Annotated in this window: 59 protein-coding genes and 1 pseudogene (1 of these 60 cut by a window edge); 24 read left to right on the forward strand and 36 right to left on the reverse strand. The window is 64.1% G+C overall.

Features of this window, described 5'->3' with window-relative positions; all coding sequences use genetic code 11:
• Together FJ443_RS17020 and FJ443_RS17025 are read right to left on the reverse strand one after the other, a co-directional pair.
• Positions 1–758, reverse strand: partial view of an RNA methyltransferase gene (locus FJ443_RS17020; protein WP_140664990.1) — the 5' portion only. It extends 103 nt beyond the left edge of the window; 758 of the gene's 861 nt are visible here — the first part of the coding sequence; it begins with the start codon at positions 756–758; the stop codon falls past the left edge of the window.
• The gene (locus FJ443_RS17025; RefSeq protein WP_140664993.1) at positions 758–1831 is read right to left on the reverse strand and encodes a class I SAM-dependent rRNA methyltransferase; all 1074 of its coding nucleotides are present in this window, start codon (positions 1829–1831) and stop codon (positions 758–760) included. The genes FJ443_RS17020 and FJ443_RS17025 overlap by 1 nt, the downstream gene beginning before the upstream one ends.
• Positions 1832–1965: 134 nt before the next feature.
• Between FJ443_RS17025 and FJ443_RS17030 the strand changes: the two genes are divergently transcribed.
• The 3 genes from FJ443_RS17030 (at position 1966) to FJ443_RS17040 (ending at position 3577) form a co-directional block, all read left to right on the forward strand.
• The gene (locus FJ443_RS17030; RefSeq protein WP_140664996.1) at positions 1966–2661 is read left to right on the forward strand and encodes a YafY family protein; all 696 of its coding nucleotides are present in this window, start codon (positions 1966–1968) and stop codon (positions 2659–2661) included.
• 92 nt (positions 2662–2753) lie between these two features.
• Complete coding sequence (locus tag FJ443_RS17035) at positions 2754–3149, forward strand: VOC family protein (RefSeq protein WP_140513758.1); 396 nt, start codon at positions 2754–2756, stop codon at positions 3147–3149.
• The gene (locus tag FJ443_RS17040) at positions 3146–3577 is read left to right on the forward strand and encodes an EVE domain-containing protein (RefSeq protein ID WP_140664999.1); all 432 of its coding nucleotides are present in this window, start codon (positions 3146–3148) and stop codon (positions 3575–3577) included. The genes FJ443_RS17035 and FJ443_RS17040 overlap by 4 nt, the downstream gene beginning before the upstream one ends.
• A gap of 1 nt (position 3578) precedes the next feature.
• Here the strand turns inward: FJ443_RS17040 and FJ443_RS17045 are convergent, their stop codons facing one another.
• The 4 genes from FJ443_RS17045 to sppA all read right to left on the reverse strand — a co-directional run bounded on the left by FJ443_RS17045 (position 3579) and on the right by sppA (position 6309).
• Entirely contained in the window at positions 3579–4544 is a 966-nt protein-coding gene (locus FJ443_RS17045) for an ornithine cyclodeaminase family protein (protein ID WP_140665002.1), read from the reverse strand.
• Positions 4545–4601: 57 nt separating this feature from the next.
• Positions 4602–4934 carry a DUF1049 domain-containing protein gene (locus FJ443_RS17050; RefSeq protein ID WP_140522516.1) on the reverse strand — a complete coding sequence of 111 codons (333 nt, stop codon included), beginning with the start codon at positions 4932–4934 and terminating at the stop codon, positions 4602–4604.
• A gap of 53 nt (positions 4935–4987) precedes the next feature.
• Positions 4988–5272 carry an integration host factor subunit beta gene (locus tag FJ443_RS17055; RefSeq protein WP_006200394.1) on the reverse strand — a complete coding sequence of 95 codons (285 nt, stop codon included), beginning with the start codon at positions 5270–5272 and terminating at the stop codon, positions 4988–4990.
• 80 nt (positions 5273–5352) lie between these two features.
• A complete protein-coding gene (gene sppA / locus FJ443_RS17060) occupies positions 5353–6309 on the reverse strand; it encodes a signal peptide peptidase SppA (protein ID WP_140522514.1) in 957 nt (318 codons plus the stop codon).
• 383 nt (positions 6310–6692) lie between these two features.
• Between sppA and lptC the strand changes: the two genes are divergently transcribed.
• From lptC to ptsN, 6 genes are all read left to right on the forward strand, one after another.
• Positions 6693–7406: an LPS export ABC transporter periplasmic protein LptC gene (lptC, locus tag FJ443_RS17065; RefSeq protein WP_140513755.1), complete on the forward strand. Its 714-nt coding sequence runs from the start codon at positions 6693–6695 to the stop codon at positions 7404–7406.
• A complete protein-coding gene (locus tag FJ443_RS17070) occupies positions 7393–7977 on the forward strand; it encodes an LptA/OstA family protein (protein ID WP_140566097.1) in 585 nt (194 codons plus the stop codon). The genes lptC and FJ443_RS17070 overlap by 14 nt, the downstream gene beginning before the upstream one ends.
• Complete coding sequence (lptB, locus tag FJ443_RS17075; RefSeq protein ID WP_140500202.1) at positions 7977–8795, forward strand: LPS export ABC transporter ATP-binding protein; 819 nt, start codon at positions 7977–7979, stop codon at positions 8793–8795. The genes FJ443_RS17070 and lptB overlap by 1 nt, the downstream gene beginning before the upstream one ends.
• A 195-nt stretch (positions 8796–8990) precedes the next feature.
• On the forward strand, positions 8991–10517 hold the full coding sequence (gene rpoN, locus FJ443_RS17080) for an RNA polymerase factor sigma-54 (RefSeq protein ID WP_140558403.1): 1527 nt from the start codon (positions 8991–8993) through the stop codon (positions 10515–10517).
• 264 nt (positions 10518–10781) lie between these two features.
• Positions 10782–11360, forward strand: a complete 579-nt coding sequence (raiA, locus tag FJ443_RS17085; RefSeq protein WP_140500197.1) for a ribosome-associated translation inhibitor RaiA — start codon at positions 10782–10784, stop codon at positions 11358–11360.
• A gap of 58 nt (positions 11361–11418) precedes the next feature.
• Positions 11419–11883 carry a PTS IIA-like nitrogen regulatory protein PtsN gene (ptsN, locus tag FJ443_RS17090; protein ID WP_135898701.1) on the forward strand — a complete coding sequence of 155 codons (465 nt, stop codon included), beginning with the start codon at positions 11419–11421 and terminating at the stop codon, positions 11881–11883.
• Positions 11884–11950: 67 nt separating this feature from the next.
• On the opposite strand, the gene FJ443_RS17095 is transcribed toward ptsN, so the two are convergent.
• Entirely contained in the window at positions 11951–12220 is a 270-nt protein-coding gene (locus FJ443_RS17095; RefSeq protein WP_140500195.1) for a DUF1150 family protein, read from the reverse strand.
• Positions 12221–12296: 76 nt separating this feature from the next.
• The gene (locus tag FJ443_RS17100; protein ID WP_013893014.1) at positions 12297–12722 is read right to left on the reverse strand and encodes an Hsp20 family protein; all 426 of its coding nucleotides are present in this window, start codon (positions 12720–12722) and stop codon (positions 12297–12299) included.
• A gap of 301 nt (positions 12723–13023) precedes the next feature.
• Between FJ443_RS17100 and FJ443_RS17105 the strand changes: the two genes are divergently transcribed.
• Positions 13024–13965, forward strand: a complete 942-nt coding sequence (locus tag FJ443_RS17105; protein ID WP_140584710.1) for a nucleoside hydrolase — start codon at positions 13024–13026, stop codon at positions 13963–13965.
• Positions 13966–14138: 173 nt separating this feature from the next.
• Here the strand turns inward: FJ443_RS17105 and FJ443_RS17110 are convergent, their stop codons facing one another.
• The 4 genes from FJ443_RS17110 to FJ443_RS17125 all read right to left on the reverse strand — a co-directional run bounded on the left by FJ443_RS17110 (position 14139) and on the right by FJ443_RS17125 (position 18259).
• On the reverse strand, positions 14139–14753 hold the full coding sequence (locus FJ443_RS17110; RefSeq protein WP_140522507.1) for a LysE family translocator: 615 nt from the start codon (positions 14751–14753) through the stop codon (positions 14139–14141).
• Positions 14754–14863: 110 nt separating this feature from the next.
• A complete protein-coding gene (locus FJ443_RS17115) occupies positions 14864–16303 on the reverse strand; it encodes an amidase (protein WP_140665005.1) in 1440 nt (479 codons plus the stop codon).
• A 10-nt stretch (positions 16304–16313) separates the two neighbouring features.
• On the reverse strand, positions 16314–17219 hold the full coding sequence (locus FJ443_RS17120; protein ID WP_140558410.1) for a ribokinase: 906 nt from the start codon (positions 17217–17219) through the stop codon (positions 16314–16316).
• Between the two features lie 161 nt (positions 17220–17380).
• Positions 17381–18259: a bifunctional helix-turn-helix domain-containing protein/methylated-DNA--[protein]-cysteine S-methyltransferase gene (locus FJ443_RS17125; RefSeq protein WP_140500187.1), complete on the reverse strand. Its 879-nt coding sequence runs from the start codon at positions 18257–18259 to the stop codon at positions 17381–17383.
• Between the two features lie 114 nt (positions 18260–18373).
• On the opposite strand from FJ443_RS17125, the gene FJ443_RS17130 reads away from it, so the two are divergent.
• Positions 18374–19189 (forward strand): class I SAM-dependent methyltransferase, encoded by an 816-nt coding sequence (locus tag FJ443_RS17130; RefSeq protein ID WP_140558411.1) that lies wholly within the window; start codon positions 18374–18376, stop codon positions 19187–19189.
• A gap of 45 nt (positions 19190–19234) precedes the next feature.
• Here FJ443_RS17130 and FJ443_RS17135 read toward each other — a convergent pair whose 3' ends face one another.
• On the reverse strand, positions 19235–19729 hold the full coding sequence (locus FJ443_RS17135; RefSeq protein ID WP_140500184.1) for a DUF2244 domain-containing protein: 495 nt from the start codon (positions 19727–19729) through the stop codon (positions 19235–19237).
• A gap of 22 nt (positions 19730–19751) precedes the next feature.
• Between FJ443_RS17135 and nth the strand changes: the two genes are divergently transcribed.
• Positions 19752–20555 carry an endonuclease III gene (nth, locus tag FJ443_RS17140; RefSeq protein ID WP_140560249.1) on the forward strand — a complete coding sequence of 268 codons (804 nt, stop codon included), beginning with the start codon at positions 19752–19754 and terminating at the stop codon, positions 20553–20555.
• Position 20556: 1 nt separating this feature from the next.
• Here the strand turns inward: nth and FJ443_RS17145 are convergent, their stop codons facing one another.
• The 3 genes from FJ443_RS17145 to FJ443_RS17155 all read right to left on the reverse strand — a co-directional run bounded on the left by FJ443_RS17145 (position 20557) and on the right by FJ443_RS17155 (position 23590).
• Positions 20557–22065, reverse strand: a complete 1509-nt coding sequence (locus FJ443_RS17145; protein WP_140665008.1) for a tripartite tricarboxylate transporter permease — start codon at positions 22063–22065, stop codon at positions 20557–20559.
• 10 nt (positions 22066–22075) lie between these two features.
• Positions 22076–22537: a tripartite tricarboxylate transporter TctB family protein gene (locus FJ443_RS17150; RefSeq protein WP_140513749.1), complete on the reverse strand. Its 462-nt coding sequence runs from the start codon at positions 22535–22537 to the stop codon at positions 22076–22078.
• 75 nt (positions 22538–22612) lie between these two features.
• Positions 22613–23590 carry a tripartite tricarboxylate transporter substrate-binding protein gene (locus FJ443_RS17155; protein WP_140665011.1) on the reverse strand — a complete coding sequence of 326 codons (978 nt, stop codon included), beginning with the start codon at positions 23588–23590 and terminating at the stop codon, positions 22613–22615.
• 309 nt (positions 23591–23899) lie between these two features.
• Between FJ443_RS17155 and FJ443_RS17160 the strand changes: the two genes are divergently transcribed.
• A complete protein-coding gene (locus FJ443_RS17160) occupies positions 23900–24439 on the forward strand; it encodes a GNAT family N-acetyltransferase (RefSeq protein WP_140560257.1) in 540 nt (179 codons plus the stop codon).
• A gap of 112 nt (positions 24440–24551) precedes the next feature.
• On the opposite strand, the gene FJ443_RS17165 is transcribed toward FJ443_RS17160, so the two are convergent.
• Entirely contained in the window at positions 24552–25400 is an 849-nt protein-coding gene (locus FJ443_RS17165; RefSeq protein ID WP_224680568.1) for an IclR family transcriptional regulator, read from the reverse strand.
• Between the two features lie 183 nt (positions 25401–25583).
• Between FJ443_RS17165 and FJ443_RS17170 the strand changes: the two genes are divergently transcribed.
• The 5 genes from FJ443_RS17170 to FJ443_RS17190 all read left to right on the forward strand — a co-directional run bounded on the left by FJ443_RS17170 (position 25584) and on the right by FJ443_RS17190 (position 30818).
• Positions 25584–26561, forward strand: a complete 978-nt coding sequence (locus tag FJ443_RS17170; RefSeq protein WP_140496391.1) for a tripartite tricarboxylate transporter substrate-binding protein — start codon at positions 25584–25586, stop codon at positions 26559–26561.
• Between the two features lie 130 nt (positions 26562–26691).
• A complete protein-coding gene (locus FJ443_RS17175; protein WP_140665013.1) occupies positions 26692–27228 on the forward strand; it encodes a tripartite tricarboxylate transporter TctB family protein in 537 nt (178 codons plus the stop codon).
• Positions 27229–27232: 4 nt separating this feature from the next.
• Positions 27233–28756 (forward strand): tripartite tricarboxylate transporter permease, encoded by a 1524-nt coding sequence (locus tag FJ443_RS17180; RefSeq protein WP_140556474.1) that lies wholly within the window; start codon positions 27233–27235, stop codon positions 28754–28756.
• Positions 28757–28771: 15 nt separating this feature from the next.
• A complete protein-coding gene (locus tag FJ443_RS17185) occupies positions 28772–29956 on the forward strand; it encodes a CoA transferase (protein WP_140522488.1) in 1185 nt (394 codons plus the stop codon).
• Between the two features lie 16 nt (positions 29957–29972).
• Positions 29973–30818: a citryl-CoA lyase gene (locus FJ443_RS17190; RefSeq protein WP_140560259.1), complete on the forward strand. Its 846-nt coding sequence runs from the start codon at positions 29973–29975 to the stop codon at positions 30816–30818.
• A 5-nt stretch (positions 30819–30823) separates the two neighbouring features.
• On the opposite strand, the gene FJ443_RS17195 is transcribed toward FJ443_RS17190, so the two are convergent.
• The gene (locus FJ443_RS17195) at positions 30824–31300 is read right to left on the reverse strand and encodes an NUDIX hydrolase (protein WP_140496381.1); all 477 of its coding nucleotides are present in this window, start codon (positions 31298–31300) and stop codon (positions 30824–30826) included.
• Between the two features lie 122 nt (positions 31301–31422).
• Positions 31423–31701 carry a hypothetical protein gene (locus FJ443_RS17200; RefSeq protein WP_224646479.1) on the reverse strand — a complete coding sequence of 93 codons (279 nt, stop codon included), beginning with the start codon at positions 31699–31701 and terminating at the stop codon, positions 31423–31425.
• A 175-nt stretch (positions 31702–31876) separates the two neighbouring features.
• Here FJ443_RS17200 and FJ443_RS17205 point away from each other — a divergent pair, with 175 nt between their 5' ends.
• Positions 31877–32644 carry an invasion associated locus B family protein gene (locus tag FJ443_RS17205; RefSeq protein WP_246681222.1) on the forward strand — a complete coding sequence of 256 codons (768 nt, stop codon included), beginning with the start codon at positions 31877–31879 and terminating at the stop codon, positions 32642–32644.
• Positions 32645–32715: 71 nt separating this feature from the next.
• Here the strand turns inward: FJ443_RS17205 and coaBC are convergent, their stop codons facing one another.
• From coaBC to ubiE, 6 genes are all read right to left on the reverse strand, one after another.
• Entirely contained in the window at positions 32716–33948 is a 1233-nt protein-coding gene (gene coaBC / locus FJ443_RS17210; RefSeq protein ID WP_140560367.1) for a bifunctional phosphopantothenoylcysteine decarboxylase/phosphopantothenate--cysteine ligase CoaBC, read from the reverse strand.
• A 25-nt stretch (positions 33949–33973) separates the two neighbouring features.
• On the reverse strand, positions 33974–34375 hold the full coding sequence (locus tag FJ443_RS17215) for a type II toxin-antitoxin system VapC family toxin (protein ID WP_140665016.1): 402 nt from the start codon (positions 34373–34375) through the stop codon (positions 33974–33976).
• Positions 34376–34377: 2 nt separating this feature from the next.
• Positions 34378–34632, reverse strand: coding sequence for a hypothetical protein (locus tag FJ443_RS17220; RefSeq protein WP_140624392.1), 255 nt, complete (start codon positions 34630–34632; stop codon positions 34378–34380).
• Between the two features lie 2 nt (positions 34633–34634).
• A complete protein-coding gene (locus tag FJ443_RS17225) occupies positions 34635–34844 on the reverse strand; it encodes a plasmid stabilization protein (RefSeq protein ID WP_140496375.1) in 210 nt (69 codons plus the stop codon).
• Between the two features lie 74 nt (positions 34845–34918).
• Entirely contained in the window at positions 34919–36493 is a 1575-nt protein-coding gene (gene ubiB / locus FJ443_RS17230) for a 2-polyprenylphenol 6-hydroxylase (protein WP_140665019.1), read from the reverse strand.
• 13 nt (positions 36494–36506) lie between these two features.
• Positions 36507–37283 carry a bifunctional demethylmenaquinone methyltransferase/2-methoxy-6-polyprenyl-1,4-benzoquinol methylase UbiE gene (gene ubiE / locus FJ443_RS17235; RefSeq protein ID WP_140522478.1) on the reverse strand — a complete coding sequence of 259 codons (777 nt, stop codon included), beginning with the start codon at positions 37281–37283 and terminating at the stop codon, positions 36507–36509.
• Positions 37284–37416: 133 nt separating this feature from the next.
• Between ubiE and FJ443_RS17240 the strand changes: the two genes are divergently transcribed.
• The 3 genes from FJ443_RS17240 (at position 37417) to FJ443_RS17250 (ending at position 39901) form a co-directional block, all read left to right on the forward strand.
• Positions 37417–38391 (forward strand): adenosine deaminase, encoded by a 975-nt coding sequence (locus FJ443_RS17240; protein ID WP_140513737.1) that lies wholly within the window; start codon positions 37417–37419, stop codon positions 38389–38391.
• A gap of 130 nt (positions 38392–38521) precedes the next feature.
• Positions 38522–39151 carry a uracil phosphoribosyltransferase gene (upp, locus tag FJ443_RS17245; protein WP_140496366.1) on the forward strand — a complete coding sequence of 210 codons (630 nt, stop codon included), beginning with the start codon at positions 38522–38524 and terminating at the stop codon, positions 39149–39151.
• Positions 39152–39337: 186 nt separating this feature from the next.
• Positions 39338–39901, forward strand: coding sequence for a TIGR02281 family clan AA aspartic protease (locus tag FJ443_RS17250; protein ID WP_140496364.1), 564 nt, complete (start codon positions 39338–39340; stop codon positions 39899–39901).
• Between the two features lie 30 nt (positions 39902–39931).
• Here the strand turns inward: FJ443_RS17250 and deoA are convergent, their stop codons facing one another.
• The 6 genes from deoA to FJ443_RS17280 form a co-directional block, all read right to left on the reverse strand.
• Positions 39932–41251 (reverse strand): thymidine phosphorylase, encoded by a 1320-nt coding sequence (gene deoA, locus FJ443_RS17255; protein ID WP_140522474.1) that lies wholly within the window; start codon positions 41249–41251, stop codon positions 39932–39934.
• Positions 41251–42057: a purine-nucleoside phosphorylase gene (locus FJ443_RS17260; protein WP_140665022.1), complete on the reverse strand. Its 807-nt coding sequence runs from the start codon at positions 42055–42057 to the stop codon at positions 41251–41253. Before FJ443_RS17260 ends, deoA begins: the two co-directional genes overlap by 1 nt.
• On the reverse strand, positions 42054–42446 hold the full coding sequence (gene cdd / locus FJ443_RS17265; protein WP_140665035.1) for a cytidine deaminase: 393 nt from the start codon (positions 42444–42446) through the stop codon (positions 42054–42056). The genes FJ443_RS17260 and cdd overlap by 4 nt, the downstream gene beginning before the upstream one ends.
• Before the next feature lie 65 nt (positions 42447–42511).
• On the reverse strand, positions 42512–43483 hold the full coding sequence (locus FJ443_RS17270; protein ID WP_140665024.1) for an ABC transporter permease: 972 nt from the start codon (positions 43481–43483) through the stop codon (positions 42512–42514).
• Positions 43484–44623, reverse strand: coding sequence for an ABC transporter permease (locus FJ443_RS17275; protein WP_140665027.1), 1140 nt, complete (start codon positions 44621–44623; stop codon positions 43484–43486).
• Positions 44620–46152, reverse strand: coding sequence for an ABC transporter ATP-binding protein (locus FJ443_RS17280; protein ID WP_140513932.1), 1533 nt, complete (start codon positions 46150–46152; stop codon positions 44620–44622). Before FJ443_RS17280 ends, FJ443_RS17275 begins: the two co-directional genes overlap by 4 nt.
• Before the next feature lie 213 nt (positions 46153–46365).
• On the opposite strand from FJ443_RS17280, the gene FJ443_RS17285 reads away from it, so the two are divergent.
• Together FJ443_RS17285 and FJ443_RS17290 are read left to right on the forward strand one after the other, a co-directional pair.
• Positions 46366–46575: a SlyX family protein gene (locus tag FJ443_RS17285; RefSeq protein ID WP_140513732.1), complete on the forward strand. Its 210-nt coding sequence runs from the start codon at positions 46366–46368 to the stop codon at positions 46573–46575.
• 17 nt (positions 46576–46592) lie between these two features.
• Complete coding sequence (locus FJ443_RS17290; RefSeq protein WP_140496352.1) at positions 46593–46970, forward strand: hypothetical protein; 378 nt, start codon at positions 46593–46595, stop codon at positions 46968–46970.
• Here the strand turns inward: FJ443_RS17290 and FJ443_RS17295 are convergent.
• The 5 genes and pseudogenes from FJ443_RS17295 to FJ443_RS31185 all read right to left on the reverse strand — a co-directional run.
• Positions 46965–47405 carry a GNAT family N-acetyltransferase gene (locus FJ443_RS17295; RefSeq protein ID WP_224655827.1) on the reverse strand — a complete coding sequence of 147 codons (441 nt, stop codon included), beginning with the start codon at positions 47403–47405 and terminating at the stop codon, positions 46965–46967. The genes FJ443_RS17290 and FJ443_RS17295 overlap by 6 nt on opposite strands.
• Before the next feature lie 130 nt (positions 47406–47535).
• Positions 47536–48525 carry a BMP family ABC transporter substrate-binding protein gene (locus FJ443_RS17300; protein ID WP_140496350.1) on the reverse strand — a complete coding sequence of 330 codons (990 nt, stop codon included), beginning with the start codon at positions 48523–48525 and terminating at the stop codon, positions 47536–47538.
• Between the two features lie 193 nt (positions 48526–48718).
• Complete coding sequence (locus FJ443_RS17305; protein ID WP_140513730.1) at positions 48719–49036, reverse strand: hypothetical protein; 318 nt, start codon at positions 49034–49036, stop codon at positions 48719–48721.
• A 129-nt stretch (positions 49037–49165) separates the two neighbouring features.
• Positions 49166–49915, reverse strand: a complete 750-nt coding sequence (locus tag FJ443_RS17310) for a hypothetical protein (RefSeq protein ID WP_224655828.1) — start codon at positions 49913–49915, stop codon at positions 49166–49168.
• 269 nt (positions 49916–50184) lie between these two features.
• Positions 50185–50670, reverse strand: a pseudogene (locus FJ443_RS31185) (hypothetical protein); the annotation flags it as partial.

The raw sequence follows: 50670 nt of genomic DNA on the forward strand, positions 1-50670 counted from the left end.
GCCTGCGGAATCCTGAGCAGCCTGTCGCAACTCGCCGCCAGGCTTTCGGGCAGGCCTTGCTGTTCATTGCCCATCATCAGCAGCACCGGCCCCCGGGAAAAATCGACCGAGCGGTAGTCGACGGCGCCTTTGAGGTGCGTGCCGGCGACGAGGCCAGAAAACCCGCCGCGCCAGGCGAGGAATGCGTCGGTCGTCGCCTTGGCCACCGGAACGGCGAAGATCGAGCCCATGGTGGCGCGCACCGTCTCCACCGAAAAGGGATCGGTGGTGTCTCCGACCAGGATCACGCCCTTCGCGCCTACGGCGTCCACCGTGCGGATGACGGTGCCGAGATTGCCGGGATCACGCACCCGGTCGAGCGCCACCCAGACATCGCCATTGTCGGCGCGGATATCCTTCAGGGCCAGGAATTTCTGCGAGAAAACGCCGATCACCATTTGCGGATTGTCGCGGCGGGTTATGGCGACAAGCACTTTTTCCGAGACTTCAAGCACCGTGCCGCCGGAAGCCACCGTGCGCGCAGCGACCTTCTCCACCGCCGCGTTGCCGCGTCCGGCCTTGGCGAAGGCCAGGGTCCTGATCTGCCAGCCGAGGTCGAGCGCATCGATGACCAGCTTCAGTCCCTCGGCCATGAAGGCGTTCTGCTGGTCGCGGAATTTCTTCAAGGCCAGCGCCTTGATGTCCTTGACCAGCGGATTGGTGAGGCTGGTGACCTCTTTCACCTGCCCGACCGGACGGGCGCCGTTATATCCACTCATCAGGCCACCCAGCGCGAGAACAGCGAGGTCGACAGCGCGCGGCCCGCCGATTTTTCGCGGATGATCAATTCGCCCGATTCAACCCTGCCGCCCATGCCGGCAAAGGTGTCGCGCATGAGAGCATGGATGGCGAAGAAGGAGGCGCGGATCGAATAAGCGGTCAGCACCACGGCAAGCGGTTTCGGGGTCAGGATCGATCGGCAGAGATTGGTCAATGCCGGCAGGTCCTCGAACAACTGCCAGACCTCGCCCTTGGGGCCGCGGCCATAGGCGGGCGGGTCGAACAGAACGATGTCATAGCGGCTGCCGCGGCGCTCCTCGCGCTCGGCGAATTTCACCGCGTCCTCGACGATCCAGCGGATCGGCTTGTTGCCAAGTCCGGCCATCTCCTGGTTTTCGCGGGCCCAGCCGATCGCCTTTTTCGAGGCATCGACATGGGTGACCTCGGCGCCGGCGCGCGCCGCCACCAGCGAGGCAAGGCCGGTATAGCCGAACAGATTGAGCACCTTGACCGGCCGCCTGGCCGCCGCGATCAGTCCGGCCATGTGATCCCAGTGCGAGGCCTGCTCGGGAAACACGCCGACGTGGCGAAACGAGGTGAAGCGGCCGAGATAGTCGATGCCGTCGTGCTTCATAGGCCAGGTCTCGCCGAGCGGCGTCCCGGGGAAGCGCCAGCGGCCAATGCCTTCCTCGTCGGTATCGCCGGTGAAGACAGCGTCGGCGCGGTCCCATTCCCTTGCCGGTAGCGCCTTCTGCCAGATCGCCTGGCCCTCGGGGCGGACGATCCGATAAGGACCGTATTGTTCGAGCTTCAGGCCGGCGCCGCTGTCAAGCAGCGCATAATCGGCATTGGGCGCCACTTCGAGGATCAGCGGAAGCTGTTCGGCCGGAAGAGCGCCGTCGCGACGGGCCAGGATGCGGGGCGCCGACTTCTGCTCGGGGCGCTCGTCGACCTTGGCCTCGGGCCGCTCCTGCGGCCTGGCCGTTCCACGGCCTTCATGCGGACGCACCCGTTGTGCACCGCTTTTTGCGGGCGGACGGCTGTCGCGGCGTTTGTCGCGAAAAGATTTCAAGCAGGAGCATCTCCGAGGCGTGGCCGCTTTTGACATAGGGCAACCGGCTTCGCAACCAAGTCCGCCGCGCAAGCGTCGCCTGGTCATGTCGGCTTGCGATGGACCAATATCAAAGAAACAGGCAAATCTTCGATATGTCCCGCTCCGAACGCCTGCTCGACCTGATCCAGACATTGCGCCGGCATCGCATGCCGGTGAGCGGGCAGTCGCTCGCCGACGAACTCGGGATTTCAATTCGCACGCTTTACCGGGACATCGCAACGCTGCAGGGCCAGGGGGCGCCGATCGAGGGCGAGGCGGGGCTCGGCTATGTGCTGAAGCCCGGATTCATGCTGCCGCCGTTGATGTTCAGCGACGAGGAGATCGAGGCAATTGTGCTCGGTTCGCGCTGGGTCGCCAAGCAGCCGGATTCGCGGCTTTCGTCAGCGGCCGTCAACGCGCTTGCCAAGATCGCGTCGGTGCTGCCTGATGATCTGCGCGAGGATCTCGACGCCACCACACTGCTGGTCGGGCCGCCCGCCCCGACTGTTGAAAGCATCGATCTCGGCCTGGTGCGGCAGGCGATCCGCAACGAGCGCAAGCTGGACTTCTTCTATCGCGATGCCAGTGGCGCGGGCTCGCGGCGCATCGTGTGGCCGTTCGCGCTTGGTTTCTTCGACAAGGTGCGGGTCGTGGTGGCGTGGTGCGAAATACGGCAGGATTTCCGGCATTTTCGCGCCGACCGCATAGCCGAGCTCAAGACGACGGATCTGCGCTATCCGCGCCGCCGTCAGGCGCTGCTGAAGGAATGGCGGGCGACGCTCGACACCCCACGGCAGGAGCGGTTGTAAGCTGTCTACGGCGCCTCTCGTTACGCATACTGCCAGAATCTGACAGTGGCGCGCTTTATGTCTGTCCTGGTCGAAACCCCTGGAGAACAGACATGGTCACCCCCAATTTCGTCATCCTCTACGTCGACCAGCCGCAGCGTAGCGGCGCCTTCTACAGCGCTCTGCTCGGCCGCGAGCCGGTCGAAAGCGCGCCGACATTCGTGCTGTTCGTGCTCGACAACGGTTTCAAACTCGGTCTCTGGTCGAGGCATACGGTGGAACCGGCGGCGGCAGCGACCGGTGGCGGCGCCGAGATCGTCTTTGCCCTGGATACGCCCGAGGCAGTCGATGCCGCCCATGCCGACTGGTCCGGACGTGGGCTGAAGATCCTGCAGGCGCCGACCGACATGGATTTCGGCCGCACCTTCGTTGCGCTCGATCCCGACAACCATCGCCTGCGGGTCTACTGGCTGTCGGACGGGCAGCAGGCCGACGGGGAGCAGGAATGAGCGCGTATTGGATCGCGGTGGCGTCGGCGCAGCACGTCCGGCGCGGCCGCGAGGGCGGCTTTATGCAGGTCAACCACGGCAAGGCGGCGCCGCTGCGGCGGATGCAGCCCGGGGACGGCATTGTTTATTATTCGCCGACAACGATTTTGGGCGAGAAAGACGGGCTCCGGGCGTTCACGGCGATCGGCACGGTACGGGAGGGAGAATCCTATCAAGGCGACATGGGCGGCGGCTTCACGCCCTTTCGCCGCGACGTCGACTGGGCGGCGGCCGGGGAAGCGCCGATCAAGCCATTGCTCGACAGGCTGGACTTCACGGCCGGCAAGCCGAATTGGGGGTATCAACTGCGCTTCGGCCTGTTCTCGATAAGCGCGGCCGATTTCGCCGTAATCGCCGAAGCTATGGGCGCTAACCAGCCGGGACAGTAAGCTAGCTCCTGAGCGCCTTGTAGACGGCAATGCCGGCGGCAAGGTCCTCGAGCGCGGCGCCGACCGACTTGAACAGCGTGATCTCGTCGGCGCTCCGGCGCCCTTGCTTCTGACCGCGCGCCAGCTCGTGCAAGTCGGCTATGATGGCTTCCGGTTTCAACACGCCCGAAGCGAGCGGTATGACGATGTCGCCCGCTTCCTTGGTGGCGCCGGCGCGGGTGTCGACATAGACGCGGGCGCGCCCTATCGCCTCGTCGTCGCTTTCGCGCATTGTCGGGGTGAAGCCGCCGACCATGTCGACATGGCTTCCCGGCTTCAGGCGGGCGCCCTTGATCAGCGGATCGGTGGCGATCGTCGCCGACGAGACGATATCGGCCTGGCCGAGCTCGGCGTCGAGATCGGTCGCTGCGCTCGCCGCGAAGCCCTCGGCGCGCAGTCCGGCGGCGACCTTCTCGGCGTTGTCCAAGGTGCGATTCCAGATGCGGATGGTCCTGATCGGCCGCACGGCGCAATGCGCCTTGGCGAGGAATGGCGACAGCGCACCGGCCCCGATCACCAGCAGCCGGGAAGCGTCTTCGCGCGCCAGATAGGATGCGGCGAGCGCCGAGGCGCAGGCCGTGCGCCATTGCGTCAGCCGCTGGCCGTCGATCAGGGCCTCCGGTTCGCCGGTGGCGCCGTTGAGCAGGAGATAGACCCCCATCACCGCCGGTTTGCCGATGGCATTGTTGTCGGGCGAGACGGTAACGATCTTGACGCCGATGTGTCCCCCGGCCGAGATGCCGGCTGCGTTGAAATCGGTCCAGGCCGGCATCAGCAGCAAGGTCGAGGCCTCACCGTCCGGCCGTTCGACCGTGTGATGATGCCGGACGGGTTGCACCGCGCCGTCACGGAAAGCCACGCGCAGCGTGTCCACCAGCCCTGGGAAGGTCAACGCCTGGTCGACCTCTGCGGCCGAAATGGTCAGCATGGGAAACTCCGTGAAGAAAATCGCGGGCCCGAGAGGGCCCGCAGCGCCGTGCGGCGGTCAGTTGGTCGGCTTCGGCAGCACCGGTCCCTGCGGTGTCGACGGGGTGCGGCCGATCGCCTGGCGCAGGTTCTCGGCCTCGACGCCGCGCTGGCGCGCCAGCTTGCGGTAACGTCCCTGCTTGACCCAGGTCGCCAGGCTGCCGACGACCATGCCGACGGCGAGGGCCAGGAACAGGAAGATGAACAGCGGCAAAGTGAGCGTCAGTGCCGGATTGCCGGGATTGAACGGATCCAGCGTGAAGGCGACGAGTTCGCGATTGGCGACGGCCAGCGCGATCAGGATGACCGCCAGGGGTACGAAGACCACGATGAGCATGAAGCGATTGAGCATGATGTTTTCCGTCGGAAACCGGCCTCCCGGGAAGGGCCGGTCTGGCGTCGCGCCTATTTTCCGCCATTCAGCCTTTCGCGCAGTTCCTTGCCGGTCTTGAAGAAAGGCACCCATTTCTCCTCGACCTCGACGGATTCACCGGTGCGCGGGTTGCGGCCGGTGCGGGCGGGGCGATTTTTCACCGAAAAGGCACCGAAGCCACGCAATTCGACCCGGTTGCCTTCGGCGAGCGCGTCGGTGATCTCGTCGAAAATCGCGCCGACGATGTTTTCAACGTCGCGCAGGAAAAGATGCGGATTGCGCGTGGCAATAATCTGCACAAGTTCGGACTTGATCATCGGACGGGTCCCCTGAAATCGGTGCGGTCGAAATTATGAGGATGATTTTGTTTGCTTTTTCATCCACCCCAAACGGCATCTCAAGGGTGCCAGACGGAAACGAGACCGTCAAGAAACAAGCGGTCGGCGCCAAGTTCATGGATGATATCGCCGCTGTAGTCCGGCAGGCCGAGCGCGCCGGCGATCGTGCGCACCATCGCTTTGGAAAACAGGAAGCCGCCGCGCCGCTCAGTGTCCTTCCATTCGACCACCTTGAGTTTCGAGTCGACGCCCTTGGTCGCCAGCCAGTCGATCGCCTCGGTCTCGCCGCCGACGGCGTCGATCAGGCCGTTGGCGACCCCTTGGCGACCGGTAAAGATCGATCCGTCGGCGAGCGCCAGCGCTTGCTCGCGGGTCATCTTGCGGCGTTCGGCGACGATGCCGACGAACCAGTCGTAGCTGTCGAGGATGAGCTTGCGGACCATGGCGCGCTCGTCGTCGTTGGTCGGCTTGAAAGGCGAGGGCGAGGCCTTGAGCGGCGAGGATTTCACTTCCTCCAGCTTGACGCCGAGCTTGTCCATCAGGCCGCTGACATCAGGATACTGGATCAACACGCCGATCGAGCCGACGATCGAGGTCTTGCGGGCGACGATGTGATCGGTGGCGCTCGCGATCATGTAGCCGGCCGACGCGGCGAGCGTGCCGACCTCGGCCGCGACAGGCTTGTCGGCGGCGAGCTTGCGCACCTCCTCATAGATCGATTCACCGCCGACGGTGGTGCCGCCGGGGGAATCGATGGCGAGGATCACGCCTTTCACCCTCGGCGACTTGCGGATGGCTTCCAGCCGCTCGATCAGTTCGTCGTCCTCGGTTATGGTGCCTTCGATCCTGACCTTGGCGATATGATCGACGGCCGAGCCGCCGAAATCGTCGCGATAGAACCAGGCCGAGATCGCAATGACGCCGAGCGCAACGATGGCGATGGCCGCAGCGCGCCAGAAGGTCAGCTTACGCCGCAAGCGGCGGCGGTCGATCAGGTCGTCGGCTCTCAATGCCATGGTCAGCCTCACGGTCGATGGAAAGAGATGCTTTTAGACCATGACGTCCCGGTCTGGAAGCAGTTCCGTCTGCGCATGACGCGGCAATCCGCGCGCGGCGCACGCGAGGCAAGTGCGCGTCAGCGTCCGCCAAGACGTCGGTTTCGTGATTGGTCCGTGAAACGAACGGCAGGTAAGGGGGGAGCCGATGGTAACGAAAAATGTACGCCAGACGTCTATTTCTGCTATGAAGCAGGGCTGTCGGTGTTGATCCGTTCTGATCTGCACGACCGCAACTGTCACATTTTCGCGGTTTTCGTCGGCTTGTGCTTGCTTGAAAGCGCCGACGTCCCACCTATAGGCGGTGTTGCCCGGCGGGGCAGGGGTTTTAGAAGAAAGCAGTTATGTTAGCGCGAACGAGTGAAGCGAGCAGCACCGAGACGGAGTTGGCTCCCCCGGCGGACGGCCCGGCGAGGGGGGACGCGTTCGATCGCGCACGGCGGCATTCGCGCCGGGTGCGCGTGCTCAAATTCGCCGTGCCGGTGCTGGCGGCGTTGATCGCCATTGCCTTCCCGGTCTATTCCTACCTCGCCGCACCGGTGTCCGTCGCGGTCCAGGCGGAAGGCACCGCCTTTTCCAACGGCAAGCTGGTGATGGCCAACCCCAAGCTCAACGGCTTCACCAAGCAGAAATTGCCCTATTCCATGACGGCATTGCGCGCCATACAGGACGTCAGCACGCAAGGCATCATCGAACTCGACGGCATCGACGCCAAGGTGCCGATCGCGGCCGACAATGTCGCTGCGATCAAAGCCACGCATGGTACCTACGATCGCGAAGGCAATACGATGCACCTGACCAGCGACGTCACGATCGCCACGACCGACGGCCTTCAGGCCAAGTTCAAATCGGTCTTCCTCGACATGGGCAAAGGCACTATGAAGACGGATGACCCCGTGGACGTCAGCCGTGACGGGTCGCAGATCACCGCGAATTCCTTGTCGGTGCAGGACAATGGCAAGGTTCTGGTGTTCGAGAACAAAGTGCGCGTCAATATCGATCCCGCCAATCTGAAGGCGGCAGAGGCAAAGGGCGAAGAAGCGAATGTGGCTCATTAGTTCGACACGGCTTGCCGCCGCAGCTTCGGCGCTGCTTTTGCTGGGGCTTGCGCCGGCGCTGGCGCAATCCAGCGCCGAGAGCGCGTCCGGGCTCAAACTGTCGGGCGACAAGCCCATCCAGATCGAGAGCGACAAGCTGGAGGTCCGGCAGGCGGACAACGTCGCCGTGTTCACCGGCAACGTCACGGTCGTGCAGGGACCGACCCTGCTCAAGTCCGGCAAGATGATGGTCTACTACGTCAAGGACCCGAACGCGGCCGCAAAGGGGACGGAAGCAGCGGGAGCGGCGATGACCGGCTCCGCCAACATCGACCACCTTGAAGTCAGCGGAAAAGTTTACATCAAGTCGAATGACCAGATCGCGACCGGTGATAATGGCACCTTCGACATGAAGACGCAGGTGCTGGTCCTGTCCGGCAAGGAAGTGGTGCTGTCGCAAGGCCCCAATGTCCTCAAGGGCTGCAAGCTCACCGTGCAGATGAAGACCGGCCTCGCCAATGTCGACGGCTGCGGCGGACGTGTCATCATGTCGATGACGCCACCGCCGAAATCGGGAGCGACGAACCCCTGATGGCCAGCCTGTCGTCGCTGACGGCGCGTCTTCCGGGGCGGGCCGCCGGCAAGGTTTCGGCTCCGGCCACGGTCACCGCCGATAAGGCGAAGTTCAAGGGAACCTTGATCGCCAAGGGCCTGACCAAGAGCTACAAGGGTCGCAAGGTGGTCAGCGGCGTCACGCTCGGGGTGCGTGCCGGCGAGGCCGTCGGGCTGCTCGGTCCGAACGGTGCCGGCAAGACCACCTGTTTCTACATGGTCACCGGCCTGGTGCCGGTGGACGAGGGCACGATCGAGATCGACGGCTTCGATGTCACCTCCATGCCGATGTACCGGCGTGCGCGTCTGGGCATCGGCTATCTGCCGCAGGAGGCCTCGATCTTCCGCGGCCTCAGCGTCGAGCAGAACATTCGCGCCGTGCTGGAAGTGGTCGAAAAGAGCCGCAAGGAGCGCGAGCGCAGCCTCGACGAACTGCTCGAGGAGTTCCACATCAGCCATCTGCGCAAGGCGCCATCGATGTCGCTTTCCGGCGGCGAACGTCGGCGCCTGGAGATCGCGCGTGCGCTGGCCACGCGCCCGGCCTACATGCTGCTCGACGAGCCTTTCGCCGGCATCGACCCGATTGCCGTCGCCGACATCCAGCAACTGGTGCGTCATTTGACGGCGCGCGGCATCGGCGTGCTCATCACCGATCACAATGTGCGCGAGACGCTCGGCCTGATCGACCGCGCCTACATCATCCATGCCGGCCAGGTGCTCACTCATGGCCGGGCCGATGAAGTGGTCGCAAATCCCGACGTGCGGCGGCTCTATCTGGGCGAGGGATTCACGCTTTGAGCGTGAAATTTGTTTCCTGACGCGATTTTTTGCCTGTCAGGGGCCGCTTTTTCGTGATTTTGCTCCGGGATAACGCTCCGGTAAGCGGGTTTTGCTAGCGTTTGCCTTGACAAGCAAAAGCCGGGCCAGTTTCTATCGGTTCGCGAAAATTCCTTCCGGCAGTCCGGATGCAGACGAGGCGTTTGAAACCGAACCATGGCGTTGGCGGCGAAACTACAGCTACGACAGTCGCAGTCGCTGGTGATGACGCCACAGCTGATGCAGTCGATCCGGCTGCTGCAGTTCACCCATGCCGAACTCGAGCACTTCATCGACGAGGAGATCGAGCGCAACCCGTTGCTGGAGCGCGCCGAGCCGCAGGACGACGCCGCCAGCGACCAGGCGCCGAGGACCGAGGCGGCACCGGAAACGGCCGACGACGGCGACTGGTTCGAGACCGAAGCGGGATGGAGCGCCGAGGCGATCTCGGAAAAGCTCGACACATCGCTGGAGAACCTGTTCCCGGACGACCCGGGCACGAGCGAGCGGCTCGGACCAGACCTCACGGCACAGTGGAAATCGGCGACCGGCAATGGCGGCACGTCCTCGTCCGAAGGCTTCGATGCCGGCGACATGGCGGCGACCGCGATCACGCTGCGCGATCATGTCAGCGAGCAGATCGCGCTCGCTTTCGCCGATCCGGCGGCGCGCCTGATCGCCGGCGAACTCGCGGACGGCCTCGACGAGACCGGCTATATGCGCGCCGATATGGCTGAGATAGCCTCGCGCCTTGGTAGCGGCGCCGACGCCGTGGCCAAGGTGCTGTCGGTGTGCCAGACCTTCGAGCCGGCCGGCCTGTTCGCCCGCGACCTTGCCGAATGCCTGTCGCTGCAACTTGCCGTGCGCGACAGGCTCGATCCGGCGATGAAGGCGCTGATTGCCAATCTCGAACTCCTGGCGCGCCGCGATTTCCACACGCTGAAGCGGATCTGCGGCGTCGACGAAGAGGACCTGCTGGACATGCTGGCCGAGATCCGGGCGCTCGATCCGCGGCCGGGCATGGCATTTTCGGGCGGCGCCAGCGACGCCGTCATTGCCGATGTCGAGGTGCGCGCGGCCAATGACGGCAGCTGGACGGTCGAGCTCAACGCCGAAACGCTGCCGCGCGTGCTGGTCGACCACATCTATTTCGCCCAGGTTTCGCCGCACGCCAAGAACCAGGCCGAAAAGGATTTTCTGGCCGAGTGCCTGCAGAACGCCAATTGGCTGACGCGCAGCCTCGATCAGAGGGCAAAGACCATTCTCAAGGTCGCATCGGAGATCGTGCGCCAGCAGGATGCCTTCCTCGTCCATGGCGTGCGCCAGCTGAAGCCGCTCAACCTGCGCACGGTGGCCGACGCCATAGGCATGCACGAATCGACCGTCAGCCGGGTCACCGCGAACAAGTACATGCTGACGCCGCGCGGCGTGTTCGAACTGCGCTATTTCTTCACCGCCTCGATCGCCTCGTCGGGCGGTGGCGAGGCGCATTCGTCGGAAGCGGTGCGTGACCGCATCAAGCAATTGATCGACGAGGAAAAAACCGTCGACGTCCTGTCCGACGACGCGATCGTCGACATGTTGCGCGAAAGCGGCGTCGATATCGCCAGGCGTACGGTCGCCAAATACAGGGAAGGCATGAATATCCCGTCCTCGGTGCAGCGCCGGCGCGAGAAGCGGGCCCTTGCCAGCGCCGGGCGCTAGGTTCGGCGATTTCCACAGGGTTCGTGCTTCATTGACAAGCTGCGGTGAAGTGGCTAGAAGCCCGCCCGCATGAGACGGGCTCGGCGCCCGCTAGCGGATGGTCCGTCACGACAATGGCCTAGGGATGGTCAAGAAGGCGGCTTGTGATCAACCGGAAAGTTTGGATTTAAATCGGCGCGAGTGACGCCGCAAAGCTTGTGCGCACGGACCACGAGTATAAACTCCGGCCAGTTTGAAGCCTGAGCAAGGAAGGTCAGTTTTCAGATGAATCTGCGCATATCGGGAAAACACATGGATATCGGCGATGCGTTCCGTACGCGCATCAACGATCGTGTCGGCGAGGCGATCGGCAAATATTTCGACCGCGGCTTTGCCGGACATGTCACCGTCATCAAATCGGGCTCGCGCTATTCGGCGGATTGCATGATCCGGCTGGATTCCGGCGCTTCGCTGCAGGCGACCGGCGATGCCCAGGACCCGACGCTGGCTTTCGAGGCCGCGGCGGATCGTCTGGAAACCCGGCTTCGGCGCTACAAGCGCCGGCTGAAATCGCACAATTCGGGCAATGGCGAGCTCACCGATATCGCCTACACGGTGATGGCGCCACTCGCCGATGACGACGAGGACATTCCGGAGGATTTTGCGCCGGCCATCGTCGCCGAATCGACCATGACGCTGAAGACCATGTCGGTGGCGTCGGCGGTCATAGAACTCGACACAAAGGACAGTCCGGTCTTCGTCTTCCGCAACGCCGGAAACAATCACGTCAACATCGTCTATCGCCGGCCGGATGGGAACATCGGCTGGATCGATCCGTCCACGACCAAGGTCGCACAGGGATAAAACCGGCCGCACGAGGGGTGGGGACTGGTGACGGCAGGCGAACAAGGGATTTTCAAGTATGGATCTGAGCGATCTCATCAACGTTCCGGCGATATTGCCGGCGTTGAAGGCGAACTCCAAGAAGCAGCTTCTGCAATTGCTGTCGGAGAGGGCGGCCGCGATTTCCGGCATTCCGGAGCGGGAGGTGTTCGACACGATCCTGCAGCGCGAGCGGCTCGGCTCGACGGGGGTCGGCAACGGCATCGCCATTCCGCACGGCAAGCTGGCCGGCGTGAAGCGCATCGCCGGCGTGTTCGCCCGCCTGGAGACGCCGGTCGATTTCGAGGCGCTCGACGACCAGCCGGTCGACCTGGTGTTCCTGCTGCTGGCCCCTGAAGGGGCCGGCGCCGATCATCTGAAGGCGCTGTCGCGCATCGCGCGGGTGCTGCGCGACGCCGATACGGTGGCCAAGATCAGGGGAACGCGCGACGCCGTGGCGATCCACGCGCTTTTATCGGACACCCAGGCCTCGCACGCGGCCTGACGTTTTCTGGATGAACAATGGTAGGGCCGCCACGGGCGGCCCCGTTCGTTTTCAGCGGAAAATCGCCTTAATGAATGGCGACCGTGGTCAGGTCGTTTTCCATGGCGCCGGCCAGCGCGCGATCGCGCGCATCTGAAAGCAGGATCGGCTGGCCGTTGGCGGCAAACAGCGCCCACAATTCCATGCCGGGCGCGATTTCGCCAATGCCCGGGAAACGGCCGAGCAGTTCCTCGCTCGTAACCTTGCGCAGATAAGCGACCGAGCCCTCGCCGAGATGGGCGAATTCACCGCTGGTCATGGTGGGATTTTGTGTAGGATTTTGGTCAGTTCTGGTCATTTCAAGCCTCCTTGGCGCGAGACGCCGCCCTGGTTCTGGGCAGTAGGCCATCCCGCATGAGAGCCATCGGCAAAGATCAGTCTTTCACCGATATGTTTATTTTCCGTACCAGCCGCTCGGACTCGGGCCGATCGAGATCGATCGACAAAAGGCCGTTCTTCAGCTCCGCCGCAATCACCCGCATGCCGTCGGCCAGCACGAAGCAGCGCTGGAATTGGCGTGCGGCGATGCCGCGGTGAAGAAATTCGCGCTCGGTATCGTCGGTCTGACGACCGCGCACGACCAACTGGTTTTCCTCCGTGGTGACATCGAGATCGCTTTCGGCGAAACCGGCGACAGCGAGCGTGATGCGCAGCCTTTCGGCCTTGCCGTCGGCGCCGCTGAGCCGCTCGATGTTGTAAGGAGGATAGCTGTCACCGGATTTCGCCAGGCGCTCCAGCGTCTTTTCCATGGCGTCGAAACCCAGGAGAAGCGGGCTGGAGAAAGGCGTCATTCGGCTCATGTTACATTGTCCTCTCAAGAGCGACATAAACTGGAAAAACCCAGATGGCATTTTTCCCGATGGTCTTGATATGGTCCGCCCCACGACCAAGTTCAAGCCATCAAAACACCCGCCCAAAAAGACCACGTCGTGGACTCACAAGAATGATCGACATGGCGCTTGAAACGGCAGTGAGATGCAAGGAGAAGCGCTGCGCCGGGATTCGTCCCCCGGGCGGAGCGGTTCGGCAGCTCAAGGCCGGTTCGGTGCGTTTCGCATGCTCGCTCGGACGCATGAGCTCATGGCCAAACAAGGAATTGAAATGCCCCAAACACGCAAGATCATCATCGACACGGATCCTGGCCAGGACGATGCCGTCGCCATATTGCTGGCGCTTGGCAGCCCCGAGCTGGAGATCGTCGGCATATCAGCCGTAGCCGGCAACGTGCCGCTGAACCTTACCGAAAAGAACGCCCGCAAGATCTGCGAACTGGCCGGCCGACCCGACATCAAGGTCTATGCCGGCGCCGTCCGTCCGCTGGCGCGTGAACTGGTTACGGCCGAGGCGGTGCATGGCCAAACCGGCCTCAACGGGCCACAATTGCCCGAACCGACGATGAAGCTGCAGGATAAGTACGCCGTCGATTTCATCGTCGAGACGCTGATGAAGGAAGAGAGCGGCAGCATCACGCTGTGCGCTCTCGGGCCGCTCACCAATATCGCGCTGGCGCTGATCCGCGAGCCGAGGATCGCGCCGCGCATCAAGGAAATCATCCTGATGGGCGGTGGCTTCTTCGAAGGCGGCAATGTCACGCCGGCGGCCGAATTCAACATTTATGTCGATCCGCACGCGGCCGAGGTGGTGTTGAAATCCGGCATTCCGATCGTGCTGATGCCGCTCGACGTCACCCACAAGGCGCTGACCACCGCCAAGCGCACCCAGGCCTTTCGCAAGCTCGGCACCAAGGTCGGTACCGCAACGGCCGAGATGCTGGAGTTTTTCGAGCGTTTCGACGAGGAGAAATACGGCACCGATGGCGGGCCGCTGCATGACCCCTGCGTCATCGCCTACCTGTTGAAACCGGAGCTGTTCAAAGGCCGTAACTGCAATGTCAGCGTGGAAACCAGCTCGGAACTGACCATGGGCATGACCGTGATCGACTGGTGGGGCGTCACCAAGCGGGAAAAGAACGCCAAGGTGATGGGCGACATCGACCATGACGGCTTCTTCGCGCTGTTGCTGGAACGGCTGGGGCGGCTTTAAATCCGCCTCCTTACCCTCTCCCCTCGCGGGAAAAGGCGGCCTCGCGAAGCGAGGTCGGATGAGGGGTGTTCCGGGGAACGCCGACGCCTCACTCCGTCACGCACCCCTCAACCATCTCGGCGCTGCGCGCCGATCCACCTTCCCCCACAAGGGGGAAGGAAAGGCGGCGGTGCTCACTTCGACCGTGAAAACGCCAGCCACAGGCCGCCGCCGATCATGAAGCTGCCGCTGATCCTGGACAGGAGCTTGACGCGGCGGGCGGACAGGATGCGACCGGCGCGGCCGGCGGCCAGCGCATAAGTCGAATCCGACATGGCGGCGAAGATCATGGCGGTGAGGCCCATGACGGCGATCTGCAGCGAATAATTGCCTTGCGGCGCGATGAATTGCGGAAAGAAGGCGCCGAAGAAGATCAGCGTCTTCGGGTTGCTGAGCGCCACCAGCAGGCCCTGCACGAAAAAGCCGCCGCGCGGCTTCCGCGCCGTTCCGTCGGCGTTCAGCTTGCCCTTGGACCGGAACATCTGCACGCCCATCCAGATCAGGTAGGCGGCACCGATCAGCCGCACCCATTCGAACCAGTGCCCCATGCCCGATATCAGCGTGTTGAGGCCGATGCCGACGATGGCGATCATGACCGCCAGGCCGGCCTGCGTGCCGGCGACATTGGCCAGGCCGGCGCGGGAGCCATGACGGATGCTGTTGGCGATGATCAGCGTGACCGTCGGCCCTGGCACCAGGATGATGACGACGCACGCAAGGACATAGGCGGCATAGAGTTCCAGCGACATGATTTTTCCCTCGGGCAGAATGCCGCCTGTGCGGCGCCACAATCAATGCATGGCGGCGATGCCGGTGCAAGCCGGCACATGGAGCCGCGCGATACGCAGATGCACCGGATTCAGGCGCCGGACGGCCACGGCAGTGTCGTCTCATAGGCCGCCGCCGCCTTCAGCACAGCCATGTCGCCACGCGGCCGGCCGATCAGTTGCATGCCCATCGGCCGGCCTCTGGCCTCGAAGCCGACCGGCACGCTGACGGCCGGGCAGCCGCCCATGGTGGCGGGCGCCGAAACCTGCATCCAGCGGTGATAGCTGTCCATCGGCCGGCCGGCGATCTCGCGCGGCCAATGGGTGCCGACGTCGAACGGAAAGACTTGCGCGGTCGGCAATGCAATCAGGTCGAAGCGGTCGAACAGCGACAGCAGCGTCCGGTACCAGGACGTCCGGACGACCGAGGCGGCGCGAATCCGAGGCGCCGTCAGGAGTTGCGCGTTCTCCACCTCCCAGACGGCTTCGGGCTTCAACAGGGCGCGCCTGGCAGGATCGTCATAATGCACTTTCAGCGCGCAGCCGCTGCTTGCCTGGCGCAACGTCACGAAGGCCTGCCACAAGGCCTCGAAATCAAAATCCGGCACCAGTGCCTCGGCCTTGAACGAGGCCTCCCCGAAGCGGTCGAGCGCGGCCTGGCAGAGCTCGAGGATGCCGGGCTCCATGGGCAAATGCCCGCCCAGATCGCCGAGCCAGGCGACACGGCCGCCTTTGGCGGGCATATGCAGGCCTTCGAGGAAGGAGCCTTGTTTCTCATAGGACAAGGGTGCGCGCGGATGATGGCCCGCCTGCACGTCGAGCAGCAGCGCCATGTCGCCGACATTGCGACCCATCGGCCCATCGACGCCCATCTGGGCATGAAAGACCTCGACGTCCGGGCCGCCGGGGACGAGCCCCTGCGATGGCCGGAAACCATAGACATTGTTCCAGGCGGCTGGATTGCGCAACGAGCCGCCGAAGTCGCTGCCGTCGGCGACGGGCACCATGTCCAGCGCCAGCGCCACCGCGGCGCCGCCGCTCGAGCCGCCGGCGCTCAAATCTGGATCAAAGGCGTTCAGCGTCGGGCCGAACACGGGATTGTAGGTGTTGGAGCCGAGGCCGAATTCGGGAACGTTGGTCTTGCCGATGATGATGGCGCCGGCCTTGCGCATGCGCTCGACGAAGAAATCGTCCTCCTGCGGCACGAAATCGGCGAAGATCGGCGAGCCGAAGGAGGTGCGCAGGCCGCGGGTCATTGCGAGATCCTTGACCGCGATCGGCAGGCCGAAGAGCGCACCGGCCCGGTCCGGACGGGCATCGGCTGCGTCGGCCTCGCGCAGGATATCGCTACGATCGCGCAAGGAAACGATGGCGTTGACGAGCGGGTTGACGGCTTCGACGCGGTCGAGGAATGCCGTCACGACCTCACGTACCGAAAGTTTCCTTTGCCGGATCGCGTCGGCCAGCTCGACGGCGGACAGGCGGCAGATGTCGCCGGCCGGTGGCGCGGCATGCTTTGTCTGGGGGCGCATTCTGGTCGTCTCAGCGGGATTTCAGGAGTGCCTGGTCGACATCGGCGGCCAACGGGATGGCCGGCTGGGCGCCCGGCTTCAGGCATGCCAGCGAGCCGGCCGCGCCGGCCCGGGCGAGCGCCTGTTCGAGGGGCAGGCCCGACGACAGGCCGGCGGCGAAATAGCCGCAAAAGGTGTCGCCTGCACCAACCGTGTCGACCGGGGTGATCTTCAATGCGGGCACCGTCAGGGAATCGGTCGGCGTCGCCGCCATCACGCCGTCGCCGCCGAGCGTGACGACGATGGCGCGGCCGGTTTTCCCGGCAAAGTCGCGCATCCGTGCCGCGCGGTCGCGCCCGCTCAGCGACAGCACCTCGCCATAGAGGTCGAACTCAGTCTCGTTGGCGACGACATAGTCGGCCTTGCCGAGCAAGCCGGCCGCGTCGCGATGGAAGGGTGCGGTGTTGAGCACGGTGACGGCACCGGCCGCGCTTGCCTGATCGAGCGCGGCTTCGACGGTCGCAAGCGGGATCTCGTGTTGCAGGAGCATGACATCGCCTTTTCCGGGGAAGGCCTTGGACAGGTCGCCGGGCAGCACCGAGGCGTTGGCACCCGGCACCACGGCGATAATGTTCTCGCCATCGTCGCCGACCATGATCAGCGCGGTGCCCGTCGAGGCAAAAGTTTCGCCCACGCCAGACAGATCCACCTTGGCCTGGCGCAGCAGCGCCAGGGCCTCGCCGGCGAAACTATCCTTGCCGACGGCTCCCACCATGCGCACCTTGGCGCCGGCGCGCGCGGCGGCCAACGCCTGGTTGGCGCCCTTGCCACCGGGCGCGGTGGCGAAACCGGAGCCGCTCACCGTCTCGCCAGGGCTCGGCAAGCGGTCGACATTGGCAATAAGGTCGAGATTGATCGAGCCGACGACGATGATCAAGGAATGCCTCCTCATGAATGAGCGGGAAGCTATCCTGTAAGATCGTTGCTTTCCAGTGCATGCCGATATGGCAAGCGCTGCGGTGCCGCGTCATGCGAGTCAGCGGGGCGTCGTCGTTTTCCACGTGACAATGCCGGCGGAAGTTGCCGGCGTTCCCGATTTCAAGAGGTGACCTGTCCAGCCTCCCAGCCCAGAATGGCGCGCTTGCGGGTCAGGCCCCAGTGGTAGCCGGTGAGGTCGCCGGATTTGCCGATGGCGCGGTGGCAAGGCACCACGAAGGAGAGCGGGTTGGCGCCGTTGGCGGCGCCGACGGCGCGGCTGGCGCTCGGCGCGCCGATGCTGGCGGCAATCGAGGAATAGGTGCGAGCCTTGCCCATCGGAATCTGGAGCAAGGCCTCCCAGACGCGAACCTGGAAGTCGGTGCCGATCATCACGACATGCAGCGGCTGGTCCGGGCGCCACAGCGTCGGGTCGAAGATGCGTGCGGCGTAGGGACCGGTCGCGGCCATGTCCTCGACATAGACGGCATTCGGCCAGCGGCTGGACATATCGGCGAAAGCGGCGCGTTCCTCGCCCGGATCGCTAAAGGCGAGGCCGGCAAGCCCGCGGTCGGTGGCCATGATCAGGGCGGTGCCGAATGGCGAGCTATGATAGCCATAGCGGATGGTGAGCCCGGCGCCGCGCGTCTTGTAGTCGCCCGGCGACATCGCCTCATGGGTGACGAACAGGTCGTGCAGCCGGCCGGGGCCGGACATGCCGAGCTCGAACGATGTTTCAAGCAGCGGCATGCCGGAATCGAGCAGCCTGCGGGCATGGTCCAGCGTCACCGCCTGCAGGAAAGCCTTGGGCGAAAGGCCGGCCCAGCGTGTGAACAGCTTCTGCAGGCCGGTCGGCGTCTCGCCGACCTCCTCTGCAAGCTCCTCGAGGGAAGGCTGGTCGCGATAGTCGAGGCTGATCTTCTCGATGGCGCGGCGCACGATTTCGTAGTCGCTGCCTTCGGGCGTGATGTCCTTCTTGAGGACTGCTGTCTGTGTACTCATGGGACTTCTCCTTGAGCCGGAATATCAGCCCTTGGGGCGCCGATCACCACCCGAAACTTGCCTTCTTGCGGCGCATACCCAGATAGACTCTGGTTTTCGAGCCCAGGAGTCGCCATGGCGGGTGAAAAGGTAAATCTCGCCGGCGCGAAAGAAACCTTGCTGATGACGCTCTACGGCAAGGCGCTGGAAAGCCGGATGCCCCATTCGCTGCTTGGGGATCGTTTCGCCGACGAGGCGGTGCGTAAGATCGACTATGATTTCTCAAGACTCAAGGTCGACAGCAATCTCGGCATCGGCCTGGCGATCAGGGCAAAGACGCTGGACGTCCGCGTCGAGGAGTTTTTGGCCAGAAATCCTGATGCCATCGTGCTGCATCTGGGGTGCGGGCTCGACACGCGCATCTTCCGGGTCGATCCGCCGCCAGGCGTGGACTGGTTCGATGTCGACTATCCGGAAGTCATTGAACTCAGGCGCAAGCTTTACCCGCCGCGCGACCGCTATCGCCTCATCGCTTCGTCGGTAACAGAGCCGGACTGGCTGGCTGAAGTGCCCCGCAACCGACCGGCCATCGTGGTGGCGGAGGGGCTGACGCCCTATCTCCCGGCCGAGGAAGGGTTCCGCCTGTTCTCGCGCCTGGTCATACATCTTGCCGGCGGCGACCTGATTTTCGACGCTTACAGCGGTTTCGGCCTGAAGCTGCTGCGCCTCAATCCGGCGATCAGGGCGACAGGCGCCGAGGTCCACTGGGCGATCGAGGATCCGCGCGAACTGGAACTGGCTGTCCCGAAGCTGCGATTCATCGAAGACATTCCGGCCTATGGACCTGAACACGCCGCCCGCATGGGCTGGCCCGCGCAGCTGTTCGTTCGGCTTTGGAAATACATTCCCGCACTGCGCAAGATCGGCAGGCTTTTGCGCTATCGCTTCTGAAACGTCGTACCCTTGTTCGACGCGGTCCGGACGCAAGCTGTTCGGCTAGCGCGCCTTGGCGGTGGCGAGCGCACGTGAAAAGGCGGTGGCGAAGCTTTCGCGGGAATCGGGGTCGAGAAAGCCGCCGATCGCCACGTTTTGTCCCTGCGCCTCGACCGCCATCCGGGTGATGCCGATTTCGGCGTGACGGGCGACCGAAAAGCGCGCCCAGAACGGGTTGAAGCGGTGCGCTTCCGATTTTCCCGACGGCGCGGTCTTGCGGATATCGAGACTGGTGCGCGAGATCGACACCTCCTCGCGGGCGCGGGCGGCACGGTAGTTCATGCGGAAGGCAATGTAGACGGCGACAACGTCCAGACCGAAGAAGCCGAAAACCGGCCAGGCGCCGCGCGACAGGAAAAAAGCCCCGGTCACCAGCCAGCCGAACAGCAGCGCGACCATCAGCACGGCGAAGCCGGTCTTGCCCAGCGACCGGTGCGGGGTCAGCAAGGCGCTGAAGAAGGGTTCGTCCGCCTGGAACGAGGCATTTGTGTCGTTCATATCTGGATATTATAGGAAGGAAATGGCAAGCCCCAAGTCCAAAGTACCCGCACAATCCGAAAAGAAGCCACCGCCTGGACGGCGCGACGGCTCGAACGCCAAGCCCAGCCCCAGGCCGGCCCGATCCAGAACGCTCTACAGTCCGGCGGAGGTGCACGAGATTTTCCGGCGCTTTGCCGTCCAGCGGCCGGAGCCGAAGGGCGAGCTCGAACATGTAAACCCCTTCACCCTGCTGGTGGCCGTCGTGCTGTCGGCGCAGGCGACCGACGCCGGCGTCAACAAGGCGACACGGGCGCTGTTCAAGATCGCCGATACGCCGCGCAAAATGCTGGATCTGGGTGAGGCCAGGGTCGGCGACTATATCAGGACCATCGGTCTGTGGCGCAACAAGGCCAAGAACGTCATCGCGCTGTCGCAGGCATTGATTCGCGATCATGGTGGCGAGGTGCCGGACAGCCGGGACGAACTGGTCAAATTGCCGGGGGTCGGGCGCAAGACCGCCAATGTCGTGCTCAACATGGCCTTCGGCCAGCACACGATGGCCGTCGACACGCACATCTTCCGCATCGGCAACCGCATAGGACTGGCGCCCGGCAAGACGCCCGACCAGGTCGAGCAGGGGCTGTTGAAGATCATTCCCGACGAATATATGCGCCACGCGCATCACTGGCTGATCCTGCATGGCCGCTACGTCTGCAAGGCGCGCAAGCCGGATTGCCCGGCCTGCGTCATCGCCGACCTCTGCAAGGCGCAGGAAAAGACGACCAGCGTGCCGGCGCCGCTGGTCGAGATCGCTCCGCTCGAGGAAGCGAGCGGAATTCAATAAGTTAACTCTCCTCCACAAACACCTCTTCGCGCTTCTTTTTGACCGCGGGCAGGAAGACGATGACGAGCACGGCGAGCGCGATGAGGAGCAGGCCGGCGCTGATCGGTCTCGTCACGAAGGTGCTGGGATCGCCACGCGACAGAATCATGGCCCGGCGGAGATTTTCCTCAAGCAGGGGGCCAAGCACGAAGCCGAGCAGCAGGGGCGCGGGTTCGCAGCGCAGTTTGGTCAGGAGATAGCCGAGGAAGCCGAAAAAGGCGACGGCGTAGAGGTCGTAGACATTGGTGTTGACGCTGTAAACGCCGATCGAGCAGAACGCCATGATGATCGGGAAAAGCACGTAATAGGGGATCGTAAGCAGCTTCACCCAGAGCCCGATCAGCGGCAGGTTCAGGACGATCAGCATCAGGTTGCCGATCCACATGGAGGCGATGATGCCCCAGAAAAGCGCCGGCTGTTCGGTCGCGACATTCGGGCCGGGCACGATGCCCTGGATGATCATCGCGCCGATCATCAGCGCCATGACCGGATTGGCTGGAATGCCGAGCGTCAGCATGGGGATGAAGGAGGTCTGCGCGCCGGCATTGTTGGCCGATTCCGGCCCGGCGACACCTGCGATCGCGCCCTTGCCGAATTCTTCGGGGTTTTTCGATACGCGCTTTTCGACCGTGTAGGAGGCAAAGGCCGCGAGGATCGCGCCGCCTCCCGGCAGGATGCCGAGCGCTGAACCGATGATCGTTCCGCGCACGATGGGCGCCGCCATGCGCCTGAAGTCGTCGCGGGTGGGCATGAGCCCTGAAACCTTTCGGATCATCACCGAGCGCTCATGCTCGTTCTCGAGGTTGCGCAGGATCTCGGCAATGCCGAAGACGCCGACCGCCACGGCGACGAAATTCAGCCCGTCGGCATATTCGGGGATACCGAGCGTGAAGCGCGGCGTGCCGGTGTAGATATCGGTGCCGACAATGCCGAGCAACAGACCGAGCACGACCATCGCCAGCGCCTTGACGATCGAACCGTGCGCAAGCGCGACCGACGAGACGAGGCCGACGACCATCAGCGAAAAATATTCGGCCGCGCCGAACTCCAGCGCGATCGAGGTTAGCGGCGGGGCGAAGATGGCGACGAGGAAGGTCGACACCGTGCCGGCGAAGAACGAACCGATCGCCGCGATCGCGAGTGCCGCGCCGGCGCGGCCGTTCCTGGCCATCTGATAGCCGTCGATCGCCGTGACGGCCGAGGACGATTCGCCGGGCATGTTGATGAGAATGGCCGTGGTCGAGCCGCCATATTGCGCACCGTAATAGATGCCGGCGAGCATGATGAGGGAGGAAACCGGGTCGCCGATCTGAAAGGTGATCGGCAAGAGCATGGCGATGGTCGCGGTGGCGCCAATTCCAGGCAGGACGCCGATCAGCGTGCCAAGAAGGACGCCGATCAGGCAGAAACCAAGGTTCGTCAGCGATGAAGCGGTCGAAAAGCCGAGCGCCAGATTGTCGAGGAGCTCCATGCTCATCTCCTCACAATGGCAGCCATGGGCCAAAGCGTCGGAACGGAAGGCCGAGTGCGTAGCTGAAGACGAAAAATGCAAACAGGGTCAGGCCAGCCGACAGCACGAACGCGGTCAGCGGTTTCATGCGGCCGCTGGCGAACGATGCGATCAGCGCCGTCAGGAAGATTGACGGAATGAAGCCAAGGCCGCGCACCGTCAGGCCGAAGAAGATCGGAGCGGGAAGGATGAACAGCGAGCCACGCCACGCAATGTAGCCGATCGGATCGCCCTCGAATCGCACCGCCTGGAAGAGGATGACGAGGCCAAGCAGGATCAGCACGATCGCCAGCACCAGCGGGAAATAGCCCGGCCCCATGCGGAAGGCGGTGCCGATTTCCAGGCCGAGCGACTGCAACGCGAAAAATGCGCCGAAAACGATGAACAGCGCAGCGCATATGCCGTTCGTCCTGTCGATTGCGAAAGCCTTCATGACATTCCTCCCAAGCTGCGGGCGCGCGACGATACCGAAGCGAAAACGGGGCGCCGGCGGCGCCCCGTTCAAAACTCAGTCGGCGTATTGGCCGGCGGCTTCGATGATCGGCTTCCAGCGCGCGATCTCGTTTTCCAGCTTGGCCTTCAGCGCGGCCGGCGTCGCGTCGGCCTGCGGCGACGGCCTGGTGCCGAGCTCGGCGAAGCGGGCGGCGACGTTCTCGTCCTTCAGCGCGACCTGCAGGGATTTCGACAGCCGTTCGGTGATCTCCGCCGGAGTGCCCTTGGGGGCATAAAGACCGTGCCAGATGCTGACCTGCACGTCGGGAAGGCCGGCTTCCGTCGTCGTCGGGACATCGGGCAGCACATCGAGGCGCTCCGGCGAGGTGACGGCGTAAGCCTTGATCGTGCCGCCCTGGATCTGCTTGGTGGTGTTGGTCGTCTGGTCGCACATGATGTCGACCTGGCCGCCGAGGAGATCGGTCATGGCCGGGCCGGTGCCCTTGTAGGGGACGGTGACCAGCGGCGTCTTGATAGCGCTCATGAACAGCATGCCGCAGAGATGCGAGGCAGCACCTATGCCGGCATTGGCTACGGTGACGCTATCCTTGTTGGCCTTGGCGTACTCGACCAATCCCTTCAAATCGGCCGGCTCGAGGTCCTTTCGGCCAACGATGGTCATTGGCACCTCGGTGACGAGGCCGACATATTCGAAGGCGTTCAGCGTGTCGTAGGCGAGCTTTCGGTAGAGTGTGGCACTGGTGGCCATGCCGATGTGATGGAGGAGCAGGGTGTAACCGTCCGACTCGGCCTTCGCGACGCGGCCAGCGCCCAGCGTGCCACCGGCGCCGCCGACATTCTCGACGATGACCTGCTGGCCGAGATCCTTGGACATGGCTTCCGCGACAAGACGCGTGACCGTGTCGGTCGGGCCGCCGGCCGCAAACGGCACCACGACGGTGATGGTGCGTTCGGGATAGGTTTGCGCGCCTGCGGCGACGGGATAAAGCATGACCGCCACGGCGGCAGCCAGAGCGGCGACAAATCTTCTCATCGTGATTTCCTCCCAGAGCTTAAATCTTCAACCGCCGCGCGGAGTTCTCCTCGACACCGGCTGCACGGATACAACTAGGGCAGGCTAACAGATTGCAATCGTACTCAAATGGCAAAGTGCTGATATCCGCAACCGTTCTGGCTGGCGGCCCATGAGGCGCGGCCGGACCATCGGAGGAACGACTGTCCCGGCTGGATCGAGACACGCCAAGCGCGCGCCGTCTGTCTGGAAGATGATCCGCGCCGGCCTGGCCCTTGCTCGCGGCCGGTGATTTGCTAGGTGCTTTGCAGGTTTGAGCGAGGGCGACCCATGAACCATCACGACACAAGCGGCGTTCCGATTATCGAAACGACGCGCGCCATCCTGCGAGCGCACCGGCTGGAGGATTTCGACGCCTATGTCGCCATGTGGGCCGATCCGGTCGTCACCCGCTTCATCGGCGGCAGGCCGCGCACGCGGGAAGAGAGCTGGATGCGCTTCCTGCGTCACGCCGGGCTCTGGTCGCTGCTCGGCTACGGTTTCTGGGCGATCGAGGACAAGGCGACGGGCCGTTTCGTCGGTGAGGCCGGGTTTCACGACCTCAAGCGCGATATGGAGCCGCCGATAGAGGGCATTCCGGAGGCCGGGTGGGCGCTCGCTCCGGCCGCCCACGGCGCCGGCCTCGCCACCGAGATCGTCAGCCGCGTGCTTGGCTGGGGCGACGAGACCTTCGGACGTGGCAAAACCGTCTGCATCATCGACCCCGAAAACACCGCTTCCTTGAACGTGGCGACGAAGTGCGGCTACCGGGAGGTGGCGCGGACCATCTATCACGAAACCCCGACCATCCTGCTGGAGCGGTTGGCCTGAGCACTCGCCAAGTGCCTAAAGCGCGCGGCGTCGAAACGGATTCATGCGCTGCGCTTAGCTTTCTTGTTTTACGTCGTTCTCCCAAAGCCGAGGTCCCTTTGGGCGGCATGCATTAGCGGTCGTTCCGCAAGGGCGTCGAAATGATCCGAGAACGCCGTCTGCTCCTGATAACCGCGCCGGGACTGGCATTATCCGTTTGCACCGCGGCTTCGCGAGCCGCTTCATCGAGCATCGAGGCATCCTCGCCGAAGGCGCGGGTGGCACGGGCCGCCGCCTCGAGCAGCGGCCGCCGCATGCGCCGCAGGAAGGCCGCGTCGACGCGTGTGCTCGGGCCGGCCAGGGTCAAGGCGCCGAGCAGAACCCGCCCAGGCCCGAACACCGGCGCCGAGACGCCCGCCGTCTGCGGGTCGCGGTCGCCGATGGCGAGGCAGTTGCAGGTCTTGCGGATGGTTTCGTACGGTTCGCCCGGCTGTCCGGAAAACGCCGCCAGCACACGCCCGCCGGAGCCCACCAGCAACGGCAGGACGTCACCCTCGCGGATCGTATAGCGGATAGGATGCTTGGACTCGACGCGATAGAGACAGGTGCGCACGTCTCCCGACCGGACATAGAACGCAACGCTTTCCCAGCTTAGCTCGCAGAGATCGCGCATGATCGGCAGCAGGATGTCGACCGCCACGACCGACCGCTGATAGAGCGCGCCGAGCCGGAAGCTGGCCGGCCCGATGCGGTAGCGTCCGTCGTCCAGGCGTTCGAGCAATTGTCCGCGCAAAAGCGAATTGGCCAGGCGCAGAATGGTGCTCTTATAGAGGCCGGTTCGGGCCGCGATCTCGGAAAGGCTGAGCGAGCGGTCCGCCGTGGTGAATGCATCGAGGATGGCAATGGCCCGGTCAAGCGCGGCAACACCGTCGGCTGACGCGCTCCGGATTTCGATGCCAGCTGGTTTGCCTGCCGAATTCATTGGTCCCCAGTCGAACAAAGGTCGAGCGGCGCGATTGTGTCGCGCAGCTCAAGCATTCTGTCCAGCAGAATATCGTTCCTGTTGACGGAACGCGGTAAAGTCTGCTTGAACTCAAGCACGGGTCTGGTTTCAGGCGCGTTTTTGGCGGGCACCGGAGGAGGTGTCGTGATTTGGAGGAATCCCATGCTGAACAGACGCAAATTTTTGATGAGCACCGCTGCCGCGGGGGCCGCCGGGCTGGTGGCGTCGCGTCTTTCTCCCGCTCTTGCCCAAGGCACGCCGCAGATCCAGATTTTCGTGCCGGCGGCGCCCGGTGGCGGCTGGGACCAGACCGCGCGCACGATGGACCAGGTGCTGCGCAGCGAGAAGCTGATCTCCGGCTCGCAGATCACCAATGTCGGCGGCGCCGGCGGCACGGTCGGGCTGCCGCAATTCATCAGTCAATGGAACGGCAAGGGCAATTCGCTGATGGTTGGCGGCATGGTCATGGTCGGCGCCATCATCGCCAACAAGGCTGCCAATAATTTGACGCAGGTCACGCCGATCGCCCGGCTCACCGGCGAGTTCGAAGCGCTGGTGGTGCCGGCGGCCTCGCCGTTCAAGACGGCCGCCGACTTCGTCGCCGCGCTTAAAGAGGATCCGACGAAGGTTCCCGTCGCCGGCGGCTCGGCCGGCGGTTCGGACCATATCCTGTTCGGCCTGATCGCCAAGACGGCGGGCGTGCCGGCGACAAACCTGTCCTACGTGCCGTTCGCGGGCGGCGGCGAGGCGCTGTCAGCGCTGCTCGGCAACCAGGTGGCGGCGGGCATTTCCGGCTTTGGCGAGTTCTCCGAACAGGTCAAGGCCGGGGCGCTCAGGCTGCTCGCCATTTCCGCCGACAAGCGGCAGGAGGGCATCGATGCGCCAACGCTGAAGGAGGCCGGCATCGACGTCGAACTGTTCAACTGGCGCGGCGTCTTCGCACCCCCCGGCGTCTCCGATACCGATAAGGCGGCGATGATCACGCTGGTCGAGACCATGGCCAAGAGCGATGCCTGGGCCACGGAATGCAAGAACCGCAACTGGACGCCCATCCTGCTCACCGGCGACGACTATGCGAAGTTCCTTGCCGAGGATACGGCTCGCATCGAAGCCATCCTCAAGGATCTCGGGCTCGCCTGATTTCCCTGAAGGGGGCGGGTCCATGGTCCGCCCTTTTTCCTCCCGCCGTTCGCATGGACATGCGATCCACCGGGGATGAAGATAGGATAAAAGCCGGCTGTGAGACGCCGGCTGTCTTGGGAGGACATTCATGAGCACCAGCGACCAGCAGGCTGCGTCCTCGCGCCTTGCCGTACCCGAACTGCTGATCGGCATCGGGCTTCTGGCCTGTGCCGGGGCGGTCGCCTGGCAGACCTTGGCGATCCCGGTGTCGCCGCTCTACTCCAAGGTCGGCCCGACCGTCTTTCCCTACCTCACCATGTTCGGCCTGGTGGTTCTTTCGCTCCTGCTCATCGTCGCCGCACTGCGCGGCGGCTGGCAGCCGGAAGAGGAAAAGGAGACGCCGACCGACTGGAAGGCGATGGGCTTCGTCGTCATCGGCCTTGTCGCCAACCTGCTCCTGATCCAGCCGTTCGGCTTCACCGCGGCATCCGTCATCATGTTCGTTCTGGTCTGCTACGGCTTCGGCAGCCGGCATACGCTGCGCGATGCGCTCACTGGCCTCGTGCTGGCGCTGGCCGCCTATTTCGGCTTCGCCAGGGCGCTCGGCGTCAATATCGGCGCCGGTTTCATCGAGAACCAACTGAATACGGTAATCGATGCGTTCACCAGCACGCTGAGGGGCTGACGCCATGGAAACGCTAGGCCATCTGGCACACGGTTTCGCCGTCGCCTTCACTCCGGTCAACCTTCTGTGGTGCCTGCTCGGCACCACGCTTGGCACCGCCATCGGCGTGCTGCCCGGCCTCGGCCCGGCGCTGACCATCGCGCTGCTGCTGCCGATCACCTACCAGGTTGCGCCGGAGGCCTCCTTCATCCTGTTTGCCGGCATCTATTACGGGGCCATGTATGGCGGCTCGACGACCTCGATCCTGCTCAACACGCCAGGCGAAAGCGCTACCATCGTCACCGCGCTGGAAGGCAACAAGATGGCCCGGTCCGGGCGCGGCGGCGCCGCACTTGCCACCTCGGCGATCGGCTCCTTCGTCGCCGGCACTCTCGGCACGCTGGGCGTCGCCTTCCTGGCGCCTATCGTGGTCAGGTTCGCGCTGGCCTTCGGCCCGGCCGAATATTTCTCGCTGATGGTGCTGGCCTTCATCACGGTTTCGGCGGTGCTCGGCTCGTCCTCGGTGCGCGGCTTGACCAGCCTGTTCGCCGGCTTTGTTATCGGCATGATCGGGGTCGACCTGCAGACCGGCCAGCCGCGCTTCACCTTCGGCATGACCGAACTGCTCGACGGCGTCGACGTCATCATCGCCGCCGTCGGCCTGTTCGCCGTCGGTGAGACGCTCTACATGGCCTCGCGCCGTTATGCCGGCAAGGACGAGATCGTGCCGCTGAAGGGCTCCCTCTATATGACGGCGGCCGAATGGAGGCGCTCGTGGAAGCCCTGGTTGCGCGGCGCCGCGATCGGCTTCCCGATCGGCGCCATGCCGGCCGGCGGCGCCGAGATCCCGACCTTCCTGTCCTATGCCATCGAAAAGAAGCTTTCGAAGCACAAGCAGGAATTCGGCACGGTTGGCGCCATCGAGGGCGTAGCCGGTCCGGAGGCCGCCAACAATGCCTCGGCTGCCGGCGTGCTGGTGCCGATGCTGACGCTCGGGCTGCCGACCTCGGCGACGGCGGCAATCATGCTTTCGGCTTTCCAGAGCTACGGCATCAATCCAGGCCCGCTGCTTCTGACGACACAAGGCAACCTGGTCTGGGGACTGATCGCCAGCCTGTTCATCGCCAACGTCATTCTCGTCATCCTCAATCTGCCGCTGATCGGGCTTTGGGTGCGGCTGCTGAAGATCCCGGCGCCGCAGCTCTATGCCGGCATCCTGGTTTTCGCCACCGTCGGCACCTACGGCATTTCGCAGTCGCCGATCGACCTCGCCATCCTCTATCTCCTGGGTGCTGCCGGCTTCCTGATGCGGCGCTTCGATTTCCCGACCGCGCCCGTCATCATCGGCATGATCCTGGGACCGCTCGCCGAAACTCAATTCCGCCGCGCCATGACGATCTCGAACGGCGACTGGTCGGTGTTCTACAAGCACCCGCTGTCGCTGACCCTGCTGACGCTGGCCTTCATCGGCCTGGTCGGGCCGCATATCTGGGCCTACATCGAACGCCGCCGATTGCGGGGGCCGGAGCATGTGCCGGGCGATGCCTGATCGATTTGAAGTGACATGACAGACCTGCTTTCCGGCATTCGCGTGCTCGACCTGACCAACGTCCTGGCCGGGCCCTACTGCGCCTACCAGTTGGCGCTGCTCGGCGCCGACGTCATCAAGGTCGAGGCGCCGCAAGGCGGCGACCTGGCGCGACAGCTCGGCGGTTCGCCGGAACTCAACCAGGCCGGCATGGGAGCTTCGTTCCTGGCTCAGAATGCCGGCAAACGCTCCGTCGTGCTCGACCTCAAGAAGGAAGCCGAGCGCGAACGCTTCCTCGACCTGGTCGCCAGCGCCGATGCGCTGGTGGAAAACTTCCGCCCCGGCGTCATGGACCGGCTTGGCCTCGGTTACGAGGCGCTGAAGGCGGTTCGCCCCAGCCTTGTCTACTGCGCGATATCGGGCTTTGGCCAGACCGGGCCGATGCGCGACAATCCGGCCTATGACCAGATCATCCAGGGCCTTTCGGGCATTATGAGCATCACCGGCACGCCGGAGACGGCACCCTTGCGGGTCGGCTATCCCGTCGCCGACACGCTGGGCGGACTGGTCGGGGCCTTCGCCATCGTCTCGGCGCTGGTAAGGCAGAAGACGAGCGGCGAGGGTGCTTTTCTCGACGTGTCGATGCTTGAATGCACATTGTCGGCGCTTGGCTGGCCGGTTTCCAACTATCTGACGGCCGGGGTCGATCCCAAGCCGATGGGCAATGAGAACATGACGGCGGCACCGTCGGGCGCCTTTCGCACCGGCGACGGTCTGCTCAACATCGCCGCCAACAAGCAGGAGCAGTTCGTAACGCTTTGCCGGCTTATCGAACGGCCGGAGCTGGCGTCGGATCCACGCTTTGCCGAGCGCGAGACGCGCAAGCGGAACCGTGCGGCGCTGAAGATCGAGATCGAGGGGGCCCTGGCGAATGGCCCGGCGGCTGCGTGGGAAGAAAAACTGAACCGCGCCGGGGTGCCGGCGGGCAGGGTGCTGACGATCCCGCAAGTGCTGGCCGAACCGCAGGTGCTGGAGCGCCAGATGACCAGGGCTTTCGACGGCGTGGCTGACATGGAGAGACCGCTGACGGTTCTGCGCGGCGGCTTCATGGTCGATGGCACGGCTCCATTGCCGGCCTCCCCGCCACCGGCCCTGGGCGAGCACATGGACGAGGTTTTCGCCGGCCTGTCGCCGCGAGCGAAGACAAAGGCACTCACATGAACGAGCAAAAGACGATATGAGTGAGCAAAAGACGGGCCGCGAGCGTGCAGAGGAGTGGTGGCAGACCGGCATTATCGAAATGCGGCCGGGCGTCATCCGGCTGCGCGGCTATGAAATCCAGGACCTGATCGGCCGCGTCAGCTTCCCGGCTGTCATCTGGCTGATGCTGCGCGGCGAATTGCCCAGCGAGGAACAGGCCGCGCTGCTCGGCATTGCGCTGGGCGCCGCAGTCGACCACGGGCCGCAGGCGCCGTCGATCGCCATCGCCCGCATGGCGGCGACCTGCGGTGTCGGCATCAACAGCGCCATGGCTTCGGCCATCAACGTGCTTGGCGACGTCCATGGCGGCGCCGGCGAGCAGGCGCTTGCCTTCTATGGCGACATTGCCGCGGCGCTCGATGGCGGCACGACGCTGAAAGAGGCTGTCTCGGGGCGGCTTGACCGGTTCTTTGCCGGGGAAAAGGGCTACGTGCCGGGGCTGGGCCATCGCTTCCATCCGGTCGACCCGCGCGCGCCGCGCCTGATGGAACTGACTCGGGAGTTTGCCGCGCGCGGCGTGATCCATGGCCGCTTCGCCGATATCGCCGAGGCGATCGAGGCGGAGGTCGCGCGGCGCAAGGGCAAAAAGATACCGCTCAACATCGATGGCGCGACCGCCGTCATTTACGGCGAGCTCGGCTTTCCGCCACCGCTAACGCGGGGGCTTTTCGTGCTGTCGCGCTCGGTCGGCATCCTGGCGCATGCCTGGGAACAATCCCAGCAAGCCGAGCGGAACAAAGGTCCGCTGCCACGCGAATGGCTGTGGGCCTATGCCGGGACGCCAGTGCGACCGCTCCCCGAAGAGGACGGCGCCGGGGCGTGAGGCCTTTACGTAGGGCCGATTTGTGCCGGCTGGGGAAGCTTCAAGGTCCTTACCAGCGTCGAAAGTTCGGGTTCGTCGATGAGCATGGCCGCATCGGCCGGCGCCAGCCAGGCCCGTTGCCGCCGTTTGGCTTCCTGCCAGTCGGCGAGCTCTTGCGTTACTTCCAACAGATAGACGATGACATCGACGCGCACGAACCGGTTGGCCAGCCGCTTCCAATAGGAATAGGTGCCCGCTGGCTGCTTCAGGGTCTTGCCGAGCACGCCCGCTTCTTCCTGCGCCTCGATGGTGGCCGCCTTGCGTCCGCTCTTGCCTTTCATCGGCCAGCCCTTGGGTACGATGAAGCGCCTGGTGGTGCGCGAGGTGACCAGCATGACCTCGATGTCGCCGCGCTGGTCCAGCCGAAAAGGGATAGCCGCGACCTGGCGGATCGTCTCGCCCTTCTTGGCCTTGCGCACGGCCTTTTTCTTGGTGGCTGCCATTCGAAAATCCAGTCGGTGCAGTGCCCATACCGTGACGCGGTGTCGTTACAAAACCCAAACTGCGGCAGGGGCACCTGAACGCCCCTACCATGTAAGTCGGCTAAATAAAAGAGAAGCCCGCCTCAGCGGCAGGTGCTTACGGCGGTGTTGCCGATTATCTGCGTCTGGCAGTTCGGCCTGACCCGCGGCACGATGGGCGGGGGCTGTTGCACGATCACCCGGTCCTGAGCCCGATTCTGTTGCTGCTGCTGCTGAAACTGCTGCCGCTGGACACGGTTTTGCAAGGCCTGCAGATCGTTCTGCTGGATCAACGCGTTGTTGTCGACGGAGGGAATGAGCACCTGCGCGGAAGCAGGCAGACGGATGCCCGCCAGCGTCGCGGCTGCCAATGCCGCCGTCATGAAAACCGTTGATGGCCGAAGCGCCAACATCTGCTCATTCCCGCACAAACAAACTTCCCTCTACATATAGTGCGTTTGTCCCCTCGTGCCACGCCAGAGTGCCGATTAACAGGAAATCGCGTGATCGCGCCCCCTTCGCGGCGGAGGAGAATCTGCCCCGCCGCCCGCATCGCACTTGACGGAAGCGATCGATTCGCCGCTCTATCGGGCTGACGCCGGCCTCGAATTCCATGGCGTCAACGGCGTCGGCATGTCCGTCGGATGTAACGGCGCCTTCGAGGAAACGGTCAAACAGAACGCCGACAGTGCGTCCTTCAGGGTCAGCTTCCAGCTGGCTCAGGGATGGAGCCGGGCAAAAGGGGTCCTTATGAGGAAGCATGCGTATCTGCTGGCGATGCTGGGGGCTGCCTGCATCGCCGGTCTGCCGGCCGCGGCGGCGCAGACAAAAGGCGACAAAGCGGCGGCCGCGCCCGCCGCCAACCAGCCACAGTTGCCCGGCGGCGCATCGGCCCTGTCCGAAACCCATGGCGACTGGGCGGTCAACTGCCAGATATCGGGCGCGGCCAAGGCATGCAGCCTGTCACACCAGCAGTTCAACAAGCAAAGCAACCAGCGTCTGCTGGCGATAGAGCTGTCGAGCAGGACGGGCGAAGACGCGACCGGTACGCTCGCTTTGCCGTTCGGCCTGGCGCTCGCCAAGGGCGTCACCCTGACGATCGACGACCAGAAGCTGGACGGCAGTCTGCAGTTCAACACTTGCCAAGCCGTCGGCTGCCTGGTGCCGGTGGCGTTCGATGCCAACGTCGTCCCCGTGCTCAAGGCGGGCACCACCTTGAAGGTCGATGCCTTCGCGGCGGATACGGGGCAAGCGGTTAGCTTCTCCATCCCGCTCAATGGCTTCGGAGGTGCGCTTGCCCGGACGGCCGAGCTTCTTGCCGACTAGCGGTTCAGCGTTCGACAGAATCGCTAGCTTGCGCTAAGCCTTTGTTTTAGGAATTCCGACGGTCCAGCTCGTCACGCTGCGGTCGTTTTCAGCCGTTCCGCGATCAGGGTGGCGAGCCGGGTCGCCACTTCGTCCTTGCTCATCTCGGGCCATTCCTCGACGCCGGTCTTCGAGACGATGCGAACACGGTTGCGGTCGCCGCCCATCACACCGGATGGGCCGACGCCGCTGGTCTGCGACACGTCGTTGGCGACAATGAAGTCGGCGCCCTTCTTCCTCAGCTTGGCTTCGGCGTTGCGCAAAAGGTCCTGCGTCTCGGCGGCGAAGCCGACCACCAGCGCCGGCCGCTGCTTGTGATGCCCGACGCCCGCAAGGATGTCGGGGTTCTCGATCATGCGCAGCACCGGCGGGCCTTCGCCCGGCGCTTTCTTGATCTTCTCGCCAGCTGGGCTGTCGGTGCGCCAATCGGCGACGGCGGCGACGAATACCGCCGCATCGGCCGGTAGAAGCTGTTCCACGGCATCGCGCATTTCCTGCGCCCGCTCGACGTGGATGGTTTTCACACCAGCCGGATCGGCGATGCTGACGGGACCGGAGACCAGCCTCACGTCGGCGCCGAGCCTGGCCAATGCCGCCGCTATGGCATGGCCCTGCTTTCCCGACGATCGGTTGGCGATGTAGCGAACGGGGTCGATCGGCTCGTGCGTCGGGCCTGACGTGACGATGATCTTCTTGCCGGCCAGCGGCTTGGATCCGGTATCGAGCAGCGCCTCGATGGCGGCGACGATCTCCAGCGGCTCGGCCATGCGGCCTTCGCCAGCCTCGTTGCTCTCGGCCATCTCGCCTTTGGCGGGGCCAACGAAGGTGATGCCATCCTTGTGCAGCGCCGCACGATTGCGCCGCGTCGCCGGATGCGCCCACATTCTGGGGTTCATGGCCGGCGCCATCAGCACCGGCTTGTCGGTGGCCAGGAGCACGGTGGAGGCAAGATCATTGGCGTGGCCGTTGGCGAGCTTGGCCATCAGGTCGGCGGTGGCGGGCGCCACGACTAGCAGATCGGCCTCGCGCGATAGCCTGATATGGCCGACATCGTGCTCGTCATTGCGATCGAAGAGATCGGTAAAGACATGGTCTGCCGAGAGCGCACCGGCCGACAGCGTGGTGACGAATTCCCGCGCAGCCGACGTCATGACCACGCGCACCGCCGCACCCCTTTCACGCAGACGGCGGATCAGGTCGAGTGCCTTGTAGGCGGCGATGCCGCCGCCGATGATGAGCAAGATGCGCTTGCCGGAGAGGCTCATGCCCGAGACCAGTTCTTGTCCAGTGTCATGCCGGCCTCAGCGCCGGTTCGATGTCGGTATGGATGAAATCATCGCCCTTGAAAAGCAGTGGCAGGTTCCGGGTCTTCGCCAAGGCATAGGCGAAACAATCGCCCATGTTGAGTTTTGCCGGATGGCCACTGCCGCGGCCGTAGAGCCCATAGGCTTTAATCCCGGCTTGCGCGTGTTCGGCCGAGAGATCGACAATCGTTACTTTCAGTTTTTCCAGAAGGCCCGTCAATGCGGCCGTGCCAGCCGGCCCATACCGTCCGACAACAACCGTGCCGCATTCCATGAAGGTTGCGGAGCTCATCAATATCCGTTGATTTCCGGCGAGGCGCTCGGCGATCGCTGGTGCGTCAGATTCCTGCTTCAGGATAGCAAGGATCGCCGAGGTGTCGATCACCATCGTCAGTCCTCCTCGATGAAAGACCAGAGATCATCAGCGAGTTTCTTCTGATCAAAATCTACTTTTTGCAGCTGCCGGCCGAATTCGAGGATCTCCTCCGCCGTAACGAAATCCTTGGCACCTTTGAAGGTGGGCGCCACTTCCTTGAGCAGCAGACTTCTTGCCTCCTGCTCCATCGACACACCATGACGGGCCGCCCGCTCGCGCAGTCTTTGTTTCAAATCCTCGTCGAGATTGCGAATGGTCAGGGTACCCATGGCTAACTTTGCCTGCCTGCCATTGGTTGAACCTTGGCCTCGTCCTTAAATGTCAGGCGTCCGCCATCGAAGCCTTTCGTGGTCGGAAGCCCAACTGATGCCGCGAGCACATCCCGCGCCTCCTGCTCCATAGAAACGCCGCGCGCAGCACCGCGTTCACGCAATCGCTGCATGACATGATCTTCCAGATTCCGGACAGTAATCCGAGCCATAGTCGCACTCCTGCGCACAATATAGCTATCCCGCCTTTCGACTGCAATGACAGCATCGCTGTCATTGCAGTCACTTAGAGCAGCTTCCAGGCGATATAGACCAGCGTCAGGGCTATCACCCAAAGCGCCACGCGGCCGGAGCGGTTGTAGCGCGCTTCGGCCTTGCCGATGGCGCGGGCCGTCGCCTCGTCGAAGCGCAGACCATGTTCGGCCATCAGGTCGATCTCGCGCGACAGCCGCTCGGTGCGCGCTGCCAACTCGGGGGCTTGGCGGATCAGCGTCAGCATCGCCTTGCCGCCGTCGCGGGCGTCGGCCAGCAGGCCGCTTGGCCCGAGATTTCCTGATATCCAGCCGCTGACCACGGGTTCGGCGGTCTTCCACATGTTAAAGGCCGGATCGAGCGTGCGCGCCACGCCCTCGACCACCACCATGGTTTTCTGCAGGAGGATCAGTTCGGGCCGCGTCGCCATGTCGAAGAGTTCGGTCACCTCGAACAGCAACGTCAGAAGCTTGGCCATGGAAATGGTCTCGGCCGGCTGGCCATGGATCGGCTCGCCGATGGCGCGGATCGCCTGGGCGAAGGCCGCGACATTGTGCTGGCGCGGCACGTAGCCGGCCTCGAAATGAACCTCGGCGACGCGCAGATAGTCGCGCGTGATGAAGCCGTAGAGGATTTCGGCGAGGAACCGGCGCTCCTTCTTGCCGAGCCTGCCGGCAATGCCGAGATCGACCGCGACGATCGTGCCATCAGCCTCGACGAACAGGTTGCCCGGATGCATGTCGGCGTGAAAGAAGCCGTCGCGCAGCGTATGGCGCAAGAACGACTGGATGAGGTTGGCCGCGATTGCCCTCAGATCGTGTCCAGCGGCGGCGAGTCCGGCGATGTCGTTCATCTTGATGCCGTCGACCCATTCCATGGTCAGCACGTCGCGGCCAGTGCGCTCCCAGTCGACGGAAGGGACGCGAAAGCCCGGATCCTCCCTGGTGCTTTGACCAAGTTCCGAAAGCGCGGCCGCCTCGAGGCGCAGGTCCATCTCGATCTTGGTGGTCTGCGCCAGCGTCTCGGTCACCTCCACAGGCCGCAGCCGGCGTGAGGAGGGGATGTATTTCTCCTGCAGGCGGGCGGCGAGGAAATAGCTTTCGAGATCCTGGAAGAAGCGGCGGCGCACGCCCGGCCGGATCACCTTGACCGCTACCTTCCTGACGACGCCGCCATCGACGGTTTCAGCGGCATGGACCTGGGCGATGGAGGCCGCGGCGACCGGGTCGCCGAACCGCGTGTAGAGGTCGCCGAGCTTGCGCCCGAGCGAGCCCTCGATGGCCGCCACCGCCTCGGCCGTCGGGAAGGTGTGCATCTTGTCCTGCAGCATGGCGAGATCGAGCGCCATGTCGTTGCCGACGACATCGGGTCGTGTCGCCAGAAACTGGCCAAGCTTGACATAGGACGGCCCGAGCCGGACCACCGCCTTGGCCAGCCGATCGCTGCGCTCATAGGCGAGCGCGCGGCGGCGGGTAAACAGCCGCGCCAGCCGCCAGCCCAATTTCAGCAGGCCGGACAGTTCCTCGCCGGGCAAAGCGGCGACGACGCCCTCGCGCACAAGCACCCAGCCGGCCCGCATGAGCCGAAATCCAGCGCTGACGGTGCTCATGCCCGGGCCTGCCTCAAAGTTTCCAGCCCGAATGAAGCGCGGCGATGCCACCGGAATAGTTGCGGAACGAGACCCGATCGAAGCCCGCGCGGGTTATCATGGAAGCAAAATTCGCCTGGTTGGGGAATTTCGCGATCGACTCGACCAGATAGGAATAAGGCTCGCCGTCGCCGGTGACGGCCTTGCCGATCTTCGGAATGGCCTTGAACGACCAGGCCTCGTAGACCCTGTCGAGCAACGGCATCTCGACCTCGGAAAATTCCAGGCACAGGAACCGCCCGCCCGGCTTCAGCACGCGCAACGCTTCGCTGAGAGCGACGTCGATCCTGGGAACGTTGCGGATGCCGAAAGCGATGGTGTAGGCGTCGAAGGTGGCGTCCGCGAACGGCAGTTCCTCGGCATTGGCTTCGACGAAATCGGTGTTGCCGGACATGCCTTTCTTTTGCGCCCTGTCGCGACCGACGGCGAGCATCGAGCCGTTGATGTCGAGCACGGTGGCATGAGCATGCCCATGGCTGGCATCGACGATGCGAAAGGCGATGTCGCCGGTGCCGCCGGCGACATCGAGCACGCACCAGCCCGGCCGCTTCGGCGGATTGAGCCAGGCTACCATGGCGTCCTTCCACAGCCGGTGCAGGCCGCCCGACATCAGGTCGTTCATCAGATCGTAGCGGTTGGCGACCTTGTGGAAAACATCGTTGACCAGGGGCTGCTTGTCGCCTGCCCCTACACGCTTGAAACCATAGGAGGTTTCCATGCCGCCGGCGGCCGTGGTTCTCTCAACTGACATTTTTTTGATCCGTCATAAAACCGGCGGGACCATAGCCGATCGATGGTGCGGGCGCTATTGTTTAAGGCGCGGTGTTCGGCCGCGCTTCCAGGTGGCGGGTTTCGAGACCTGGACTGACCGACGGGATGTTTGAATGCCTTTGAAAGCGGAACTGCACTGCCACATCGAAGGGGCAGCGGCACCGGAACTCGTCATCCGACAGGCGCAGAAATACGGCAAGGACATCTCGCCCTATATCCAGAACGGCTCTTTCGTCTGGCACGATTTCACCTCTTTTCTCGCCGCCTATGATTTCGCCTCCGACCTGTTCCGGACCGAGGAAGACTATGCGCGGCTGGCTGACCATTATCTGACCAGCCTGGCTCGTGACGGCGCCATATACTCAGAGGTCTTCACCTCGCCGGATCATGCCATGAAGGCGGGCCTGTCGCCCAAGGCCTATACTGACGCGCTCGGCGAAGGCATGGCCCGCGCCAAGGCCAAGACCGGCATCGAGGGCCGCATGATCGTCACCGGCGTGCGCCATGCCGGCGTCGAGTCCATCGAGCAGGCAGCGCGCTTTGCCGCGCGCTGCGGACATCCGCTGGTAACCGGCTTCGGTGTCGCCGGCGACGAGAGGGTCGGCGAGATGGAGGACTACGTCAGGGCATTCGAAATCGCCCGCGAGGCCGGGCTCGGCATTACCGTCCATGCAGGCGAACTGACGGGGTGGGAGACGGTCCAGGCGGCGCTCGATCACATCCGCCCGTCGCGCATCGGCCATGGCGTGCGCGCCATCGAAAACCCCGATCTTGTCCGGCGCATCGCCGATGAGGGCGTGGTGCTGGAATGCTGTCCCGGCTCCAACATTGCGTTGAAAGTGTTCGACAGTTTCGCCGCCCACCCGTTCCCCGCCCTGCTAGCGGCCGGCTGCAAGGTGACGCTCAACTCGGATGATCCGCCCTATTTCTGGACCTCGCTGAAACGCGAATACGACATTGCGGCCGAGTATTTCTCGATGAACGAGAAGGCGCTGGCGGCCGTTACCCGAACGGCCATCGAGGCCGCTTTCGTCGACAGGAAGACCAAGGCAACGCTGCTCAGCCGGCTGGATGCGAAGGCCAGGTGAATGAAGGCTGGGTGGACAGGGAGTGGCCAGCAGTGAGCAGTTTGGCGGAGCGCGCATCGGGACTCGCAAATCGGCTCACTATTCACTACTCACTATTGGCTACTCACCACGAACCACGTCGGAGCACATCATGAAGGGCGTCACCGTCGTCGACCACCCGCTTGTCCAGCACAAGCTGAGCATCATGCGCAAGAAGGAGACATCGACGGCCGGTTTCCGGCGGCTGCTGCGCGAGATCTCGCTGCTGCTCGGCTATGAGGTGACACGCAATCTCGAACTCACGACGACGACCATCGAAACGCCGATCGAAACGATGGAGGCGCCGACGCTGGAAGGCAAGAAGCTGGTCTTCGCCTCGGTGCTGCGCGCCGGCAATGGCTTGCTCGAAGGCCTGCTCGACCTGGTTCCGGCGGCCCGCGTCGCCCATATCGGCCTCTATCGCGACCATGAGACGCTGGAGGCGGTCGAATATTTCTTCAAGGCGCCGAGCGACCTTGCCGACCGGCTGGTCATCGTCGTCGATCCGATGCTGGCCACCGCCAATTCCGCCATCGCGGCGATCGACAAGCTGAAGGGGCGCGGCGCCACCAACATCCGCTTTCTGTGCCTGCTGGCGGCGCCCGAAGGCATCGAGCGCTTCACCAAGGCACATCCCGACGTTCCCGTCTTCACGGCTTCCATCGATCGCCAGCTCAACGAGAAGGGCTACATCATGCCCGGCCTCGGCGACGCCGGCGACCGCATGTACGGGACAAAGTGATTTACCGAAAGTTTACGCAACGGCGCGGTTTCGAGCGGCGTTAAAACGGCAAACACCATCCCGGCGTTAAGGATCGGCCTTCACGACAGCGCCGTGCGTCCTGTCGGACGCTGCGGCACTTTGATTTGCGCGTGATCCTTTCCGAAATCGATCCCGATTTTCGGGGTCATGCGCCGGGGCCGATCCATGCTGCGCAAGCTACTTATCCTCAGCGTCTTTGCCGGTACATCGGCATCCATCCCGATTGTCTATCAGTCGAATCCGCAGATGTTCGAAAGCCTGCTGAAAACGGCGGTGACGGCCAAGCCAGCGGCCGACGCCCGTCCGGAGGTCGCCTTGGCAGCGGCTCCCGACAAGCCGGTGGCGCCGTTGCCGATGGGCCGCAAGGTTGTCGTCACGGCCGACGCGCGAGGGCATTTCTCGTCGGCCTTCAAACTGAACGGACGCCAGATCGATGGCATGATCGATACAGGAGCGACACTGGTCGCCGTCAACACCTCGACGGCGCGCAGGATCGGATTGTCGCTGAACCCGTCGGATTTCAGTCATGAGGTCAACACGGCCAACGGCACGATCAAGGCGGCGGTGGTGATGATCGACCGCTTGCAGATCGGCAGCATCACCGTCAACGACGTGCAGGCCATCGTGCTCGACGACAAGGCGCTGCACACCAATTTGATCGGCATGAGCTTTCTCAATCGGCTGGGCAAATATCAGGCCGAAAACGGCACGCTGCTTCTTGTCCAGTGAGCGGGCACGGCCGTTCGGGGCTGGGTCATATCAGCCACGCGGCAGGATGCGCCGGATGACCGACTTGTCGGCAGGCGGCTTGGAAGCGCCGATCGCATAGGCCGAAAGCACCGTTGCCGCCGCGGCTTCGGCGTCGGACACCGAGCGGGCATGGACCAGCGCCAGCGGCTCGCCAGCTCGAACCTCGGCGCCGACCGGCAACAGCCTGGTGATGCCGACCGCCGGGTCGACCTTGTCGTCTGGCCGGGTGCGGCCGCCGCCCAGCCCGACCACGGCAAGGCCGATATCACGCGTGGCAATGCCGGTGACGAAGCCGTCCGCGATCGCTCTCACCGCGTGTTCCGTTGGCGCAACGGGCAAATATCGTTCCGGCTTGTCGATGAAATCGGCGGGGCCGCCGAGCACCGTCACCATGCGCGCGAAGGTGGCGGCGGCGCGGCCGCTGGCAAGCGTTTCGGTGGCCCGCCGCATGCCGTCCTGGTTGGACGGCACCAGACCCGCCGCCTGCAGCATTTCGGCGGCGAGCGCCAGCGTCACATCCTCCAGGCGCCGGTCGCGAAGGCGGCCGGTCAGGAAATCGACGGCGTTGCGCACCTCGACCGCATTGCCGGCGGCCGACGCCAGCGGTTCGTTCATGCCGGTGATCAACGCCGAAACTTTTAATCCGGCGCCGCTTGCGACTTCGACCAGGCTGTTGGCGAGCGCCGTCGCGTCGCGCGACTTCTCCATGAAGGCGCCATTGCCGACCTTGACGTCGAGCACCAGCGACCCCAGGCCTGCCGCCAGTTTCTTCGACAGGATCGAGGCGGTGATCAGCGGCACCGACTCCACGGTTCCGGTCACGTCACGGATGGCATAGAGCCGGCGGTCGGCCGGCGCGAGGTCCGCAGTCTGGCCGATGATGGCGCAACCCGCCTCTAGCACCGCCTTGCGAAACAGCGTGATGTCGGGCTGGCTGGCGTAGCCGGGGATGGAATCCATTTTATCCAGCGTGCCGCCGGTGTGGCCGAGGCCGCGGCCGGATATCATCGGCACATAAGCGCCGCAGGCAGCGACGATCGGCGCCAGCATCAGCGAGACGTTGTCGCCGACGCCGCCTGTCGAATGTTTGTCCGTGACCGGGCCGGGCAGATCCGACCAGTCGAGCACGTCGCCGGAATCGCGCATGGCCAATGTCAACGCCACGGCCTCGTCGCGGCCCATGCCGTTGAAGAACACCGCCATGGCGAAAGCCGCGACCTGGCCATCGGTGACGGCGCCATCGGTTACGCCGGCGATGAAGTCGGCGATTTCGCGCGCCGGCAGTCTGTGGCCGTCGCGCTTGTGGCGGATGATTTCCTGCGGAAGCATCAGTTCTCCAACAGTCCGTCGCGGAACACACGCTTCAGGATCGTCGCCAGCCGCGCGCCGCCGACCGGGGCCATATCCTTGGTCTCCTGGTGCGAAAGCTCGGCTCCGGTCATGCCGGCGGCAAGATTGGTGATGATCGAGCAGGCGGCGACACGCAGGCCAAGGAAGCGGGCAAGGATGACTTCCGGCACGGTCGACATGCCGACCGCGTTGGCACCCATGATGCGCGCCATGCGGATCTCGGCCGGCGTTTCGAAGCACGGGCCGGAGAACCACATGTAGACGCCCTTGTGCAGCGCCGTGCCGGTCGCCTTTGCCGCCTGTTCGATCGCCTTGCGGATGCCGGCATCGTAGGCTTCGGTCAGGCCGACGAAACGGCGGTCGCTCGGCTCGCCGATCAGCGGGTTGGTGCCGGAGAAATTGATGTGGTCCGATATCAGCATCACCGAACCCGACCCCATCTCCGGATCGACCGAGCCGGCGGCATTGGTGAGGATCAGCTTGGTGATGCCGGTGCCGGCAAGCACCTCCAGCACCGGCCGCATCGCCGCCGCGTTGCCGTGCTCGTAATAGTGGGCGCGGCCCGACAGCATCAGCACCGGCGTGCCGGCAAACAGCCCGACCACCACCTCTCCGGCATGGCCGGACACGCCGCTTCTGGGAAAGCCGGGCAGATCGGCATAGGAAACACGGATCGGGTTCTCGACCTGGCTGACCAGCCCTCCCAGGCCAGACCCCAGCACCAGCGCCGTGGTCGGCGCCAGGCCGTCCAGCCGTTCGATCAGATGGTCGAGCGCTTCCTTCATTTCAGCATGTCGCCGCGAAAGCCGTAAGGCAGCATGTCGTCCATGGTCACGGTCTCGGCGACGCCGGCATTGTCGCAGAGATAGAGTTTCGTTTCCGGACGGCAGAATTCGGCCAGCCGCTGCCTGCAGCCGCCGCAAGGCGAGCATTTGGCCATGCGCTCGGCAAGGACGGCGATTTCCATGATCTTGCCGCCGCCGCCCATGATATAATGGCCGAGCGCCGTCGTCTCGGCGCACCAGCCTTCGGGATAGGAAGCAACCTCGATGTTAGCGCCTGTGAAGACGCGCCCGTCCTCGGTGCGAAGTGCGGCACCGACCGGAAATTTCGAATAGGGGGCATAGGCCTTGGCCATGGCAGCCTTCGCCGCTTCGAACAATTCATGCGACATTTCGGTGTTCTCTCCGATGATCTTGTCCATAAGCCGGCGCGCCTTTTGCGTCGCGCCCTCGATCCTCAGCGTTCCTTGACATAGGGCACGCCGCCGGCGCGCGGCGGGATCGCCTTGCCGATGAAACCGGCGAGCAGGATGACGGTGAGAATATAGGGCAGGGCCTGCATGAACTGCACCGGCACCTTGCCGATGAGCGGCAGCGGCGAGCCTTGCAGGCGGATCGACAGGGCGTCGAGGAAGCCGAACAGCAGGCAGGCGAACATGGCGTTGACCGGCTTCCACTTGGCAAAGATCAATGCGGCCAGCGCGATGTAGCCCTTGCCGGCGGTCATGTCCTTCACGAAGCCGCCATTCTGCACCATCGACAGATAGGCGCCGGCGACGCCGGTCAGGATGCCGGTGCAGATCAGCGCCCTGTAGCGCAGCCAGGCGACCGAGATGCCGGCGGTGTCAACGGCGGCCGGGTTTTCGCCGACCGCGCGCAGCCGCAGCCCAAAGCGCGTGCGAAACAGCACCCACCAGGTGAAAGGCACCATCGCGAAGGCGAGATAGACCAGTATGGAATGGCCGGAGATCAGTTCCGCGTAGATCGGCCCGAGGATCGGCACGCCTCGGACAGCTTCGGCGCCGGGCCAGATGATCGCTTCGAACCGCTCGCCCGGCTGCAGCGCCGGGGTGCGCCCGCCCTGCTGAAACCATGCCTGGCCAAGGATGATGGTCGATCCGGCGGCGATGAAATTGATCGCCACGCCGGAGACGATCTGGTTGCCGCGATGGGTGATCGAGGCGAAGCCGTGGATCATGGCGAACGCGACCGAGATCACGACCGCCATGCCGAGACCGAGAAAGGCCGAATGGAACACGGAGGCCGCCGCCGCACCGGCGAAGGCGCCGACCAGCATCTTGCCTTCGAGGCCGATGTCGAAGATGCCGGCGCGTTCCGAATAGAGGCCGGCCAGGCAGGCGAGCAGCAGCGGCACCGAGAGGCGGATGGTGGAATCCAGCGTCTGGACGATCGCGTTGAAGGTGTCCATTCAGGCGCCTTTTCCCTTGACCGCTTCCATGCCGACCGACCTCGGGCTGAGCGAGGCGAACAGCGCCTGGATGTAAGGCCTGAACATGTGTTCGAGAGCACCGGCGAACAGGATGACCAACCCTTGAATGATCACGATCATGTCGCGGCTGATCGCAGGCATCTCGAAGGCGAGTTCGGCGCCGCCCTGGTAGAGCATGCCAAACAGGATGGCCGCCAGCACGATGCCGACAGGGTGCAGGCGACCCATCAGCGCCACGGCGATGCCGACGAAACCGGCGCCGCTGACGAAGTCGATCGCGACATTGTGCTGGTCGCCCATCACCGGATTGAGCGCCATCATGCCGGCGAGCGCGCCCGAGATCATCATGGCGGTGATGATGATGCGGGTTTCCGAAATGCCGGCATAGCGCGCCGCCTTTGGGCTGTGGCCGTAGGTACGCATCTCATAGCCGAGCTTGGTGCGCCAGATCAGCAGCCAGACCAGGAAGGCCATGAGCAGCGCGAGCAGGAAGGAGATGTTGAGCGGTGCCGAGCGGATCTTGGCGCCGAACAGCTCGATGACCCAGTTGAGCTTCGGCAATTCCGCGCCGGCGAGGAAATTGCGCGTCTGCGGCGCCTGCGAGGCTGGCGGCTTCAAGGGGCCCACCAGCAGGTAGACCATGATCGAAGCGGCGATGAAGTTGAACATGATGGTGGTGATGACGATGTGCGAGCCGCGCCTGGCCTGCAGATAGGCGGGGATCAGCGCCCACAAGGCGCCCACGGCCGCCGAAGCCACGATGGCCAGCGGAAATGTCAGCCACCATGGCAGCACGCTGTCGAAGGAGAGACAGACGATGGCGATGCCAAGGCCGGCGATGTAGGCCTGCCCCTCGGTGCCGATGTTGAACAGGCCGCAATGCGCTGCCACCGCCACCGAAAGCCCGGTGAAGATGAAGGTGGTGGCATAGAAGAGGGTGAAGGCGATACCTGTTCCCTTGCCGAAAGCGCCCTCGACCAGGATGACGGCGGCACGGAACGGGTTCTCGCCGACCAGAAGCACGACGAAGCCCGCGACGATGAAGGCCACAGACAGATTGATCAGCGGGATCAGCCCATAGTCGGCCCAGGCCGGCAATTTGGCATAGGGCGTGCTCATTGCGCCGCCTCCTGGCGCTCAACACCCGCCATCAGCAGGCCGAGCTCGCCCTCGCTCGCCTCCGGCCCGCGTTCGCCGACGATGCGGCCGGCAAACATGACCAGGATGCGGTCGGAGAGCGAGCGGATCTCATCGAGCTCGACCGACACGACCAGCACGGCCTTGCCCTGGTCGCGCATGGCGATCAGGCGCTTGTGGATGAACTCGATGGCGCCGACGTCGACGCCGCGCGTCGGCTGGCCGACGATGAGAACGCCGGGGTCCTGTTCGATTTCGCGCGCGAGCACGATCTTCTGCTGGTTGCCGCCGGAGAAGTTGGCCGTCTTCAGCCGAGGATTGCCGGGGCGGATGTCGTATTTCTCGATCTTGTCCTTGGCATCGGCAACGATGGCATCGATGTTGAGGAAGGGTCCTCTGAGGTAGCGGGGATCGTCATGATAGCCGAGGATGGAATTCTCGTTCTCCTCGAAGGCCAGCACCAGCCCGACATGATGGCGATCCTCAGGCACATGGGCGAGGCCGCGGTCGCGCAGTTCGCCGGGATCGGCCTTGCCGGTGAGATCGATCGGCTTGCCCTCGAGCATCACCGAACCGGAAACGGCGTGCCTGATGCCGGAGATCGCCTCGAGCAGTTCGGACTGGCCGTTGCCGGCGACACCGGCGATGCCGACGATCTCGCCGGCGCGCAGGTCGAAGGAGATGTCGTCGACCATGGTGACGCCGCGGGAATCCTTGACCGTCAGGTTCTTGACCGCGAGTTTTACCGCGCCGGCTTCCGCTTCGCCCTTCTCCACCCGCAAGAGCACGCGGCGCCCGACCATCAGCTCGGCCAGTTCCGCGACGGTGGTCTTCTTCGTTTCCCTGGTCGCCACCATCGTGCCCTGGCGCATCACCGAAACCGTGTCGGTGATGGCCATGATCTCGCGCAATTTGTGGGTGATCAGCACCACCGTCTTTCCCTGCTCCTTCAATTGCTTGAGGATGCGGAAGAGGTGGTCGGCCTCGGCCGGCGTCAGCACGCCCGTCGGCTCGTCGAGGATCAGGATCTCGGCGCCGCGATAGAGCGCCTTGAGGATCTCGACGCGCTGCTGCAGGCCGACCGGCAATTCCTCGACGATGGCGTCGGGATCGACCTCGAGGCCGTATTCACGCTCCAGCCGCTCCAGTTCGGAACGCGCCTTGGCGATGCTTTTCTTCAGCAAGGCGTCGCTTTCGGCGCCCAGGATGACGTTCTCCAGGACCGAGAAATTGTCGACCAGCATGAAATGCTGGTGCACCATGCCGATGCCGAGCGCGATCGCATCGTTGGGCGTGCTTATCGATGCCGGCTTGCCGCCGACGCGGATTTCGCCGCTGTCGGCCTGGTAGAAGCCATACAGAATCGACATCAGCGTCGACTTGCCGGCGCCGTTCTCGCCGACGATGCCGTGGATGGTGCCGCGCGCGATTTCCAGGTTGATGTCACGGTTGGCGCGCACGGCGCCAAAGCTCTTGTTGATGCCAATCAGTTCGATTGCGGCCAGTTCAATCGCGGCATGCGCCATGCAGCCTGTCCCACTCTTATTTTTTTATCGCTTGGTCAAAATGCCTAGCATGACGCTCCGCCCGTGCCAATTGGCCGGAGCAGCGTCCACTCTCGACAAATCCCGGCGCGCTTGTCAATTTCGAACGTGGCCGAAGCTCTCATATTCGCTAATATGGCAAGCCGATTTGACACTGCGCGCGACACCTGAGGACTTTGCATGACCATGCCCGCCGACCGGCTGACGACGCTGGAGATCCGCTCCGCCGAGCAGGAGAAGACCATCGAGGAACTGTCCGGCCAGATCGCCGAGCAGTGGAAGGTGATCGAGCGCATGCAGCGCAAGCTCGACGCGCTGACCGACCGCTTCCTGGCGCTGGAGGAACAGGCGGCACCCGACGTGCCGGTGACTAAGCCGCCGCACTGGTAGGGGAGGGAAGTCGAGCGATGGCCAGCGATCGCATCGCAAGAGCCGGCGACTACGTGCTTGGCCTGATGAACGATGCAGAGCGCGAACGGGCCGAGCGCGATCTGGAGATCGATCCAGCCTTTCGCGATGCCGTGGTCCAGCTTGCTGAGCACCTGCATATTTTCGACCGCACCGAAGCCGCCGGTGGCGCGGAGCGCTGGCGGCAGATCACGCAGCGCATCGGCGACTTGCCGCAGATGCGCGCTGTCGGTCTTGAGGACGCTAAACCGGTGATCCGGGGCCCCGCCAAGCCGCATGATGTCGGCTTCTATTCTCTCGGCGACCGGCGCGGACTTGCGGTCGCCATTGGACTGGTCGTGGCTTTCGCATTGGGTTATCTGGCGGGAAAGCTATAGCCCACATTGGCGCGACATCAGCGCCATCGGCTCCCCGTTCTGCCTGAACGGCTCGACGACCCTCCAACCAAGCCTCATGTAGAAATCGCGCGCCTCCCACGTGTAGAGATAAAGCGCCTCCACGCCGAGCGATGTGGCATGAGCTTCGATTGCCCTGACCAGCGCAGTGCCGATCCCTCGGTGCTGGTGCTCGGGAGCGATGGCCAGGCCGGCCAGCCATGGTGTCAGATCATGCGCCGGTTCGAGTTCGTCGCGGACCAGCAGGCAGGTCCCGACCGGCACGTCGCCGATCCGGGCCACGAACGCCGTTTCGAAGCCGTCGCCGTGCAGCAGTTTACGAAGTCCGGCCACGTCGTCGTCCAGCGTTCGTCCGGTGCCCGTGAAAAAGGCGGCAACGCGCAATCGCGCCACCGCTGCAATGTCACGTTCGTTCATGGGTTCGACTGTCAACTGCACCATTGGCCTGGGGTCGTGTTTCTTGCGAGACGTCTGCGTCTACCCGGCAGCGACTTCCAAAACAAAACCGCCGGGACCATGCCCGGCGGTTTGCTGTCGGTTTGGCAGATCAATACGGGCAGGCGTTGTCGGCGGTGTAGTCGTGCACCTCGACCTTGCCGGCGATGATGTCGGCCTTGGCCTTCTCGACCGCCGCCTTCATCTCGTCGGTAACCAGCGCCTTGTTGTTATCGTCCATGGCGTAGTCGACACCGCCTTCCTTGAGGCCGAGATTTTCGACGCCACCCTTGAAGGTGCCGTTCTTGCCGTCCATGAAGGCGGTGTAGACGGCAACGTCGACGCGCTTCAGCATCGAGGTCAGGACCTTGCCGGGCTGGAGGCCGTTCTGGTTGGAATCGACACCGATGCCGAGCTTGCCGGCATCAGCCGCCGCCTGCAGCACACCGACGCCGGTGCCGCCCGCGGCCGCATAGACCACGTCGGAACCCTGGTCGATCTGCGTCTTGGCGATCTCGCCGCCCTTGGCCGGGTCGTTCCAGGCGGCCGGCGTGTCGCCGGTCATGTTCTGGATGACGTCGGTCGCGCCTGCCGATTTGGCGCCGCCGACATAGCCGCATTCGAACTTGCGGATCAGCGGAATGTCCATGCCGCCGACAAAGCTCACCTTCTTCGTCTTGGAGGCCATCGCCGCCATGATGCCGACGAGATAGGAGCCTTCATTCTCCTTGAATACGAGCGAGCGGACATTGGGCAGATCGACGGCATCGTCGATGATGGCGAAGTTGAGATCGGGATATTCGGTCGCGACCTTCTTCAGTGCATCCTCCCAGGCGAAGCCGGCCATGACGATCGGGTTGTGGCCGTCCTCGGCGAAGCGGCGCAACGCCTGCTCGCGTTGCGAAGCGTTGGAGACCTCGAACTCGACATAGGGGACGCCGGTCTCTGTCTTGAACTTTTCGGCGCCATGGTAGGCCGCCTCGTTGAAGGATTTGTCGAACTTGCCGCCGAGATCATAAAGGATGGCCGGCTGCACATCCGCGGCGAAAGCCGGAAGAACCATTGCAGTTGCGGCCAGAAGGCCGAGAACGATACGTTTCATGTGATCCACACCCTGTCGGTTATTTTTTTCCGTTACGCCCGCCCGCCTGCCCGGTTCTCCGGCATGCGCGCGACGTCAGCCAGGAGTGTATATTCCCCTCCCGCTCAGCGGCAATCTGGCACGGCCCGAAACAAAATTCACGTGGAATTTTGACCTTTTGGAAAAGCATGGCGGGGTGCGATGCCCGTGCCCTTCAGGCGAATTGCCCCGTGCGCCGCTGCCGCCTGTAGCCGATGGCGTAGAGCAGCAAGGCAAGCACCGCGAACACGGCAAAGCCCGGCTGGTTGAGCACCCAGGCGATGGCGCCGTCCCATAGCAGCGGGCCGGCCTTGGCGCGAACGAAGCTTTCAAAGGCGGCGCGCGTGTCGGGCGACACGGCCAGCCAGCTCGCATTGAGCGGGGTCAGCACCAGTGCCGAGGCGGCCACAGTGCGTGTCGTGTCAAGCACCGCCATGATGACCGAAATCGACAGCGCGACCATGGCCGCGAGACGAAAGACAAAGCGAAACATCAAAGACCTTTCCCCTGGCCGATCCTCAACATCCTCCCGAGGATCTCCGGCGGTGTTCCGAACGAGAAATAGAGCGCGCAGGCCCTATTCGCAATCACGGCACGCGAATTGAATCGCGGCCGACGCAGCCTAGCCGGCCGGCCTGCGCTTGCGCCGGTTGGCGAGCCAGACGGCGAGAATGCCGCCGGCAATGGCGCCGACCACCAGCCCGGCCAGGCCGATGAAGGCGGCGAAGTAGCCGCACGCACCCTCAAAGCAACTCACGTCGGTGATATCGGCGATGAGCGAACCGGCCAGGAAGCCACCCACCGCGCCGACGACCGCGCCGAGGATGATGCCGAGCAGCGCGGCGACAATGGAAACGAAGACCGACGGCGCTTCGGCTCGCGGCCTGGCATAAACGGTCTCGGCGCCGGAGCCGCGGCGCAACAGGTAGATGCAAAGCAGGCCGATGGCGATCTCGGCGGCGGTGATGGCCAGGCTTCTGGCGGAGAAGACGAAGCCCGGCACGGCGAGTGCGTAAGCGTGACTTGCCAGCAGCCATATGATCGTGGCGGCCTGCCAGATGGTGAAATGGCTGGGGAAGCGCGCCGAACGGCCGAAGGCGAGGCCGAGCAGGTAAAGCCCCCATAGGATGGTGATGATGTCGGCGACGAGCCCGCTGAAGAGGAAATAGAAAACGGGGTCCGGCAGGCCTGAACTCCCCACCAGCCACAAGGCCGACGCCAGCCAATAGACCGACAGGGCCATAACGATAACCAGCCAGCCCACCGGGACATAGGAAAGTCCGCTGTCCAGATGTCGGGCCGGGATCTTTCCCTCGGCCGGTGGCTGTCCGTTGTCCGGCGTACCGCCCGGAATTCCGCTGCTTGACGTCATGTTGCGACGATGCCCCCCGCAAAGCCTTTCGGACACTCGACAGGCCGCTCGGGACGAAGTCAAGCGCGGCTGGCCTCGCAGCCTTGCCCGTGCACATCATCAAGCAGCGATTGAAGTGGCGGGACTCCAAACGGATGTGCCGGCGGCCCCCATGAACGCCGTGTGGCCGGCAAAGCGAATTGACCGCCGTTATGGCTGTCGGTAGCTAATCAAGTTGTCCGGTTTGGTAGCACATGATCTGTCCGCTTCTGTTTTGGCGTCGAAGCGGTTCACGCGGCTTGCCTGATGGGGCAAGTGTCTTCGATTGCGGCGCCGTCAGAGCTGTAGCGAGCGATGCGGCGCGGCCCGTGAAAGATCGCCAGGGTTCCATCCGGGTAGTGCCTGACCTTGACGGTGGCTTTGACGAAGTGATGCCGGATCGGGCTCTGCGGCAGCTGCAATCGCAGCCGCGCGAAGGCGACCGTGTTGTCGCGGGCAACGACGCGCTCCTCCTCGATGCACAGGATCTGGGCCAGTTGTTGCGGGTCTGCGGCGACAAAGGCGCTGTCCTCGACCGCGGCCGGCCTGGCGAAGCGGGCATTGTGAGCTGGTAGGTAGGTCTGTGCGATGAACCGGTTGGCGGCCTCGATGTCGGCAATTCCGGCCAGCGCCAGCTCCCTCGGCAGCCGATCCTGCAAGGTGGAGAACATCCGCTCCGAGCGGCCTCGCGCTTCAGGGGAATAGGCTGGAATATGTTCGATACCCAGCCGCTCGAG

The sequence above is a fragment of the Mesorhizobium sp. B2-6-1 genome (assembly GCF_006440475.1).
Lineage (GTDB): Bacteria > Pseudomonadota > Alphaproteobacteria > Rhizobiales > Rhizobiaceae > Mesorhizobium.

What these genes read in the sequence shown, in the direction of transcription:
- FJ443_RS17030 (WP_140664996.1), top strand. Translation starts at nt 1,966, where the DNA reads ATGTCCCGCTCCGAACGCCTGCTCGACCTGATCCAGACATTGCGCCGG.
- FJ443_RS17035 (WP_140513758.1), top strand. Translation starts at nt 2,754, where the DNA reads ATGGTCACCCCCAATTTCGTCATCCTCTACGTCGACCAGCCGCAGCGT.
- FJ443_RS17040 (WP_140664999.1), top strand. Translation starts at nt 3,146, where the DNA reads ATGAGCGCGTATTGGATCGCGGTGGCGTCGGCGCAGCACGTCCGGCGC.
- FJ443_RS17045 (WP_140665002.1), bottom strand. Translation starts at nt 4,544, where the DNA reads ATGCTGACCATTTCGGCCGCAGAGGTCGACCAGGCGTTGACCTTCCCA.
- FJ443_RS17050 (WP_140522516.1), bottom strand. Translation starts at nt 4,934, where the DNA reads ATGCTCAATCGCTTCATGCTCATCGTGGTCTTCGTACCCCTGGCGGTC.
- FJ443_RS17055 (WP_006200394.1), bottom strand. Translation starts at nt 5,272, where the DNA reads ATGATCAAGTCCGAACTTGTGCAGATTATTGCCACGCGCAATCCGCAT.
- sppA (WP_140522514.1), bottom strand. Translation starts at nt 6,309, where the DNA reads ATGGCATTGAGAGCCGACGACCTGATCGACCGCCGCCGCTTGCGGCGT.
- lptC (WP_140513755.1), top strand. Translation starts at nt 6,693, where the DNA reads ATGTTAGCGCGAACGAGTGAAGCGAGCAGCACCGAGACGGAGTTGGCT.
- FJ443_RS17070 (WP_140566097.1), top strand. Translation starts at nt 7,393, where the DNA reads ATGTGGCTCATTAGTTCGACACGGCTTGCCGCCGCAGCTTCGGCGCTG.
- lptB (WP_140500202.1), top strand. Translation starts at nt 7,977, where the DNA reads ATGGCCAGCCTGTCGTCGCTGACGGCGCGTCTTCCGGGGCGGGCCGCC.
- rpoN (WP_140558403.1), top strand. Translation starts at nt 8,991, where the DNA reads ATGGCGTTGGCGGCGAAACTACAGCTACGACAGTCGCAGTCGCTGGTG.
- raiA (WP_140500197.1), top strand. Translation starts at nt 10,782, where the DNA reads ATGAATCTGCGCATATCGGGAAAACACATGGATATCGGCGATGCGTTC.
- ptsN (WP_135898701.1), top strand. Translation starts at nt 11,419, where the DNA reads ATGGATCTGAGCGATCTCATCAACGTTCCGGCGATATTGCCGGCGTTG.
- FJ443_RS17095 (WP_140500195.1), bottom strand. Translation starts at nt 12,220, where the DNA reads ATGACCAGAACTGACCAAAATCCTACACAAAATCCCACCATGACCAGC.
- FJ443_RS17100 (WP_013893014.1), bottom strand. Translation starts at nt 12,722, where the DNA reads ATGAGCCGAATGACGCCTTTCTCCAGCCCGCTTCTCCTGGGTTTCGAC.
- FJ443_RS17105 (WP_140584710.1), top strand. Translation starts at nt 13,024, where the DNA reads ATGCCCCAAACACGCAAGATCATCATCGACACGGATCCTGGCCAGGAC.
- FJ443_RS17110 (WP_140522507.1), bottom strand. Translation starts at nt 14,753, where the DNA reads ATGTCGCTGGAACTCTATGCCGCCTATGTCCTTGCGTGCGTCGTCATC.
- FJ443_RS17115 (WP_140665005.1), bottom strand. Translation starts at nt 16,303, where the DNA reads ATGCGCCCCCAGACAAAGCATGCCGCGCCACCGGCCGGCGACATCTGC.
- FJ443_RS17125 (WP_140500187.1), bottom strand. Translation starts at nt 18,259, where the DNA reads ATGAGTACACAGACAGCAGTCCTCAAGAAGGACATCACGCCCGAAGGC.
- FJ443_RS17130 (WP_140558411.1), top strand. Translation starts at nt 18,374, where the DNA reads ATGGCGGGTGAAAAGGTAAATCTCGCCGGCGCGAAAGAAACCTTGCTG.
- FJ443_RS17135 (WP_140500184.1), bottom strand. Translation starts at nt 19,729, where the DNA reads ATGAACGACACAAATGCCTCGTTCCAGGCGGACGAACCCTTCTTCAGC.
- nth (WP_140560249.1), top strand. Translation starts at nt 19,752, where the DNA reads ATGGCAAGCCCCAAGTCCAAAGTACCCGCACAATCCGAAAAGAAGCCA.
- FJ443_RS17145 (WP_140665008.1), bottom strand. Translation starts at nt 22,065, where the DNA reads ATGGAGCTCCTCGACAATCTGGCGCTCGGCTTTTCGACCGCTTCATCG.
- FJ443_RS17150 (WP_140513749.1), bottom strand. Translation starts at nt 22,537, where the DNA reads ATGAAGGCTTTCGCAATCGACAGGACGAACGGCATATGCGCTGCGCTG.
- FJ443_RS17155 (WP_140665011.1), bottom strand. Translation starts at nt 23,590, where the DNA reads ATGAGAAGATTTGTCGCCGCTCTGGCTGCCGCCGTGGCGGTCATGCTT.
- FJ443_RS17160 (WP_140560257.1), top strand. Translation starts at nt 23,900, where the DNA reads ATGAACCATCACGACACAAGCGGCGTTCCGATTATCGAAACGACGCGC.
- FJ443_RS17165 (WP_224680568.1), bottom strand. Translation starts at nt 25,400, where the DNA reads ATGAATTCGGCAGGCAAACCAGCTGGCATCGAAATCCGGAGCGCGTCA.
- FJ443_RS17170 (WP_140496391.1), top strand. Translation starts at nt 25,584, where the DNA reads ATGCTGAACAGACGCAAATTTTTGATGAGCACCGCTGCCGCGGGGGCC.
- FJ443_RS17175 (WP_140665013.1), top strand. Translation starts at nt 26,692, where the DNA reads ATGAGCACCAGCGACCAGCAGGCTGCGTCCTCGCGCCTTGCCGTACCC.
- FJ443_RS17180 (WP_140556474.1), top strand. Translation starts at nt 27,233, where the DNA reads ATGGAAACGCTAGGCCATCTGGCACACGGTTTCGCCGTCGCCTTCACT.
- FJ443_RS17185 (WP_140522488.1), top strand. Translation starts at nt 28,772, where the DNA reads ATGACAGACCTGCTTTCCGGCATTCGCGTGCTCGACCTGACCAACGTC.
- FJ443_RS17190 (WP_140560259.1), top strand. Translation starts at nt 29,973, where the DNA reads ATGAGTGAGCAAAAGACGGGCCGCGAGCGTGCAGAGGAGTGGTGGCAG.
- FJ443_RS17195 (WP_140496381.1), bottom strand. Translation starts at nt 31,300, where the DNA reads ATGGCAGCCACCAAGAAAAAGGCCGTGCGCAAGGCCAAGAAGGGCGAG.
- FJ443_RS17200 (WP_224646479.1), bottom strand. Translation starts at nt 31,701, where the DNA reads ATGACGGCGGCATTGGCAGCCGCGACGCTGGCGGGCATCCGTCTGCCT.
- coaBC (WP_140560367.1), bottom strand. Translation starts at nt 33,948, where the DNA reads ATGAGCCTCTCCGGCAAGCGCATCTTGCTCATCATCGGCGGCGGCATC.
- FJ443_RS17215 (WP_140665016.1), bottom strand. Translation starts at nt 34,375, where the DNA reads ATGGTGATCGACACCTCGGCGATCCTTGCTATCCTGAAGCAGGAATCT.
- FJ443_RS17220 (WP_140624392.1), bottom strand. Translation starts at nt 34,632, where the DNA reads ATGGGTACCCTGACCATTCGCAATCTCGACGAGGATTTGAAACAAAGA.
- FJ443_RS17225 (WP_140496375.1), bottom strand. Translation starts at nt 34,844, where the DNA reads ATGGCTCGGATTACTGTCCGGAATCTGGAAGATCATGTCATGCAGCGA.
- ubiB (WP_140665019.1), bottom strand. Translation starts at nt 36,493, where the DNA reads ATGAGCACCGTCAGCGCTGGATTTCGGCTCATGCGGGCCGGCTGGGTG.
- ubiE (WP_140522478.1), bottom strand. Translation starts at nt 37,283, where the DNA reads ATGTCAGTTGAGAGAACCACGGCCGCCGGCGGCATGGAAACCTCCTAT.
- FJ443_RS17240 (WP_140513737.1), top strand. Translation starts at nt 37,417, where the DNA reads ATGCCTTTGAAAGCGGAACTGCACTGCCACATCGAAGGGGCAGCGGCA.
- upp (WP_140496366.1), top strand. Translation starts at nt 38,522, where the DNA reads ATGAAGGGCGTCACCGTCGTCGACCACCCGCTTGTCCAGCACAAGCTG.
- FJ443_RS17250 (WP_140496364.1), top strand. Translation starts at nt 39,338, where the DNA reads ATGCTGCGCAAGCTACTTATCCTCAGCGTCTTTGCCGGTACATCGGCA.
- deoA (WP_140522474.1), bottom strand. Translation starts at nt 41,251, where the DNA reads ATGCTTCCGCAGGAAATCATCCGCCACAAGCGCGACGGCCACAGACTG.
- FJ443_RS17260 (WP_140665022.1), bottom strand. Translation starts at nt 42,057, where the DNA reads ATGAAGGAAGCGCTCGACCATCTGATCGAACGGCTGGACGGCCTGGCG.
- cdd (WP_140665035.1), bottom strand. Translation starts at nt 42,446, where the DNA reads ATGTCGCATGAATTGTTCGAAGCGGCGAAGGCTGCCATGGCCAAGGCC.
- FJ443_RS17270 (WP_140665024.1), bottom strand. Translation starts at nt 43,483, where the DNA reads ATGGACACCTTCAACGCGATCGTCCAGACGCTGGATTCCACCATCCGC.
- FJ443_RS17275 (WP_140665027.1), bottom strand. Translation starts at nt 44,623, where the DNA reads ATGAGCACGCCCTATGCCAAATTGCCGGCCTGGGCCGACTATGGGCTG.
- FJ443_RS17285 (WP_140513732.1), top strand. Translation starts at nt 46,366, where the DNA reads ATGACCATGCCCGCCGACCGGCTGACGACGCTGGAGATCCGCTCCGCC.
- FJ443_RS17290 (WP_140496352.1), top strand. Translation starts at nt 46,593, where the DNA reads ATGGCCAGCGATCGCATCGCAAGAGCCGGCGACTACGTGCTTGGCCTG.
- FJ443_RS17295 (WP_224655827.1), bottom strand. Translation starts at nt 47,405, where the DNA reads ATGAACGAACGTGACATTGCAGCGGTGGCGCGATTGCGCGTTGCCGCC.
- FJ443_RS17300 (WP_140496350.1), bottom strand. Translation starts at nt 48,525, where the DNA reads ATGAAACGTATCGTTCTCGGCCTTCTGGCCGCAACTGCAATGGTTCTT.
- FJ443_RS17305 (WP_140513730.1), bottom strand. Translation starts at nt 49,036, where the DNA reads ATGTTTCGCTTTGTCTTTCGTCTCGCGGCCATGGTCGCGCTGTCGATT.
- FJ443_RS17310 (WP_224655828.1), bottom strand. Translation starts at nt 49,915, where the DNA reads ATGACGTCAAGCAGCGGAATTCCGGGCGGTACGCCGGACAACGGACAG.